Here is a 57,671-nt window from a genome sequence, read left to right as displayed (position 1 = left end):
AGACCTTTGCCCTCTTCGTCGCTTTCATACAGGCTGATAGCGTCGACATTTTGCCGAAGCGATCATCATGCCAACCGTTATTACCCACGCCGCCGTTCCCCTTTGTATTGGTTTAGGATTGGGCTCGAAAATCATCCCGCCGCGTCTGTTATTTGCCGGAATCGTCCTGGCGATGCTGCCCGATGCCGATGTATTGTCGTTTAAATTTGGCGTTGCTTACGGCAATGTTTTTGGTCATCGCGGGTTTACCCATTCGCTGGTGTTTGCGTTTGTTGTCCCGCTGTTATGCGTACTGATTGGGCGTCGATGGTTCAGGGCTGGGCTGATTCGCTGCTGGCTGTTTTTAACCGTCTCGTTGTTATCGCACAGTTTGCTGGATTCGGTAACCACTGGCGGTAAGGGCGTTGGCTGGCTGTGGCCGTGGTCAGATGAACGCTTTTTCGCTCCCTGGCAGGTGATTAAAGTCGCGCCGTTTGCCTTGTCTCGTTACACCACGCCGTACGGGCATCAGGTGATAATTTCCGAATTGATGTGGGTATGGTTGCCGGGGATGGTGCTGATGGGAATGTTGTGGTGGCGCAGGCGATAACCGGATGCGAGAACTCGCATCCGGCGATAGAGCAATTACTTACGACGCCAGGTGGTCCCTTGCGGGCCATCTTCCAGCACGATCCCCATCTCATTCAGACGGTCACGCGCCGCATCTGCCGCCGCCCAGTCTTTCGCTTTACGGGCATCCAGACGCTGTTGAATTAACGCTTCAATCTCAGCCACTTCGCTGTCGTCTGCCTGCGCACCGCTTTGCAGGAACGCTTCCGGTTCTTGCTCCAGCAGGCCCAATACAGCGGAAAGTTTACGCAGGTGAGATGCCATTGCGTTCGCCGCTGCCATATCTTCTGCTTTCAGACGGTTCACTTCACGCGCCATATCAAACAGCACGGAATAGGCTTCCGGGGTGTTGAAATCATCGTCCATCGCTTCAATAAAGCGCGCTTCAAACGCTTCGCCACCAGCAGGAGCAACGGTTTTGTCTGTACCGCGCAGCGCAGTGTAGAGACGCTCCAGCGCCGCACGCGCCTGCTTCAGGTTCTCTTCGCTGTAGTTCAGCTGGCTGCGATAGTGGCCCGACATCAGGAAGTAACGCACGGTTTCCGCATCGTAGTATTTCAGCACATCGCGCACGGTAAAGAAGTTACCCAGCGATTTCGACATCTTCTCGCGGTCAACCATCACCATCCCGGAGTGCATCCAGTAATTCACATACTGACCATCATGGGCACAGGTGGACTGAGCGATTTCGTTCTCGTGGTGCGGGAACATCAGATCTGAACCGCCGCCGTGGATATCAAAGTGGTTACCCAGCTGCTTGCAGTTCATTGCCGAACATTCAATGTGCCAGCCAGGACGGCCCGCGCCCCACGGAGACGGCCAGCTCGGTTCGCCCTCTTTCGACATCTTCCACAGAACGAAGTCCATCGGGTTGCGTTTGTCGTCGACCACGTCAACGCGCGCGCCTGCCTGCAACTGGTCGAGATCCTGACGCGACAGCACGCCATAAGTCGGATCGGTCGGTACGTCGAACATCACGTCGCCGTTGTCCGCCACATAAGCGTGACCTTTGGCGATCAGTTGTTCAGTGAGTTCAATAATTTCTGCGATATGGTGCGTCGCGCGCGGCTCCATATCCGGGCGCAGAATGTTCAAAGCATCAAAATCTTTGTGCATTTCGGCGATCATGCGATCCACCAGCGCCACAAAGCTTTCGCCATTTTCATTGGCGCGTTTGATGATTTTGTCGTCGATATCGGTAATGTTACGCACATACTTCAACTTATAGCCGAGGAAACGCAGGTAACGCGCAACCACGTCAAAGGCAACAAAGGTACGCCCGTGACCGATATGACAGAGATCGTAAACGGTGATTCCACACACGTACATGCCGACTTCCCCGGCGTGAATAGGCTTAAATTCCTCTTTTTGGCGTGTCAGAGTATTGAAGATTTTTAGCATCGAAGATTCCGTTTAGACATGTGTGGGTAATTGAGTTGCGTATAATACCCATATTTCCCGCGCGAATCAGCATACATTGCGAGATGATCCGATCGTGCGGTTATGCTATAACACCACCCTATATATGACCCGAACCGGGTTGAAGCACCAATCAAACGGAACAGGATGCAAAAATGGTTACTTTCCACACCAATCACGGCGATATTGTCATCAAAACTTTTGACGATAAAGCACCTGAAACAGTTAAAAACTTCCTGGACTACTGCCGCGAAGGTTTTTACAACAACACCATTTTCCACCGTGTTATCAACGGTTTTATGATTCAGGGCGGCGGTTTTGAGCCGGGCATGAAACAAAAAGCCACCAAAGAGCCGATCAAAAACGAAGCCAACAACGGTCTGAAAAACACCCGTGGTACGCTGGCAATGGCCCGTACTCAGGCACCGCACTCTGCAACTGCCCAGTTCTTCATCAACGTGGTTGATAACGACTTCCTGAACTTCTCCGGCGAGAGCCTGCAAGGTTGGGGTTACTGCGTGTTTGCTGAAGTGGTTGAAGGCATGGACGTAGTCGACAAAATCAAAGGTGTCGCTACCGGTCGTAGCGGTATGCACCAGGACGTGCCAAAAGAAGACGTTATCATTGAAAGCGTGACCGTTAGCGAGTAATCGTGGCGACACTCTTTATTGCAGATCTTCATCTCTGCGTGGAAGAACCGGCGATCACCGCCGGTTTTCTGCGTTTTTTAGCGGGAGAAGCCCGCAAGGCCGACGCGCTGTATATTCTTGGCGATCTGTTTGAAGCCTGGATTGGCGACGACGATCCCAGCCCGTTTCATCGCCAGATGGCGGCTGCGATCAAAGCGGTATCCGATTCCGGCGTTCCCTGTTATTTCATTCATGGCAACCGTGATTTTCTGCTCGGCAAACGCTTTGCCCGTGAAAGCGGCATGACATTATTGCCGGAAGAGAAGGTGCTCGAACTTTATGGTCGTCGGGTGCTGATTATGCATGGTGACACGCTGTGCACTGACGATGTGGGTTATCAGGCTTTTCGCGCTAAAGTCCACAAACCCTGGCTGCAAACGTTATTCCTCGCCCTGCCATTGTTTGTACGCAAACGTATTGCCGCGCGAATGCGAGCGAACAGTAAAGAAGCCAACAGCAGCAAATCGCTGGCGATCATGGACGTTAACCAAAACGCGGTGGTCAGTGCGATGGAAAAACATCAGGTGCAATGGCTGATCCACGGGCATACCCATCGCCCGGCGGTGCATGAGCTCATCGCCAATGCGCAACCGGCTTTTCGCGTGGTACTCGGTGCCTGGCATACGAAAGGTTCAATGGTGAAAGTCACGGCAGATGACGTTGAATTAATTCATTTTCCCTTCTGAACACGAATGAATAGATTCTGAAAAAGCGCCGGACTAACGCAACCTGTATATCTTTTTCTGAGCCAGCAAGGTAATAAATCCCTGAGTGAAATAACAACAGGGAATATTATTATGCAACGCTGCAACGGATTTTTGATTTCTGGCATCGCTCTTACGGCAGGTGCACCTCTGTGTATTAGCTGGTTCGGTCTTGTCGGCTTCTATTTTGGCGCATTGTCACTGGTAGCTGCGGCGGTCATTTCGTGGATAGTCTATTTCTGGCTCATTTATTTAGTACTCACCCGCCCTCACAACCAACGCTTTGTAGAAAGATTTATATTGATTGTTGGTATTTGCTTTTTTCCGTGGAGCATTGTGCTGATATGGGCATTCTTTGCCAGTTCAGCCAGAGCGCATAATCAACACGCAGAGCAGACTAAAAACTCAACAACTGACGGTTAATTCCGCCTACGCAACCGTTTTCCTTGCTCTCTTTCCGTGCTATTCTCTGTGCCCTCTAAAGCCGAGAGTTGTGCACCACAGGAGTTTTAAGACGCATGTCTTCCCGCAATAATCCGGCGCGTGTCGCCATCGTGATGGGGTCCAAAAGTGACTGGGCTACCATGCAGTTCGCCGCCGAAATCTTCGAAATCCTGAATGTCCCGCACCACGTTGAAGTGGTTTCTGCTCACCGTACCCCCGATAAACTGTTCAGCTTCGCCGAAAGCGCCGAAGAGAACGGTTATCAGGTGATTATTGCTGGCGCAGGCGGCGCTGCACACCTGCCGGGCATGATTGCCGCCAAAACGCTGGTGCCAGTGCTGGGCGTGCCCGTACAGAGCGCCGCACTGAGCGGTGTCGATAGCCTCTACTCCATCGTACAAATGCCGCGCGGCATTCCTGTAGGTACGCTGGCGATTGGTAAAGCAGGCGCGGCAAACGCGGCGTTACTGGCAGCACAAATTCTTGCGACTCATGATAAAGAACTGCACCAGCGTCTGAATGACTGGCGCAAAGCCCAGACCGACGAAGTGCTGGAAAACCCGGACCCTCGAGGTGCGGCATGAAACAGGTTTGCGTCCTCGGTAACGGGCAGTTAGGCCGTATGCTGCGCCAGGCTGGCGAACCGTTAGGCATTGCTGTCTGGCCGGTCGGGCTGGACGCTGAACCGGCGGCGGTGCCTTTTCAACAAAGCGTGATTACCGCTGAGATCGAACGCTGGCCGGAAACCGCATTAACCCGCGAGCTGGCGCGCCATCCGGCATTTGTAAACCGCGATGTGTTCCCGATTATTGCCGACCGTCTGACTCAGAAGCAGCTTTTCGATAAGCTCCACCTGCCGACCGCGCCGTGGCAGTTACTTGCCGATCGTAGCGAGTGGCCTGCGGTGTTTGATCGTTTAGGTGAGCTGGCGATTGTTAAGCGTCGCACTGGTGGCTATGACGGTCGCGGTCAATGGCGTTTACGCGCCGATGAAACCGAACAGTTACCGGCAGAGTGTTACGGCGAATGTATTGTCGAGCAGGGCATTAACTTCTCTGGTGAAGTGTCGCTGGTTGGCGCACGCGGCTTTGATGGCAGCACAGTGTTTTATCCGCTGACGCATAACCTGCATCAGGACGGTATTTTGCGCACCAGCGTCGCGTTCCCGCAGGCTAACGCGCAGCAGCAGGCGCAAGCTGAAGAGATGTTGTCGGCGATTATGCAGGAGCTGGGCTATGTGGGCGTGATGGCGATGGAGTGTTTTGTCACCCCGCAAGGTCTGTTGATCAACGAACTGGCACCGCGTGTGCATAACAGCGGTCACTGGACGCAAAACGGCGCCAGCATCAGCCAGTTTGAGCTGCATCTGCGGGCGATTACCGATCTGCCGTTACCGCAACCAGTAGTGAATAGTCCGTCGGTGATGATCAACCTGATTGGTAGCGATGTGAATTATGGCTGGCTGAAACTGCCGCTGGTGCATCTGCACTGGTACGACAAAGAAGTCCGTCCGGGCCGTAAAGTGGGTCATCTGAATTTGACCGACAGCGACACATCGCGTCTGACCGCGACGCTGGAAGCGCTGATCCCATTACTGCCGCCGGAGTATGCCAGCGGCGTGATGTGGGCGCAGAGTAAGTTCAGTTGAGCCATATCGGGTGGCTAATTCTCGTCACCCGTCACCTCATTTCAGCCGATGCCACGGAATCAGATTATCCATTAACACCGCCAACAAAATACTAACCAGCAATCCGTTACTTAATAATGGGCGAAGCGTTAATGGCAGATCCTGTAAATAGACAGGCGGTAATCCCATTAAAAAGATCCCAACAAATAACGGTAGTGCGAGTCGATAAACATTACGCGCCGTAAAGTTAATTTGTTGGCTAAAAAGTAGCGCAGAAAAGAGTAATGGCAAATAAGACACTAACATTACCGCACTCGTTACCGGCAGCGGAATACTGCTGAATAAGCGCGTCAGTGGCGGAGTCATCGCTACCAACAAACAAATCGCACTACCGTAGAGAAATGAACGACGTGTCGCATCGCCAGTTTGCGTTAATAAACCAATAGACGAAACGAACGGCGAAAAGGGAATAATAGCCATCGGCACCGTCACCAGCGTCATCACCCCTGTGACCACGAAACTTCGACGATAACGTCTGTTTCCCGCCCCTTGTTGTGGGTAAAAAATATCAGTACCCCGGACTGCGCCATAAGTATTGCTGATATTAACCAGACCGGTAATTACCGCCGTCACAATAATCCCTGGGGATAACTTGCCTCCGCTCCCCAAGGGAAACCATTGCCAGTGCAGTTCAGAATGAATGATTGGCGATGAAGGAAAGCAGAAACGCCAAAGTAGCCAACCTAGTATTGTCCCCACCAATACCCCATAACGTGCCAAACGCTGGGGAAGAAAAATAATCATCGCCAGCACCAGACACATTACCGCTACCGACAGAGCAAACGCTGGAAACTGAATTTTAAAATTTGGGTCAGCAATACCAAACGGCAAACCTAACATTCCCTTAAAGAAGATAGTGGTAAGCTGCGCGCCCAGCATCAACATAAAAACGACCATCACGGTTGGGGTGAACAAGCGTGCCAGACGGTGACCTAACCCACTAATACCAATTAAAATAGTCAGTACGCCGGAAATCGCAATTCCTGCTACCAGACTATTGGCAATATCATTGAGCGGTGTACCTCGCGATGATTCACCCAACGTGATGGTGAGGATCGTTCCCCACCATAAACCTCCAGGCCCTTCCATAATAGCGCGGCGATGACCGAAAAATGCCTGAGCGATACAGGCTAATGCGGTTGCCAGAAATGCATATTGCGTCAGTGTCAGCAAACAGCTTTGCGGTAGCTGAAATGCCGAAAGCAACGTTGGCGGAACCACTACGGTGTTACAAAAAATGAAGAAAAACCACTGAAAACCAGACAACATATTTTCGCGGTTAAATGAAATATTAAACATAGGAACACCTGTTAAAATCGCGCCAACTGCTATCATTTATCGAATACAGATAACTTCATTCCCCACCAGCCAGGTATTAAAAACCTTGTCTGCAGCATATTTTAATTTAGCAGTAAGGGGTAATCCACGCTAATCCCTCTTCCGTAGTGGTCTTCGGTTTATATTCACATCCTACCCACCCATCGTAGTTTGATTGCGCAATTACCGTAAAGAGATATTCGTAATTAATTTCTCCGGTCCCTGGTTCGCCGCGATGTGGATTATCGGCAATTTGCAGGTGACCAATTTTATCGGCCCACTGAGTCATGGTATTGGTTAATTCACCTTCCATCCGCTGCATGTGATAAATGTCATACTGAATTTTCAAATTGCAGCAACCAACATCATCAATCAATTTCAGCGCCTGCCGAGTTCCGGTGAGATGGAAACCAGGAATATCAAAATGGTTAATAGGTTCAATCAGTAATAAAATATCTTCTTTCATCAGCATATTCGCGGCATAACGTAGGTTTGCTACAAGCGTTGCGTGAATCTGTTCACTGCTGAAACCTGCCGGTGTTTTACCGACCAGACAGTTAATTTTTTTATTACCCAGTGCACGAGCATATCGAATCGCTGCTGCTACGCCATCCCGAAACTCTTCTTCACGGCCAGGAATACAGGCAATACCCCGCTCGCCCACCGCCCAGTCACCTGCCGGTAAATTGTGCAGCGTATGTTCGAGTTTATTACTCGCCAGCACCTGTTTTAATTCTTCAATGTCGTAGTCATAAGGGAACATAAATTCAACGCCACGAAAACCACACTGTGCAGCTTTCTCAAAACGGGCGAGAAAATCATATTCACCAAATAACATCGATAAATTAGCAGAGAAACGTAACATTATTTATCTCCCTTATTCATAGTGCATGAAGCAGGTTTCAGTCGGTGCATCCGCTGCGTTATCGGCGATATCTTCAAATTCCATGACGTTATCCAGTTCACTGCCCATCGAAATATTGGTTACACGTTCCAGCATAATTTCCACCACCACCGGGACACAGTACTGCGCCATTAAGGCTTTCGCCTGTTCAAAGGCTGGAGCAATATCTTCCGGTTTGAAAACGCGAATAGCTTTACAACCTAAACCTTCCGCTACTTTCACGTGGTCAACGCCATAACCGTTCACATCACTGGAGTTAATATTTTCGAACGCGAGCTGTACGCAGTAATCCATATCAAATGCGCGTTGTGACTGACGAATCAGGCCGAGATAGGCGTTATTCACCAGCACATGGATGTACGGAATGTTGAACTGTGCGCCAACGGCTAATTCTTCAATCAGGAACTGGAAGTCGAAGTCACCGGAAATCGCCACCACATTACGTTCTGGATCAGCAGCACACACGCCCAGCGCAGCCGGAATGGTCCAGCCCAGCGGGCCTGCCTGACCACAGTTGATCCAGTGACGGTCTTTAAAGACATGCAGCATTTGCGCCGCAGCGATTTGTGACAGGCCGATGGTGGTGACATAGCAAACATCACGTCCAAAGGCTTTGTTCATCTCTTCATACACGCGCTGCGGTTTCACTGGCACGTTGTCGAAGTGGGTTTTGCGCAGCAAAGTGCGTTTGCGCTGCTGGCACTCAGCAACCCACTCTTTACGACACGGCAGACGACCCGCTTTTTGCATCTCCTGGGCCACTTCAACCAGCAGCGTCAGCGCCGCTTTAGCATCAGAGACAATGCCGAGATCCGGACACAGCACGCGGCCAATTTGCGTCGGTTCAATATCGATATGAACGATTTTGCGCCCTTCGGTGTATTTCTCTACCGAACCGGTATGACGGTTAGCAAAACGGTTACCGATACCAAACACCATGTCGGACGCCAGCAACGTTGCGTTACCGTAACGATGCGCAGTTTGCAGACCCACCATCCCGGCCATCAGTTCGTGATCGTCCGGGATACAGCCCCAGCCCATCAGCGTTGGGATAACCGGAACGCTGGTCAGTTCGGCAAACTGTTGTAACAGCGCCGCGGCATCGGCGTTGATCACCCCGCCCCCGGCAACAATCACCGGACGTTCGGCCTGAATTAACATTTCTACCGCTTTTTCGATCTGCATACGGCTGGCTGCAGGTTTGTAGACTGGCAGCGGTTCGTACATATCAGGATCAAACTCGATTTCCGCAACCTGAACGTCGAACGGTAAATCCACCAGTACCGGACCCGGACGCCCAGAACGCATCAGGTGAAATGCCTGTTGCAGCACACGAGGCACCAGCGCCGCTTCACGAACTGTAACCGCCATTTTGCTGACCGGTTTAGCAATTGCTTCAATATCTACGGCCTGAAAATCTTCTTTATGCAGACGGGCTCTCGGTGCCTGGCCGGTGATGCACAAAATAGGAATGGAATCAGCAGAAGCAGAATAGAGCGCGGTGATCATGTCAGTGCCTGCTGGTCCCGAAGTTCCCAAACAAACGCCGATATTCCCAGCCGTTGCGCGGGTATAGCCTTCCGCCATGTGCGACGCACCTTCCACGTGACGCGCCAGAATGTGACGAATACCGCCGTGCTTACGCATCGCTGAGTAGAACGGATTGATTGCAGCTCCCGGAACGCCGAAGGCGGTGGTGATACCTTCTTTCTCCAGCACATACATTGCCGCGTCAACGGCTCTCATTTTTGCCATTTTATTCCTACCTCTATTAATTGGAAAAATTTTCCAACTTTCAAATTTTGTCAAAAAAACCCGCTCCGCAGAGCGGGATGCGACAGACACTATGGATGTGCTTTCAGTCCCAACGCCGTGCTGATATCGCGGGCGGTGTCTCTGACCAGCTCACCCTGACTGACAAAACGATCTTCTGTCAGTCTTGATGAAGGCCCGGAGATGGAGATAGCAGCAACAACACTACCTACATCATCGTAAATTGCTGAAGCTATGCAATTCAGGCCTATAACATGCTCTTCTTTATCTACGGTATAGCCCAGTTCACGCGCTTGTTCCAGGTCCTTCAGCAAGGTGGGCATATCCACAAGCGTAGTTGGCGTAAACTGCTGCAAACCGGTTTGCAGAATGATGCTCATCAGCTCCTCTTCCGCCAGCGGATAAAGCAGCGCCTTGCCCGCACCGGAAGCATGCAGCGGCAGACGACTGCCCAGCGGCGCACACATCCTGACCATCGATTTACACTCTAACTGACCAATTAATACCGCTTCATTGCCGTTACGAATCGCGACATTGACCGTCTCGCCGGAAAGCAGCATCAGGCGGCGCATAAACGGCCCGGCAACGGAGAGGACATCACGGTTATGGATGTACGCCGCGCCGACGTTAAAGACACCTAATCCTATATGCCACCAGCCTAACTGACTGTCCTGATAGACAAAATCCGCTGCCTGTAAAACCTTTAACAGGCGAAAGGTCGTCGAGAGCGGCAAATCCAGATTGAGAGAAATATCGCTAACCGACGAACTTCCTCCACTTTTTTCCAGATATTGCAGAATCGCAATTCCCCGCTCTAACGCCTGTGCGCCCTTCTGTGCCACAGGCTCCGCCTGTCCTGGCCTGCCGCGCCGTCTAACTTCCGTCATACCTACGTTAACTCCGACCTACAAGTGAGCATAAACAATGAACAATTAGTTTATCTTATGCAAGTCGGTTGCAGGCGTCACGCAAAACAGAGTTCCTGTTCAGGAATACTTTCAACATCACAGTTGTCACTGCCGCCGCGATCGATAGTCAGAAAATCGGTGACGCGCTGCCAGGCGAAAAGCGGGTGATGCCAGACGTTACGATGATAATTCACCCCCTGCTCACCGTTGGTGATAAACGCCCGCAGCGTTGACAGGTCTGGTTTATCGTCACCTGACGCCACGACCACTACAAACACTTCACCTTTCATCGGGATAAATGCCTGAGTACCCAGCGGGTGACGTTCGAGTTCGTGGATGATCAGCGGCAGATTCGCCGGTTGCGCGCGGTTAATGCTGATAAGCGTACGGTCTTGCTCAAGAATCTCAACCAGCGCCAAATCGTGATAGCGCTCCACCAGGCCATTGTTAATATGGAAAAAATCCCGTTGCTGCGTTTCGATAACGTCGCCATAAGCACAGAAGGCTTCCTGACTTAACGGTAATACCTGAAGTTTCATCTTTTTGTCCTTGTAACATAATTCCGTTCAACCACCGCCGACCGGTCAGCCAGGTTTCAATAATAGGCAATCTAAAACCTTAAGAGAACAACATCAATACAAAAGTTGGAATATTTTTCCAAAACTAGATTTAGCCCACAAATCACGCAGGGTTATCATGTGAAAATACAGGTAAATCAAAGGACAGGAAAATCACGCAACCTGCGGATTTAAAAGGGGATACCTGAAGATGTTTGATCCAGAAACTTTGCGGACTTTCATTGCTGTTGCCGAAACGGGAAGTTTTTCAAAAGCGGCAGAACGATTATGTAAAACGACGGCGACCATCAGTTATCGCATTAAGCTTCTGGAAGAGAATACCGGAGTAGCGCTGTTTTTCCGCACGACTCGCAGCGTGACGTTGACAGCGGCTGGCGAGCATCTGCTTTGTCAGGCCAGAGACTGGCTGAGTTGGCTGGAAAGCATGCCCAGCGAGCTGCAACAGGTGAATGATGGCGTGGAACGCCAGGTGAATATCGTCATCAACAACCTGCTCTATAATTCCGAGGCCGTCGCCCAACTGCTGGCGTGGTTGAATGAACGTTACCCCTTTACCCAGTTTCACATCTCCCGACAAATCTATATGGGCGTCTGGGACTCGCTATTGTACGAAGGTTTTTCACTGGCTATCGGCGTCACGGGAACAGAAGCACTGGCAAATACTTTTAGCCTTGATCCCTTAGGTTCGGTGCAATGGCGCTTTGTCATGGCGGCAGATCATCCACTGGCAAAGGTTGAAGAGCCGCTAACAGAAGCGCAATTGCGGCGCTTTCCTGCGGTCAATATTGAAGACAGCGCCCGCACCTTAACCAAACGCGTCGCCTGGCGTTTGCCGGGACAAAAAGAGATTATTGTTCCTGATATGGAAACGAAAATCGCCGCCCATCTGGCGGGCGTTGGCATTGGTTTTTTGCCAAAATCACTTTGCCAGTCGATGATTGATAATCAACAACTGGTCAGCCGGGTCATCCCGACGATGCGCCCGCCTTCGCCATTGAGTCTGGCATGGCGTAAATTTGGCAGCGGCAAAGCGGTGGAAGATATTGTGGCCTTATTTACCCAGCGCAGGCCGGAAATCAGTGGATTTTTAGAAATTTTCGGCAACTCACACAGTTAAAAATCAAGTTTCCTTGCGCGTTGGCGCGTAAAATAGCGCGCAAGCTGATTTGAGGTTCACTTTTTACTATGCAAGAGAGACACACGGAACAGGACTATCGTGCCCTGCTGATTGCTGATACGCCCATTATTGATGTTCGCGCCCCCATCGAGTTTGAGCAAGGCGCAATGCCCGCCGCTATCAATCTGCCGTTAATGAATAATGATGAACGCGCCGCCGTTGGCACCTGCTATAAACAGCAAGGGTCTGACGCGGCGCTGGCGCTGGGGCATAAACTGGTGGCGGGTGAAATTCGTCAGCAGCGCATGGATGCCTGGCGGGCAGCGTGTCTGCAAAATCCGCAAGGTATTCTCTGCTGCGCCCGTGGCGGTCAACGTTCACATATTGTGCAACGCTGGCTGCATGAAGCGGGGATTGATTATCCGCTGGTGGAAGGCGGTTATAAGGTACTGCGCCAGACTGCGATTCAGGCGACCATTGAACTGGCACAAAAACCGATAGTGCTGATTGGCGGTTGTACCGGCAGCGGTAAAACGCTGTTAGTGCAACAACAGCCGAACGGTGTTGATCTGGAAGGGCTGGCGCGCCATCGCGGTTCTGCTTTTGGTCGCACATTGCAGCCGCAACTTAGCCAGGCGAGTTTTGAAAACCTGCTGGCTGCCGAAATGCTAAAAACCGACGCCCGTCAGGAGCTGCGCCTGTGGGTGCTGGAAGATGAAAGCCGGATGATCGGTTCTAATCACCTGCCGGAATGCCTGCGCGAGCGAATGACTCAGGCGGCGATTGCGGTGGTAGAAGATCCGTTTGAGATCCGTCTTGAACGCCTGAACGAAGAGTATTTCTTGCGTATGCATCATGATTTTACCCATGCGTACGGCGACGAACAGGGCTGGCAAGAGTATTGCGAATACCTGCATCATGGGCTTTCAGCGATTAAGCGTCGGCTGGGGTTACAGCGCTATAACGAACTGGCTGCAAGGCTGGATGCAGCGCTGACAACGCAACTCTCAACCGGCACAACCGACGGTCATCTGGCCTGGCTGGTGCCGCTGCTTGAAGAGTATTACGACCCGATGTATCGCTATCAGCTTGAGAAAAAAGCGGAAAAAGTTGTCTTTCGCGGTGAGTGGGCGGAAGTGGCGGAATGGGTTAAGGCGCGGTGATGGGCGGTATTCTGAAACGGCGATTGTCGTGAGAACAGAATGGTTGCACCAGAATACAGAAATAAAAAAACCGACATGACAGTCGGTTTTTTTATTTTTCCCGCCCAAGACTTGGTGGTTCCGGGCAGAAATGAAACAGTCCTCATCTAGCAAGTGAATTATAAGTCAGGATGCCTACATATTCAAACAGCTATGTTGGCGATACAATCCCGACGCTAGTAGCAAGACTGCCGGATGCGGCGTAAACGCCTTATCCGGCCTACACAATCTTGCAAAATCAATATATTGCACGATCCTCGTAGGCCTGATAAGCGTAGCGCATCAGGCAATCTAACGCCTGTCATCACCCCGCAAACTGCCTGAACAGCGCCTTACCCTTAACCAGTCGCGCGCCGAGCCAGCCGCCGCAAAGTGACAGCAGCAGTGCACCGCTGCACGGCAGCACAATCCACAACCGCCAGTCCGGTTCCCACGGGAAGTCGAACACTTTCGCCTGCAACACTGCCAGCGCCGTTTCCGCACCAGTTGCGGCCACCAGACCAGAAACAAACCCGAGCATGGCGAACTCACTCCACAATGTTGTGCGCAGCAGTTTTTTGCCCGCGCCTAGGGTGCGCCACACCACCAGCTCCTGATGACGCTGACGCATTCCCACCTGCACCTGTGCCAGCAACAGCAACATACCGCAGGCGGTGACCAGCACTACCATCACTTCCAGCGCCCGACTTACCTGCTCCAGCACCTGACCGACCTGTTTTAAAATCGCGCCAATGTCTAACAGGCTAATGGTCGGGAACTGACGGTTGAGTTGCGTCAACATGCCGTTGCCATTCTCCCAGCGGAAACTGGTGAGCCAGCTTTGCGGCTGTCCATCCAGCGCCCCTTCAGGGAAAATAAAATAGAAATTAGGCCGCAGACTTTCCCAGTCCACTTTGCGCAGGCTGGTCACTTTAGCGCGGAACTCCTGGGTATCGCCCATAAAAGTCACGGTATCGCCGAGGGCAACGTTTAAGCGTTTCGCCAGCCCCTCTTCCATCGACACTTCATCGGCTTTTGGCGGCCAGTTACCAGCGACAATCGGATTATGATCGGGCCGCGTATTTTGCCAGGTAAGATTGAGTTCGCGGTTAAGCGCCTCATCGTCATTACCTTCTGTCGGCTTGTCGTTAATCGCTGTCAGCCGCGCACGCACCACTGGATAAAATGATTCCGGGACTATCTGATGTTCCGCGAGGAACGCTTTTAGCGGCGTAACCTGTTCTGTGGCGATGTTAATTAAAAAGTAGTTCGGGCTTTCTGGAGGTAGCTGCTGCTGCCAGCGGTCAAGCAGATCGCCACGCAACACCAGCAGCAGCGCCAGCAGCATAAAGGAGAGCGAAAATGCCGAAAGCTGGCTTAACGTTGACCACGGCTGACGTAACAGGCGGCTGACCGCAAGGCGCAGAGGCAGCGATTTCAGCGTCATGCGGCGAAGTACATTCAGCAGCATCCAGCCCAGCACACCGCACAGCAAAGCCAGTACTACCGCGCCCGCCAGCACCGCCCACAGCAGCATACTGCCGCCCATCAGCCCGACGAGCAGCAGCACAACCACCACAGTGACAACCGGCAGATAAAACTTCAGCGGCCAGACGTTCGCGACCACATCATTACGTAACACGCGTAAAGGCTGCGTTGCCAACAACAGGCGGTATGGTCGCAGCCCCACCAGCAGAGAGATGACTGTCATGGTGCCGAGCGCCCACAGCCATGGCCAGAGGCTGGCAGGAGGTAAAGCGGCAGGTAGCACGGGTTTGAGCAGCACCATCAACACGTTTTCGAACAACAGACCTATCGCCCCGCCGGTAACGGCTGAAAGTACCAGCACCATCAACCACTGACCGACGATTAACTTACGCAGTTGCGCTCGCCCTGCCCCCAGCGTTTTGAGGATCGCCACCAGATCGTAGCGACTGCGACAGTAATGATTCATCGCCACCGCCACCGCAGCCACTGCCAGCAGCAAGGTCAGAAGCGCCGAAAGCAGCAGGAACTGTTGCGAGCGTTCCATCGAGCGCCCCAGCGCGCCTTCGTCCTGTTCCAGACCGTACCAGCGTTGTTCGGGTTTAAGCTGGGGTAACAGCCATTTCTCATAGCCGTCGAGCTGATTCTCGCTGCCACCAAATTTATAGCGCCAGGTGACCCGACTCCCCGGCTGCACGGCTCCGGTTTTATCGACATCCGCCAGATTCATCATCAGGCGTGGGGCTATCTGGAAGGGGTTAAAACCGGCATCCGGTTCCTGAATCACTTCTCCGGCGATCCGCAGCGTGGCATCGCCCACGTCGATGGTATCGCCGATTTTCAGGTTAAGCAGTGCCATCAGGCGTGGGGCCAGCAATACGCTGCCCGCCTGCGGTTTCAGGCCAGGGGGATTAGTTTGCAGATCGCCATACATCGGGTAGATATCATCCACCGCTTTGACGTTCGCCAGCTGCGGTGTGTCGCCTGCAAATGTCATCGTGGCGAAAGTCAGCTGCTTGCCGACTTTCAGGCCGCGCTTTTGCGCTTCCTCCAGCCACGCTTGCGGCACTTCGCGCGAACTGCGCAACGCCCGATCGCCCGCCATAAACTCCCGGCTTTGCTGGCTTAAACCTTTCTCCATGCGATCGCTGATATTGCCCAGCGCCAGCACGCAGGCCACCGCCAGGCTTAGCGCCAGCCAGACAATTAATAGCGACGGCGAGCGCCATTCGCGCCAGAACCAACGTGCAATCATGCTTCCTCCTGCAACTGCCCGTTCACCAGCTGTAAGCAGCGGTCGCAGCGTGCCGCCAGTTGCAGGTCGTGGGTCACCATAATCAACGTGGTGCCATGCTCACGGTTAAGGGAAAACAGCAGGTCGGCAATTTTATCGCCCGTCTGGCGGTCAAGGTTGCCGGTAGGTTCATCAGCAAATAGCACATCTGGCCGACCGTTAAAGGCACGCGCCAGCGCCACACGTTGCTGTTCGCCGCCGGAAAGCTGTGCCGGAAGATGATCAAGACGTTTGCCCAGCCCTAACTGTTCGAGCAATGCTTTCGCCCCGTTACGACTTTCCGCGCTACTCTCACCGCGCAGCAGCGCCGGAAGCTCGACGTTTTCCAGCGCGTTAAGGGTCGGAATTAACATAAATGACTGAAAAACAAAGCCTACATGCTTCGCGCGCAACTTTGCCCGCGCTTCTTCGTCCATATTATGTAGCGGTTGTCCTACCAGATTCACTTCGCCACTGCTACCGTCATCCAGCCCGGCGAGGATCGCCAGCAAGGTTGACTTACCCGATCCCGACTCGCCCACCAGCGCGATGGTTTCGCCACGTTTGACAACCAGCTCAACTCCGGTGAGGATGGAGAGTTCATGCTCCCCCTGACCGACGGACTTCTTAAGATGATGAACTTCAACAATGTTTTCCGCTGGCATTTGCCCTTCCTGTTCCTGGTCCTGTTAACTTTCCGTGCCGCCGCAGCGGACACGTTATTAATTCTGGGTGATAGCCTGAGCGCCGGGTATCGAATGTCTGCCAGCGCGGCCTGGCCTGCCTTGTTGAATGATAAGTGGCAGAGCAAAACGTCGGTAGTCAATGCCAGCATCAGCGGCGACACCTCGCAACAAGGGCTGGCGCGCCTTCCGGCTCTGCTGAAACAGCATCAGCCGCGCTGGGTGCTGGTTGAACTGGGCGGCAATGACGGTTTGCGTGGTTTTCAGCCACAACAAACCGAGCAAACGCTGCGCCAGATTTTGCAGGATGTCAAAGCCGCCAACGCTGAACCATTGTTAATGCAAATACGTCTGCCTGCAAACTATGGTCGCCGTTATAATGAAGCCTTTAGCGCCATTTACCCCAAACTCGCCAAAGAGTTTGATGTTCCGCTGCTGCCCTTTTTTATGGAAGAGGTCTACCTCAAGCCACAATGGATGCAGGATGACGGTATTCATCCCAACCGCGACGCCCAGCCGTTTATTGCCGACTGGATGGCGAAGCAGTTGCAGCCTTTAGTAAATCATGACTCATAAAGCAACGGAGATCCTGACAGGTAAAGTTATGCAAAAATCGGTCTTAATTACCGGATGTTCCAGTGGAATTGGCCTGGAAAGCGCGCTCGAATTAAAACGCCAGGGTTTTCATGTGCTGGCAGGTTGCCGGAAACCGGATGATGTTGAGCGCATGAACAATATGGGATTCACCGGCGTGTTGATCGATCTGGATTCGCCAGAAAGTGTTGATCGCGCAGCCGACGAAGTGATCGCCCTGACCGATAATTGTCTGTATGGGATCTTTAACAATGCCGGATTCGGCATGTATGGCCCCCTTTCCACCATCAGCCGTGCGCAGATGGAACAGCAGTTTTCCGCCAACTTTTTCGGCGCACACCAGCTCACCATGCGCCTGTTACCGGCTATGTTGCCGCACGGTGAAGGGCGTATTGTGATGACCTCATCGGTGATGGGATTAATCTCCACACCGGGCCGCGGCGCTTACGCGGCCAGTAAATATGCGCTGGAGGCGTGGTCAGACGCACTGCGCATGGAGCTACGTCACAGCGGAATTAAAGTTAGCCTGATTGAGCCAGGTCCCATTCGTACTCGTTTCACCGACAACGTCAACCAGACGCAAAGCGATAAACCGGTCGAAAACCCCGGCATCGCCGCCCGCTTTACGTTGGGGCCGGAAGCGGTGGTTGCCAAAGTGCGCCATGCTTTTATCAGCGAGAAGCCGAAGATGCGCTATCCGGTGACGCTGGTGACCTGGGCAGTCATGGTGCTTAAGCGCCTGCTGCCGGGGTGCGCGATGGACAAAATATTGCAGGGGTGAGTTGAAGCGCGCGCTTAAGCCCCCATGTCAAAGAAAATATCGACAACAGAGAGCGACTCCATGTCCGTAGAAAATATTGTCAACATTAACGAATCTAACCTGCAACAGGTTCTTGAACAGTCAATGACCACACCTGTGCTGTTCTATTTTTGGTCTGAACGTAGCCAGCACTGTTTGCAGTTAACCCCAATTCTGGAAAGCCTCGCGGCACAGTACAACGGGCAATTTATTCTGGCGAAGCTGGACTGCGACGCGGAGCAGATGATTGCCGCCCAGTTTGGTCTGCGCGCTATTCCGACCGTGTATCTGTTCCAGAACGGGCAACCGGTAGACGGCTTCCAGGGACCGCAACCGGAAGAAGCGATCCGCGCCCTGCTGGATAAAGTGCTGCCGCGTGAAGAAGAGCTGAAAGCGCAGCAGGTGATGCAACTGATGCAAGAAGGCAATTACACCGACGCCCTGCCATTGCTGAAAGACGCCTGGCAGTTGTCGAACCAGAACGGGGAGATCGGCCTGCTGCTGGCAGAAACGCTGATTGCGCTGAACCGTTCTGAAGATGCAGAAGCCGTGCTGAAAACCATTCCGTTGCAGGATCAGGACACCCGCTATCAGGGGCTGGTGGCGCAAATCGAACTGCTGAAGCAGGCGGCAGATACGCCGGAAATTCAACAGCTGCAACAGCAGGTGGCGGAGAACCCAGAAGATGCCGCACTGGCGACGCAACTGGCACTGCAACTGCATCAAGTTGGGCGCAATGAAGAGGCGCTGGAGTTACTGTTTGGGCATCTGCGTAAAGATCTCACCGCCGCAGACGGTCAGACGCGTAAAACGTTCCAGGAGATCCTCGCTGCGCTGGGTACGGGGGATGCACTGGCGTCGAAGTATCGCCGCCAGCTGTATGCGTTGTTGTATTGATTTTCCGTTGATCGGCGCATGAACCACAACGCCGGATGCGATGCTGCGCATCCGGCATCGCATTATTTCTTCTTCAATTGCGTCACCACCAACTGGTGGCGCGAATTGTAAAATTTACGATAGGTTAAATAACAGGCAATAATGGTCGACAGGCTGGCGGTTGAGAGCAACATAAAGGTCACCATAATCTGATATTTAATCGCCTTCACTGGATCAATCCCGGCAAATATCAGCCCGGACATCATTCCCGGTAAACTCACTAAGCCAACCGTTTTTGCTGAATCCACCGTTGGAATTAAAGCCGCGCGAATACTGTCGCGAATCAATATCGCTGAAGCCTGTTTCGGCGTCGCCCCAAGACTCAGTTTCTCCTGAATCTGTTGCTGTTCGCTAATGACCCGTTGCCCTAAATTGTTGTAACACAACCCAACCGCCACCATCGCGTTACCGGCTATCATCCCGGCAATAGGGATCACCTGCATCGGGATAAATTCAATCGACCCTGAGAGAATCAGCACTGCCAGGGTAATTCCCGCCCCGACCGTAATGGCAATAAACGATGAGATAAAAGCTTTAGCAATATATTTACTGCGTTTTTGCGCATTCCACGCCGCATTAAAGCAGATAAATAACACCATCAATAATGTCAGGCTGGCATCATCAACGCTGAAAATATATTTCAATACATAGCCGACAATAATCAGCTGAATTATCGCGCGCCCCACACTCCAGAGAATATCTTTCTCCAGCGCCAGTTTTTCTTTATGGCTAATTAAGATTGCGACAACCACCAGCATTAATGCCAGTGCCAGTGACTCGTTGGTAATATTATGCGTGTTCATAGCGTGCTTCCTGCATTTCTCCGGCATGCGGTTGCAGTGTAATCACTTTATCCGCATGATTAATTTCGTCTTTATCGTGCGTCACCCACAACACAGCAATATTTTGCTCACGTACATAGCGGTGGATCATCCCATTGACGTTGCGTTTGTTGCTTTCATCCAGCGCACTGGTGATTTCGTCGAGCAATAAAACCTTCGGCATAAATTGTAGGTTACGAATCAATGAGATGCGTTGTTTTTCACCACCAGATAGCTCGGCGATATTTTTCGTCAAAATGGTGTCCGGCAAGGAAAAACGTTCGAGAAAATCGAGAAAAATGGCCGGATCAGGCTGCTGGTTACGGATCTGCCAGGGAAAGATCAGGTTATCGTAGACCGTGTCGCCAAACAGAGCCGGCGTTTGGGCGCAGTAAGAAACTTGTTGGCGATAGGTTTCTGGCTTTAGTGTGCTGACATCCTCACCTTCAAACAGTAACGTTCCGCAGGTCGGGCTGATTAATGAAGCAACTATTTTTAGTAGCGTACTTTTACCGCAGCCAGAAGGGCCGGTAATTAACTTAAATTCGCCAGCACGCAGCGAAAAATTGATGTTATTGAGAATCTTCGTATCGCCCGCCCGATATCCAACATTTTGCAGTTGGAGCAAAAGACTATTTTCCTGCATTGCCCATCCCTTTTTCTGATTTTTACTAAAAACAGTTTATCCTCCGCAAGAATAAGGGGGAACTCTCTTTCAGTAATCAGGTATAATTTGTTTAATCAAGCAGCAATTTTGCTCTTTATGGACGGTACAACAGGAGGTTTTTCCGATGCTTATTTTTATCCCGATTCTCATTTTTGTCGCGCTGGTGATTGTTGGCGCGGGCGTCAAAATCGTGCCGCAGGGCTATCAGTGGACGGTAGAACGATTTGGTCGTTATACCAAAACGTTACAGCCGGGGCTAAGTCTGGTGGTGCCGTTTATGGACCGCATTGGTCGTAAGATCAATATGATGGAGCAAGTGCTCGACATCCCATCCCAGGAAGTTATCTCGAAAGATAACGCCAACGTCACTATCGACGCCGTTTGCTTTATTCAGGTGATTGATGCCCCGCGCGCGGCTTATGAAGTTAGCAATCTGGAACTGGCAATCATCAACCTGACCATGACCAACATCCGTACCGTTCTGGGTTCGATGGAACTTGATGAAATGCTCTCTCAGCGCGACAGCATTAACTCGCGTCTGCTGCATATTGTCGATGAAGCCACTAATCCGTGGGGGATAAAAGTCACCCGTATTGAAATTCGCGATGTGCGCCCACCGGCTGAACTTATCTCTTCAATGAACGCGCAGATGAAAGCGGAACGTACCAAACGCGCTTACATCCTTGAAGCAGAAGGGATTCGTCAGGCGGAAATCCTCAAAGCCGAAGGTGAAAAACAGTCACAAATCCTGAAAGCGGAAGGTGAACGTCAGTCGGCATTCTTACAGGCTGAAGCGCGTGAACGTTCGGCTGAAGCAGAAGCACGCGCGACCCAAATGGTGTCTGAAGCCATTGCTTCTGGTGATATCCAGGCGGTGAATTACTTCGTGGCGCAGAAATACACCGAAGCGTTACAGCAGATTGGTTCCTCCAGCAACAGCAAAGTGGTGATGATGCCATTAGACGCCAGCAGCCTGATGGGATCGATTGCCGGGATTGCTGAACTGGTGAAAGACAGCGCGAACGAGCGAAATAAATCATGATCGAGATGATAGCTATCCATCCGCATATTTTTTGGCTGAGTCTCGGCGGTCTGCTGCTGGCAGCCGAGATGTTGGGCGGCAATGGTTATCTGTTGTGGAGCGGTGTCGCGGCGGTGATTACTGGCCTGGTGGTCTGGTTGCTGCCGCTGGGTTGGGAGTGGCAAGGGGTGATGTTTGCCGTCCTGACGCTACTTGCCGCCTGGCTGTGGTGGAAATGGCTGGCACGAGGCGTGCGCGAACAAAAGCACAGTGACAGTCATTTAAACCAGCGCGGACAGCAATTGATCGGCAGACGATTTGTGCTGGAATCACCGTTAGTCAACGGGCGCGGTCATATGCGCGTCGGCGACAGTTCATGGCCCGTCAGCGCCAGCGAGGATCTCGGTGCAGGTACGCATGTTGAGGTTATTGCGATTGAAGGGATAACGCTGATCATCCGTGCGGTCATCGCCTGATGCGACGCTGACGCGTCTTATCATGCCTACAAATCTGTGCCTGAACGTAGACCGGATAAGGCGTTTACGCCGCATCCGGCAGTCGCGCACCGACGCCTGATGCAACGCGGGCGCGTCGGCCGCCTCCGCCATATTAACTGGCATAGGCAAATTACTCGTCACTGCCTTTATTCATGTTTTTTTGGTCTTCATCCGGATAGTGTTTTTTTAGATATTCCAGGACGTTTTTATTGACCTTGTGTTGGGTATACACCCACCCTTTCCAGTAATCTGGCTGGTCCAGGTAAACTTCTGGCGGAATGGTGAAATCAGAAAGCGTTAACCATTCGGCTAACAGATCGGGGTTTCTCTTCTGGATCAACTGCAACAGCATGATCAGCGACATGGCAGAGGCAGGAGCCGTACTATCGCCGCTTAAATACTTCCACACCGTAGAGCGATTCGAACGAAAAAGGATGGGGAGCAGCGCCCTGTCCAGATTCATTTCATTAAAAATCTTCTCAAATTCATTCATTTAATTTTCCTGCCTGGCGTAAACCTCTTAAAAATTGAGATTTATCAAAGAAACGCATTCTAGCACACATCAGGAACAGCTTCACGTTTAGCCCAGAAACAACATTTATTTCGCTTATCAAAACAAGTCTTTACTCTTTTTTACATTGAAAGAGCACAAAATGATTTTCTATTTTATTTATATAAGAAACATTTTTTGTTTCTTATTGGCAATATTTACGCTTATACCAACCAAAAATGCGCTTTACATCACACAAATGGCGGCGTAGATTTCGATTAAATTGCAACGTAGTTTATTTCTTAAAATAGTGTTATTTGTTTCTTATAGAAACACTAATGCGACTTATTTTGCACGAGAGAAAATGAATGAAAACTGTAAACGTAGCTTTACTGGCACTCATAATTTCAGCAACATCCAGCCCTGTTGTTTTAGCTGGTGATACCATTGAAGCGGCGGCAACAGAGCTTTCAGCCATTAACTCTGGCATGTCGCAATCGGAGATTGAGCAGAAGATTACCCGCTTTTTAGAACGCACAGACAACAGCCCCGCTGCGTATACCTATTTGACTGAACATCACTACATCCCTTCTGAAACATCTGATACCACTCAGACTCCCCCTGTCCAGACAGATCCTGACGCAGGACAAAAAACCGTTGCCGCTACAGGTGATGTACAGACAACTGCCCGTTATCAGAGCATGATCAACGCCCGACAGTCTGCGGTAACTGATGCCCAGCAAACGCAAATTACAGAGCAACAGGCGCAGATCGTAGCCACACAAAAAACGCTCGCCGCGACTGGAGATACGCAAAATACCGCGCATTATCAGGAGATGATTAATGCCAGACTGGCGGCTCAAAATGAGGCTAATCAGCGCACTACCACTGAACAAGGGCAGAAAATGAATGCGCTGACAACCGATGTGGCAGCACAACAGCAAAATGAAAGGACTCAATACGATAAACAAATGCAAAGTCTGGCGCAGAAGTCAGCCCAGGCACATGAGCAAATTGAAAGTCTGAGACAAGATTCCGCACAAACGCAGCAACAGTTAACCAACACCCAAAACCGGGTCGCTGATAACAGCCAGCAGATTACAACGCTCAATAACAATTTCAGTTCGCTGAAAAACGAAGTTGAAGATAACCGTAAAGATGCTAATGCGGGGATCGCGTCAGCCATTGCCATTGCCTCACAGCCGCAGGTGAAAACCGGTGATTTAATGATGGTGTCAGCGGGAGCAGGAACGTTCAACGGTGAATCTGCGGTGTCTGTCGGAACATCTTTTAATGCCGGAATTCATACGGTAATTAAAGCGGGAGTCTCAGCGGATACACAATCTGATTTTGGCGCAGGTGTCGGCGTGGGATATTCGTTCTAATTTTAATAGCAATTTCTTATTCGCAATTATCCGCACATTATTTAAGGTTAACAATGATGAATAGCACCATTAAATCGTTTTCCCTGCTGGCGGTTATATTACTGGCTGGCTGTAGCTCCCCCACTTCCCGCATCGCAGATTGCCAGGCGCAGGGCGTCAGTCATGACACCTGTTATCTCGCAGAACAACAGCGTCAGGCGGCTATTTTAAGTGCATCCGAGGCGCAGGCATTTAAAAATGCAGAAGCCGCACAACATGCCCAGGCCACTAAAAAATCCATTTATAAAGGATTTGGCCTTACCTTCAGAATGAGCAGTAAGAACTTCGCTTATCTCAATGATTCGTTATGTGCCATAGATGAAGATAATAAAGATGCCACCGTATATCAGTCGGGTCTGTATAACGTCATTGTTTATCATCACACAGGAAAAGTCGCCTTAATGAAAGAAGGCCAGTTTGTGGGCTATTTAAAATGAAGGAGCAAAAGAAAATAGCCATGACGCATATTATGATTATCGGTGCGTTTATTTTTGCCTTCCTGCAAGTGGTGTTATTAGCCTCCCTGGTTCACGCTGTGAATGTTAACAACGAAATCCAGGAAGGCTTATTTCAGTCGGGGCGCATTATGGTAGAAAGTTTGCAGCATATTCTTTCAGTGCAAACGGGGATTAACTGATTTTCACCCCGCCCGATGATGACAGCAGCCGGAGAGATTTTCGATAATCGGGCAGTCGGCGCTGTCATCGCCGGGGCAGGCATTCGCCAATGCCAGTAGCTGGTCGCGCATGGCTTGCAGCTCTTCAATATGTCGCTCGATCTCCGCGACTTTCTCCAGCGTGCGCCGTTTTACATCGGCGCTATGACGCTGCGGGTCGTTAAACAGATTCACCAGTTCGCCGCTTTCTTCCAGGTTAAAGCCCACCTGGCGTGCCTGGCGCAGTAAGGTCAGTTCGTTGAGATGCTGCTGCGTATAGGTACGATAACCGTTTTCGCTGCGCATCGGCGGTGTCACCAGTCCCTTCTCTTCATAGAAGCGAATGGCTTTGCTGGTCAGGCCGGTAATTTTTGCCACATCGCTAATGTTCATCGTTCGCGCAACGCCTCCTGTGCTTTGTTAAAGGGTTTCAACAGATAATCCAGCACGCTTTTTTTACCCGTGCGGATATCGACCGTCGCCACCATACCGGGGAATATCGGAAACTGCTGTTTATGTTTATTTTCCAGATGGTTGCTGAAGGTGCGAATGTACACTCGATAGTAATAAACATCGCGCCGTACTTCATCCTGAATGGTGTCCGGTGAAATCACCGCAACTTCTCCTGGTAAGCCGCCATAGATGGAGTAATCGTAAGCGGTTATTTTCACCAGTGATTTTTGCCCCGGATGGATAAACGCCACATCGCGCGGGGAGATTTTCGCCTCAATCAGCAGTTGCTCATCCAGCGGCACGATGGTCATGAGTTTACCACCTGGGGCGATGACGCCGCCAACCGTAGTGACGTCAATGTCTTTGACAATGCCACGCACCGGCGCGGTAAAGTCCAGCCTGGTGAGAGAGTCTTCCCGCCCGCGGATCACCGAACGCTGGGTTTCGACTTCTTCGTTGGCTTTTGCTAACTCTTCCCGTGCCTGAACGTAATATTGCGTGCGCACGTCGCTGAGTTTGTTTTCCAGTTCATTGGCCTGTCGTTGCAAACGCAGCACTTCGACGCTGCTCGCCGCCCCCTGTTTCACCAGCGGCTGGGTCATCGCCAGTTCGCGATTGACCAGGCTAATTCCTTGTGTCAGCCCGGTGGTGGCTTTGTTCAGCCCGTCGCGGCGAGTGTTGTACAACGCCGTTTCCGACTCGATAAGCTCGGGGAATTTATTCAGTTCGTCGGGGAACACCAGCGGTTTATTGCTGACTTCCGCCCGCAGCCGTGCCGAGGTTGCCAGCGCCGCGTACAGCCGCGACATTGCTTCCTGCACGTCGGATTCGGTTTTGGTGCGGTTAAGCTGCGCCAGCGGCTGGCCTTGCTCAACAATATCGCCCACTTTCACGTCGAGATGATACAAAATCCCGCCTTCCAGCGACTGCACCACCTGTTCGCGCCCGGAAGGTTCTACCGTGCCGCTGCCGGTGGTCACTTCATCAAGCTGGAAATACCACGCCCAGCCGAGAAAACAGAGCAGCATGACGACGGTCACACGTACCGCCAGCGCCGAGCGCGGCAGGCGGGGTTCAGTCAGGCCACGGTTATATTGCAGTTGTCCGTTCATGCGGCAGACCCCTTATTCTTCTCCTGCAACACCACCCGTCGCGCCGTGGGTTCGCCCTGTTCACGCAAAATGGCCTCTTTTGCGCCATCCATCACAATCCGCCCCTGATCCATCACGATTATCCTGTCCACCAGTTGCAGCATCGCCGTGCGGTGAGTGGCGATGACCAGCGTGCGATGTCCAATCCACTGTTTCAGTTGCTCGATTAAGTGCGCTTCCGCCATTTCGTCCAGCGAAGCGCTGGGTTCGTCGAGCAGGACGATATTCGGTTGAGAGATGAGGAGCCGCGCCAGCAGCAGCGTTTGCCGCTGGCCGCCAGAAAGACCAAATCCCCCTTCCTGAATCATGTAGTTGAGGCCGTTTTTCTGCTTCTGCACAAACGGCAGCGCCCCGCTGAGGGTTAACGCGCGTTCGATATCTTCATCGCTGGCTTCCGGCATCCCCATCGTCAGGTTTTCCCGCAGCGAGCCGAAGAACAGTCGTCCGGTCTGGCTGAGCAGCCCCATGTCGCGGCGCAGATCCGCCGGATCAAGCTGCCCAATACTGATGTTATCCAGCAGCACCTGCCCCTGCTGGGCGATACGCATTCCGGCGAGCATTTGCAGCAGCGTTGATTTACCCGCGCCGTTGCGCCCGAGAATGGCGATTTTCTCTCCGGCCTGAATGTTGAGTTTGCCAATCGCCACATCGGCAATTTTCTCTTCTTCGTCGTAATAAAACACCGCGTTGCTGAACTGATAATTACCGTGCAGCACCGCTTTATGCACCAGTTTGCCGTGTTCCGGCTGATCCACCGGGCGCTTCATCAGTTCATCAAGCCCGTTGCGCGCTACTTTCGCCTGCTGCCAGCGCGAGAGCACGCCGGATATCTGCGACAGCGGCGCAATGGTGCGCGAAGCCAGGATCGTCGTCCCGACCAGCGCACCGGTGGTCATGTCGCCGTTCATCACCATAAAGCAGCCCACCAACAGCACTACCACGTAGACGATGGACTGCACTTCCTGGGTCCAGGTGAGCAGCAGCCCGGTGAGAAAACGTTGCCTCATGCTGATGGACGAGGCCACGTCGTTGGTGTGATTCCACTGATTCTGAAAACGCTGTTCAGCGCGCAGCAGTTTAATATCTTCAATCGACTGCACGGCTTCCACCAGCGTAGCGTTGCGTACCGCTGACTCGCGCATTCCTTCGTTCGCCAGCCGCGCCAGCGGGCGTTGCACCAGCAGGCCGGGGATCACCAGTAATGGCAGCGCCAGCAAAACCACCAGCACCAGCCAGCCGCCGATCATCCACAGAATAAAGACAAACAGCAGGAAGAACGGCAGATCCGCCACCGCGCCAATGGTGGTGGAAGTGATCAGTTCCCGCACTGATTCCAGTTCGCGGATCTGCGAGATAAACGATCCGGTGGATTTCGATCGCACGTTGTTTTTCAGCCGTAATGCGTGACCAAAAACGCGATCCGAAATGCGCAGATCCGCCCGCTTGCCAATCATATCCGAGAGGTGCGTGCGCACCATGCGCATACAGAACTCAAACAGAATCGCCATCATCACCCCGGCGAACAGCACCCACAGCGTCGGGTACGATTGCGCCGGAACGACGCGGTCGTAAACCTGCATCGAGAAAATCATCGCCGCCAGCGCCAGCACGTTCGCCACCAGTGAGGCCAGCATAATATCGCCGTAGCGCCGCCAGTCTTTCAGCGACAGACTCCAGAACCAGTTCGCCTGATACGGGCGAATGTAGTCATCCACCCGCGCATCAGGGATGGCGCTAAGCGGGCGCAGTAGTGCCAGTTCGACGATTTTATCTTCAATATCCGCGACGTTCAGCGTGGTTTCCAGCCCTTCGTCACCGCTGAACTGAATGCTGATATTGTCGTGGTTGTCGCGGCGGGTGATTACGCCAATCTGCTGATTATCAAAAACCGCAATCAGCGGCAGCCGCCACGGGTTAAGCGAATCGGCAGAAAACTCCACCAATCGCAGCCCCATTCCCAATTGCCGCGCCATGTCGGTAAGTAACTCTTCCCGTTTGCTGTCGCGCTCCCAGTTGACGGTCGCGCGCACGTTCTCCTGTGAAAAATCAAGGCGATAATAGCGCGCCACGGCGATCATCGCCTCCAGCCAGGCTTCCACGGACTGGGCATTTTTTTTCATTATCTACACCACCATCAACTGATGATTCGCCAGCAAAGTGGCGAGGTCGGTATGCACGCCCGTCAGCGTGACCACGTTAGTTGCCGTAAAAGTGCCGCCCGTGCCGTCGCGGTCGATCTGCACGATGGTGTCGCTGCCGCTCTGGGTGACTTTGACAAAATCACCGATGTTTCCGGCCTGCGCATCCAGCGTTGCCACGCCGTTGACGTAGCTGGCTTTGCCGTTGCCGGTATAGCCGCTGCCCTGTAACAGCTCGCGGATATCAATGCGATCGGTGTCGGCGGTGCCTTCCCATGTCCCTACCGTAAAGCCATTCACCACGTCCGAGCCATTGCCGCCGGTGGCATCGCTGGCGTTGAGCAGTTTATAGAGCAAGGTGTCATGGCCCCCGTTGCCGATGTTGATGGTGTCGTTACCGCCGCGCCCTTCCAGTTGGTTATCGCCGCTGCTGCCCGTCAGGGTGTCGTTAAAGTTGGAGCCGGAAATGCCTTCGATATTGGTAAATGTCGAGGTGTTAAAGCCGGTCGCCTGGGCAGTGGTGGTGCTTAAGTTGGCGGTGATCCCCACTGTGGAGAGGCGGAAATCAACCACGTCCATTCCGCCGTTCGCCAGCCAGGTTCCGGTGCCGGAGCTGTACACCCAGCCGCCGGAACCGTCGTAGATGTCGGTACCTGCGGTAGCGAAGAAGGTATCGTTATAGCCGGTACCAACGAACTTACCGTTGTTGCTCGCCGTGCCTGCTTCGGCGCTGAGATCGTAAGCGTGGGTAGCATCAGTGGCATGTAAACCGCCCCAACTGGTATTCACCGTCTGGTCGATATTGCTGGCAGTGGTGCCGGTGGATTTGATCAGCACCGCGTTGTAAGTTTCCCCGGCATTCAGCCCGTAGAAATTGACCAGCGCCGAGGTGTCGTTGACGCCCATCCCCGACTGCGGATTGATGATTTGCGTAGCGACCAGCACTCCCGCCGAGTTGTAGAGTTTTACGGTATTACCGTAATAGACGTTAATGCCGTTGGGATCGGTGATGCGCAGGTGCAGCGAGGTACCGTAGCTCACCGTGTTAGTATTGCGGATCAGGAACACGCTGCCCGACTGTTTGGTCACCAGCACATCCACCGCGCCGTCCCAGTCGTAATCCATTGCCGCCACGCCGCTGGTGATGCCGCTCTGGCTGCCGCCGAGGGTAGATTGTGTCCAGTTACTGGCATTACTGACGTTAGTATAGAGGTACGACTGCCCGGTCTGAGCAATACGCGCGATATCCATTAACCCGTCATGATCCCAGTCCACTGCCACGCTGAACTGGCTGGCATAGGTTGTACCCGTAGCCCCCACCGCCACCGGATTCCCCAACACGCCGTTGGTATTGAATAACAGCGAGCCGTAGTTAGCTCTTCCCTGGCTGGCGGGCAGGAAGAGGTCCATATCGCCGTCACCATCGAAATCTGCCCAGGTCATGGACACAGACGTCGAGTTACCACCGCTGCCTGCAACGCTGAGGAAGGTGTTGATGGTGTTCTGCCCCCAGACAAACGTGCCGTTGCCCTGGCTGATGAGCGATGAAAGGGTGTAGTAGTTATTCAGGTTGAAGGTGTGCTGAACCAGGTCTACCCTGCCGTCATTGTTGAGATCGACGCCGGAACCTTCGTTAAGGGAAAGATAGCCGTTCACCACCCCGCCGACCGTGGCGCTCCCTCCGTTGTTGGCGGTGGTGGAGTTGCCTACCAAGGTGCCTGCGTTATTCCACAGGAAGGTGTTGGAGTCCGGCCCGCCTGCGTCGCCAATCCAGAAATCGAGATAGCCGTCGCCCTCTTTATCAAACGCCACAATCGAGCCATACCACGTCAGCGTACCGACGTTCACCTGAATCGCGCTGGAAAAGGTGCCGTCGCCGTTATTGGTAAATCCGTTGATATAGCCCGTACCGTAGTCATCACGGGTGATAAACAGATCGCCTGTACCGTTACGATCGTAATCGGCAATGGAACTGGTGGCGTAGTTGTTGCCGCTTTGCACCAGCGTCAGTGCGGTCTTCGACCAGGTGAGCGGATCGGTTGATTGCATAATTTGCTGGTTAGCCAGCACCGTCCACATCCCGTGGTTGTCGAGGCCGTAGGTCAGCCCCCAGGCGGTCGTTTTATTGGCAGTTGTCCAGGCGGGCGTGTAATCAATCGCCGCGTTGACCGTCACCGTGCCGTTGCTGACGTTGGCGGTGTTGCCGTTGCCCGCCGAGCTTTTTACCTGCGCGGTGACGTTATAGGCGGTCGCGGACGCCGCCAGCACATCGGTATCCGGCAGTTGCACATACCAGGTGTTGTGTGCCGGATCGACTACCACCGCACCGCCCGGCTGCGAGGTGTAGGTTTTGCCATTGATGACCACTTCGACATACTGCCCACTGGCGAGCGCGGCAGTGATCACCCCGCTGATAATCGGCGTGGTATCGCGCGTGGTCTGGCTGGTGATTTGCGCCAGCGTGGTCGGAATAGAAGTATCGACCGTCAGGATAAAATCGCTGGAGGAGGTGATATTCCCTGCCAGATCCACTACCCGCGCGCTGTAGGTATAGGCGCCGCTGACCAGACCGCTGTCGCTGTAGGTCCAGTTCAGCGCACCTACCATCGTCACCGCGCCTAACAGCAGGCCGTTGCGGTAGAGGTAAACCACTTCACCGCTGGCTAGCGGGCCGGAGAGCACGCCGTTCAGCAGTGGCGTGGTATCGTCGGTGGCCTGCGAACTGCTTAACGTCCCCTGCCGCTGCCCGACATCATCGGTATACGACACAATGGTCGGCGTGGCGGTGGGGTTAATCGTATCGACCACCACCGTTTTCGATACCACCGGGCCGGTATTCCCCGCCAGATCCAGCACCCGCACCTGATAAACGTAGCTGCCATCGGTCAGCGTGCGGCTGTCGGTGTAAGTCCACTGCGTGCCGTTGGTGGTGAGCGTGATCCAGGTCGCACCGCCATCAAGGCTAATCTGCGCCACTTCGCCGCTGGCAAGCCCCGCCCCCAGCGAACCGGTCAACGTGAGCGTGGTATCACTGGTGATAAAGTCGGTGGACGAACTCCCCGTGTCGGTGCTAATGCTGGCGATGGTCAACACCTGCGCCGGGTTAACGGTGTCGATCTGCGCCGACTGGCTGCCGGTTGCGCCAACGTTGCCCGCCAGATCGACCACTCGTACCTGCCAGGTCGTCGTGCCATTCGTTAGCGTGCGTCCGTCAACGTAACTCCAGTTCAAGCCGTCTGCCGCCAGCGTTACGTTCACCCAGGTTGCACCGTTGTCGGTGCTGATTTGCGCGAATTCATTAGTGCCGAGCGCCGCGCCCAGTACGCCGCGCACGGTAAGCGAGGTATCGCTGGTAATAAAATCGCTGCTGCTGGCTCCGGTGTCATCGCTGATGCCGGTAATGGTGATGCTTTTCGCCGCTTCCGGGCTGGTGGTGTCGACCACCACGTTTTGCGTTGCGGTCTGCCCAACATTCCCCGCCAGATCCACCACCCGCACCGTGTAGTTCCAGGTGCCGTCGGTCAGTGTGCGACCATCGGCATAGCTCCAGCTGGTGCCGATAACGGTTAAGGTTGTCCAGGTGACACCGCCGTCGAGGCTGATTTGCGCCCGTTCATCAGCGGCCAGCGCCGCACCGAGCGTACCGCGCACGGTCAGCGTGGTATCGCGGGTAACAAAATCGCTGCTGCTTAACCCGGTGTCATCGCTGATGCCCGCAATGGCGATGGTTTTGCTCGCCAGCGGCGCGGTGGTGTCAACGGTGACAATCTGGCTGGCGGTCGCACCGATATTTCCGGCGGTGTCGATCACCCGCACCTGATAGTTGTAGTTACCGTCAGCCAGCGTGCGCCCGTCAAGGTACGTCCAGGTCAAACCGCTTACCGAAAGATTCTGCCAGGTTGTACCGCCGTCGATGCTGATTTGCGCGAACTCACCGGCAGAAAGCGTCGCCCCCAGCGAGCCGCTTACCGCAAGCGTCGTGTCGCTGGTAACAAAATCGTTAGTGATCAATCCGGTATCGGTGGTGATCGCGCTGATAGCGATGGTTTTTACTGCTGGATCTGGCGCGATGGTGTCGATCACCACGTTCTGGCTGTCGGTCGCGCCAACGTTGCCCGCTGCGTCAATCACCCGCACCTGATAGAGATAGTTGCCATCGGTCAGCGTGCGGCTGTCGTTATAGCGCCAGGTCGTGCCAGTGACGGTAAGCGTGGTCCAGGTTGCGCCGCCGTCGATACTGATTTGCGCCGTCTCGTTACTGGCAAGCGCGGCGGTGAGCGAGCCGTTGACCACCACCGGACTGACGCTGGTGATAAAGTCGCTGGCGCTAAGCCCGGTGTCTGCTTGCAGGGAATCAATATTAATGCCCATCGCCGGGGCGCTGAGATCGACGGTAATAGTGTGATTACTGTTACCGGTGTTGCCAATGGCGTTGCTTACCGAGGCGTTAATCACGTAGGCGTTGCCGTCCGCCAGCGCGGTGACATCGGCGCTGCCGAGCGTGTAGCTCCAGCTACCGCCCGTCTGCACGGTGGTGGTGTAGGTTTTGCCGTTTAAGGTCAGGGTCAGCGTCTGCCCGACTGGGGCGGTGGTGGTGCCGCTGATCACCAGCGACGAGCCATGTTCCGCCGCGTTCACTACATCGTCGCCCGCAAAAGTGTTGATGGTGACGGTAGGCACATCGCCGTTCAACGTGACGCCACGGCTGGCGCTACCGGGGTTTCCGGCCTGATCGCTGACCGTCGCGCTGATGGTGTAGCTGCCGTCGCTTAATCCGGCAAACTGCTGCGCCGGAATAAACACTGACCAGCTTCCGCCGCTGCCGACTGTGGCGGTCCAGCTCTGACCGTTAAAGGTGACGGTCACCGTCTGCCCCACTTCGGCGGTGGTGGTGCCGCTGATGGTCTGCCCGGTAAGCTGCTCGGCGTTGTTGATAATATCGTCACCCGCCACGGTGGCGATGGTCACCGTTGGCGCAACGGTGTCAACGGTCAGAGCGTGCGTGGCCTGTCCGGGGTTGCCCGCGCGATCGTTCACGCTGGCGGTAATGGTCTGCGCGCCCTGCCCGAGCGCTGCCAGATCCGCCGCAGGCACGTTCAGCGCCCAGGTGCCATTGGCAGCAACCGTGGCGGTGTAGGTTTTGCCGCCAAAGGTGACGGTGACCGTCTGCCCCACTTCCGCGCTGGTCGAGCCGTTAAGGGTTAACGGCTGCTGTTGTTCTGCGGCGTTGAGTCGATCGTCCGTCGAAACGGTGTTAATGCTGATAATCGGTGCGGTGAGATCCACCGCTACGCTGCGCGAGGCCGTGGCGCTGTTTCCGGCGCTGTCCTGAGCGGAAGCGCTGACCGTGTAGCTGGTACCATCCGCCAGCGCCGCGACGTCTGCCGCTGGCACGTTCACGCTCCAGCTCCCGTTGCTTTGAATAGTGGCGCTGTAGCCTTTGCCGTTAAGCAACACGGTCACCACTGTGCCTGTCGCAAAATTAGTGCCAGTGCCGCTCAGGGTCAGCGCACTGCCTGCTTCGGCGGCATTAATAAGGTTATCGCCGCTGATGGTGCTGACCGAAAGTGACACTGCCGCCGTATTGATCTGCACGTTGTGCGTCTGCGTGCTGCTGTTGCCTGCGCTGTCGGTGATGGTGGCGCTGATGGTCACCGTGCCGTCCGCAAGGCCGGAAATCACACTGGCTGGCACGCCGACGCTCCAGTTGCCGCTGGCATCGGTGCTGGTGACATACAGCTGCCCGGCGATGGTCACCACCAGGCGGTCGCCCGCTACCGCGCCCGTGGCGGTGCCGCTGATAATCTGCGCCTGAGTATGTTCGACGTTGTTAATCACATCATCGCCCGCCACGGTGTTAAAGCTGATGACGGGCGCGGTGGTATCGACGGTCATGCCTTTGCTGGCGCTGCCGGGGTTACCCGCCAGATCGCTGACCGTGGCGGTCAGGGTGTAGCCGTTATTAGCAAGCGTGGTTAAGGCGCTGGCAGGCAGCGTTAAGCTCCAGCTACCGTCCGCCTGCACCGTGGTCTGGTAGTTAGTGCCGTTTAGCGTGACGGTGAGCGTCTGCCCGGTTTGCGCGGTGCTGGTGCCGGACACCGTTACGCCCGCCGCGGCTTCGCTGGCGTTGATGATGTTATCGCTGGCTATCGTGTTGATGGTGACGATCGGCGCGGCGCTATCGACGCTGTATTCATGTGTTGCCGTGGCGCTGTTGCCATTAACGTTGGTCACCCGCACCTGAGCGCTGGCATCACCGTCACGCAACGTCGCCATATCCGCAGCCGGAACGGTGGTGCTCCAGCTACCGTTAGCCGCCACCGTGGTGGTGTAGGTTTTGCCGCCAAAGGTGACGGTAACGGTTTGCCCCGCTTCGACGCCGGACGTGCTGCCGGAAAGCGTTAGCGCCACGCCTTTTTCGGCGGCGTTAATCACATCATCGCTGGTGATGCTGTTCATGCTGATGGCGACGGTAGTGAGATCAACCGTGACCGGATGGGTAATGCTGGTTTGCGTTCCGGCACTGTTCGCGCCGCTAACGCTAATGTTCAGCGTTCCCGCAGGCCAGTTGCTGACATCCGCCGCCGGAACGCCGACGCTCCAGGTGCCGTTTGCCAGCACCGTGGCGGCGTAAGTTTGGTTATTAATCACCACCGTCAATGCCGTGCCTGCGGCAAAGCCGGAGCTGCTGCCAGTAATCACCTGCGCCTGAGCGTGTTCGATGATATTGACCACATCATCGCCTGCAACGGTATCGACTCGCAGACCTGGCAGACTGGCATCGATGGTGATATCGCGCGTGCCGCTACCGGTGTTGCCAACGGCGTTGGTGACCGAGGCGTTAACGGTTAACTCACCGTTACCCAGCGCCTGCCAGTCGGCTGAGGGGACACTCACGCTCCAGCTTAAATCTGGCTGCACGGTGGCGCTGTAGGTTTTGCCGCCCAGTTCAACGGTGACGGTACTGCCCGCCGCCGCCCCGGTTACCTGGCCGCTGATGGTTTGCGCGCTGCCCGCCTCTGAAGCGTTGATAATGTCGTCCGTCGCCACCGGATTAATGGTGACGCCCGGCAGCGCGGTATTGACCTGCACGTTATGGCTGGCGGTGCTGCTGTTGCCCTGGGCGTTGGTGACGCTCGCCGTCACGCTATAGGTAGCTTCGCCCAGCGCACTGACTGCCGAGGCGGGTACGGTAACGCTCCAGTTGCCGGAAGCGTCGGTGGTAGTGCTGTAGTTTTGTCCGTTCAGCGTCACGGTGATCGCCGTGCCCGCAGGTTGATCGCTGGTGCCGGAAAGCGCCAGATTCAATCCTTTTTCAGTGGCGTTGATCACGTCATCACCCGCGATGGTGTTGATGCTAATCACTGGCGCGGTGAGGCTGACGGTAACGGTGCGGCTGGCGTCGTCGCTGTTGCCCGCCCGATCGCTGACGCTGGCGGTGATCGTCTGCGCACCGCTACCGAGTGCCGTAACATCCGCCGCCGGGACGCCGACGCTCCAGTTGCCGGAGGCATCCAGGGTGGTGGTGTAGGTTTTGCCGTTGAGCACGACGCTCACCACATCGCCCGCTTCCCCGCCCGTGCTGGTGCCGGAAATCACCAGCGCCTGCCCGTGTTCGGCGTCGTTGATGATGTCATCGCCCGCCACGGTGTTAATGGTGAGAACGGGCGCGGTGGTGTCTATCGCCAGATTATGGCTGGCGCTGCCGGGGTTACCCGCTTTGTCATTGACTGTGGCGCTGACGGTGTAATTGCTTGCGGTCAGCGCACCTAAGGCTGAGGTGGGAACGCTGATGCTCCAGCTACCGTCCGCCTGTACATTACCGCTGTAGGTTGCGCCATTAAGGGTGACGGTGACCGTCTGCCCGGTTTCGGCGGTGCTGGTGCCGCTGATGGTGAGCGGGCTTCCGGCCTCCGTGGCGTTAAGAATATCGTCGCTGGCGATGGTATTAATGGTGAGCGTCGGCACGCTGGCGTCAACGCTATACGCATGGGTCGCCGAGGCACTGTTGCCGCTCGCGCTGCTGACGCTGGCCTGCACGTTCGCCGCGCCGTCTGGCAGAGTTGCCAGATCCGCCGCCGGAACCGTTACACTCCAGCTCCCGTTAGCGGCGACGCTTGCGGTGTAGGTTTTGCCGCCAAAGGTAACGGTAACGGTTTGCCCGCTTTCAATCCCGCTGGTGCTGCCGGAAAGGGTCAGCCCGGTACCTTTTTCGGCGGCGTTAATCACGTCATCGCTGGCAACCGTATTGATGCTGATCGCCACCGTCGTTAAATCGACGGTGAACGGATGGCTGACGCTGACCGGATTTCCGGCGCTGCTCTGTCCTGCCACGTCAACGGTTAACGGCCCCGCAGGCCAGGCGCTGACGTTTGCCGCCGGAATGCCGACACTCCAGCTCCCATCCGCCTGTACCGTGGCGGAATAAACCGTACCGTTAATCGTGATCGTCAATGGCACACCTGCATTCAGGCCGCTACTGCCGCCAGTGATTACCAGCGCCTGTCCGTGTTCGATACTGTTGACGATATCATCGCCCGCTACCGTATCCACGCGTAGCCCCGGCAGGTTGGCGTCAATGGTGATATCCCGCGTGCCGCTACCCGTATTGCCATTCGCGTTGGTGACCGAGGCGGTAATGGTCAAATCACCATTGCCCAGCGCCTGGAGATCGGCTGCAGGAACGCTGATACTCCAGCTTAAGTTGCCCTGTACCGTGGTGGTGTAAGTGTTGCCGCCCAGCGTCACGGTGACCGTATCGCCAGCGGCGGCGCGGGTCACTACCCCGCTGATGGTTTGATCGGCCCCCGCTTCAGCGGCGTTGATAATATCGTCACCCGCCACAGTATTGATGGTGACGCCCGGCAGGCCGCTGTCGACCAGTAAATTCGCCTGGCTACTGGCGGTGTTGCCTGCCGGACTGGTGGCGCTGGCGCTGACGGTATAGTTTGCCTGGCCTAAAGCCGCCAGATCGCTCACCGGAACGGTTAAGGTCCAGTTGCCTGCTGCGTCGGTGGTGGCGCTGTAGTTATGACCGTTGAGCGTGACGGTAACCTGTGCGCCTGTCGCCAGCCCCGTACTGCTACCGCTAATGGTCAACGGCTGGCCTTTTTCATCGGCGTTCAGGACGTTATCGCCGCTGATGGCGTTAAAGGTAATTGACGGCAGGCCAGTATTGACCGTCACCTGATGCGTGGCGCTGCCGCTGTTTCCGGCGGCATCGGTGACGCTGGCGTTAATGGTCACCGTGCCGTTCGCCAGTGCCGAGACGACGCTTGCCGGGACACCGACGCTCCAGTTACCGCTGGCATCCAGCACGGTGGTAAAGGTGTTTGTGCCGATAGTCACCGTCACGGTGCTACCGGTTGCCGCGCCAGTAGCGGAGCCGCTGATAATCTGCGCCTGGGCGTGTTCCGTCGCGTTGATCACATCATCGCCCGCCACCGTGTTGATGGTGACGACCGGAACGGAAGTATCCACCGTCAGGTTGTGATTAACCGAGGCCGGGTTTCCGGCTTTGTCGCTCACCGCCGCGCTGACGGTGTAGTTGCTGGCGGTCAGAGCGCTTAAGTCGGCTGGCGGCACACTGACGCTCCAGCTGCCGTCCGTCTGTACAGTGCCGGTATAGTTTGCGCCATTGAGCGTGACGGTCACCGTCTGCCCCGCTTCCGCCGTGCTGCTGCCGTTGATGGTCAGCGCCGTACCCGCTTCGGTAGCGTTAAGAATATCGTCACCCGCAATAGCGTTGATGGTCACCGTTGGCGCGCTGGCATCGACGCTGTAAGCGTGGGTAGTGGTGGCGCTGTTGCCGTTAACATTGCTGACGCTGGCCTGTGCGCTGGCATCGCCATCACGCAGGGCTGCCATCTCTGCCGCCGGAACCGTGGTGCTCCACGAACCATTCGCCGCGACGCTTGCAGTGTAGGTTTTGCCGCCAAAGGTCACGGTGACCGTTTGCCCGGCTTCGACGCCGGAAGTGCTACCGGAGAGCGTTAACGCCGCGCCTTTTTCAGCGGCGTTAATCACATCATCGGCGGTAATGGCGTTGATGCTGACGGCAATCGCCGAGAGATCGACAGTCACCGGATGCGTAACGCTGACCGGGTTTCCGGCGGTGGTGTTGCCGCTTGCCGCAATCGTGACCGACCCCGCAGGCCAGGCGCTGACATCCACCGCCGGAACGCCGACGCTCCAGGTGCCATCCGCCAGTACCGCCGCAACATAGGTTTGCCCGTTAATGGTCAGCGTGACGTTGCTGCCCGCCGCCAGGCCGGAACTGCTGCCGGTAATCACCAGCGCCTGCCCGTGCTCGATAATGTTGACCACATCATCGCCAGCGACAGTATCGACCCGCAGACCGGGAAGATTCGCGTCGATGGTGATTTCCCGCGTGCCATTTCCGGTATTGCCTACGCTGTTCGTCACCGAGGCCGAAATGGTCAGTTCGCCGTTGCCCAGCGCCTGTAAAGCGGCTGCCGGAACATTGACGCTCCAGCTTAAATTCGCCTGCACCGTGGCGGTGTAAGTCGCCCCGCCGAGCGTGACGGTTACCGTGTCGCCTGCCGCCGCGCCCGTTACCTGCCCGCTGATGGTCTGGCCCGCGCCCGCTTCGGCAGCGTTAATAATATCGTCGCTCGCCACAACGTTAATGGTGACGCCCGGCAGCGCAGTATTGACCTGCACGTTATGGCTAGCGGAACCACTGTTGCCATCAACGTCAGTAGCGACGGCGGTTACCGTGTAAGTAGCTTCACCGAGCGCGCTCACGGCGGATGCCGGAACGGTCACGCTCCAGTTACCTGAGGCATCGGCAGTAGTGGTGTAATTTTGCCCGTTGAGCGTAACGGTTACCTGCGTACCCGCAGGCTGGTTGCTGGTGCCGGAAATCGCCAGATCCGCACCTTTCTCCGTGGCGTTGATAATGTCATCGACGGCAATGGTGTTGATGCCGAGCACGGGTGCGCCGAGCGCCACGCTGACAGTGTGCGAGGCCGTGCCGCTGTTACCTGCGGAGTCGGTGACCGTGGCGGTAATGGTCACATCGCCCTGCGCCAGCGCGGAAATCACGCTGGCAGGCACACCGATGCTCCAGTTGCCGTTGGCGTCCAGCACGGTGGTATACGTGTTGGCGCCAATCGTCACGGAAACCGTGTTACCGGTGGTCGCGCCCGTTGCCGAGCCGCTGATAATCTGCGCCTGAGCATGTTCCGTGGCGTTGATGATGTCATCGCCCGCCACCGTGTTAATGGTGACGACTGGGGCAACGAGATCTACCGTCAGATTATGCGTTGCCGAGGCCGGATTTCCGGCTTTGTCGCTGACCGCCGCGCTCACCGTATAGGGGCTTGCGGTGAGGTTGGCTAAATCGCCAGTTGGTACGCTGACGCTCCAGCTACCGTCAGCCTGTACGTTCCCGCTGTAACTGACGCCGTTTAGCGTCACGGTCACCGTCTGCCCGGCTTCTGCCGTACTGGTGCCGCTGATGGTCAGCGCCGTTCCGGCTTCAGCGGCATTAAGAATATCGTCCGAGGCGATGGTGTTGATAGTAACGGATGGCGCGGTGGCATCAACGCTGTAAGCATGTGTTGCCTGGGCGATGTTGCCAGCTACGTTGCTGACGCTGGCTTGTACGTTTGCTGCGCCGTCCGGCAAGGTTGCGAGATCGGCGGCGGGGATCGTCAGCCCCCAGGTATTATCCGCGGCAACCGTGGTGGTGTAGCTTTTGCCGCCGAAAATAACGGTGATGGTCTGCCCCGCTTCCACGCCGGAGGTGGTGCCGGAGAGCTGCAAATCGCTGCCTTTCTCGGTGGCGTTAATTACATCGTCGCCGGAAAGGGTATTGATGGTGATAGCGACGGCAGCGAGATCGACCGTAACTGGATGGCTGATGCTGGTTGTGGTTCCAGCAGTATTAGTGCCAGAGACGGCAATATTAACCGTCCCCGCAGGCCAGTTTGCGACATCTCCCGCCGGAACGCCGACGCTCCAGCTGCCATCGGCGAGTACCGTTGCGCCGTAGGTGACGTTGTTGATTTCCACTGTCAGTGGCGTTCCCACCGCCAGTCCGGTACTGCTGCCGGTTACCACCAGCGCCTGACCGTGCTCGATAATATTGACCACATCATCGCCTGCTACGGTATCGACGCGCAGACCTGGTAGGTTGGCGTCTATCACGATGTCGTGTGTGGCGGTGCCGGTATTGCCTGTGGTGTTGGTCACCGAGGCGGTGATGGTCAGCTCACCGTTACCTAACGCCTGCAAATCAGCCGTCGGTACGCTGACGCTCCAGCTTAAATCTGGCTGCACGGTGGCTGTGTATTGATTACCGCCGAGCGTGATAGTGACCGTGTCCCCTGCTGCTGCCGTCCCCGTAACCTGACCGCTGATGGTCTGGTTAACGGCAATTTCAGCGGCGTTGATAATGTCATCACCTGCTACGGTGTTAATGATCACGCCAGGCAGGAGTGATTCGACATTCACCGTATGGGTGGTACTGCCGCTGTTGCCCGCGCTGTCGGTGGCGCTGGCGCTAATTTGATACACTGCCTCGCCCAAGGCACCGACTGCCGAAGCTGGCACGGTAACGCTCCAGTTGCCGGAACCGTCGGTGGTGGCGCTGTAAGCCAGGCCGTTCAACATCACGGTGACCGTGGAGCCCGTCGCCAGGCCGCTGGAGCCGCCGCTGATGATTAGATCCTGGGTTTTCTCTGCATTATTAATAATGTCATCACCGGAGACAGTGTTGATGGTCAGCGTCGGGCCGCTGAGATCAACGGTCACATCGTGAGTCGTGCTGTCGCTGTTGCCCGCGCGATCGCTCAGGCTGGCGGTGATGGTCTGGCTACCGGTCGCCAGCGCCGTGACATCCGCCGCCGGAATACCGACGCTCCAGTTACCGGAAGCGTCCAGCGTGGTGGTGTAGTTTTTGCCGTTGAGCGTGACGGTGACCACATCGCCGGGTTCCGCGCCCGTGCTAGTGCCGCTCACCACCAGCGCCTGCCCGTGTTCGATAGCGTTGATAATGTCATCGCCCGAAACGGTGTTAATGGTGAGATCCGGCGCGGTAACGTCCACCGCCAGCGCATGATCGGCGCTTGCCGGGTTACCCGCTTTATCGCTCACCGTCGCAGTCACGGTATAACTGCTGGCGATCAGTCCGCTTAAATCCGTTGCCGGAACATTCACGCTCCAGGTGCCATCGGCCTGGACGGTGGTCTGGTACGTGTTGTTATTGAGCGTGACGGTCAGCGTCTGCCCGGCCTGCGCCGTGGTGGTGCCGCTGATGGTGATCCCCGCGCCCGCTTCGCTCACATTAAGAATATCGTCGCTGGCGATGGTGTTGATGGTAATTATCGGCGCGGTGCCATCGACGCTGAAAGCATGAGTCGCCTGGGCGCTGTTGCCGTTAATATTGCTGACGTTCGCCTGCACGTTGCCCGCGCCGTCTGGCAACGCAGCGAGATCGGCAGGCGGTACATTCACCGTCCAGCTACCGTTGGCTTCCACGGTGGTGGTGTAATTTTTGCCGCCAAAGGTGACGGTCACCGTCTGTCCGGCTTCCACGCCGCTGGTGCTGCCGCTTACGACCAGCGTTTCGCCTTTCTCTACGGCGTTGATCACATCATCGCCGGAGAGAGTGTTAATGGTGATGGCGACTGCCGCCAGATCGACGGTAACCGAATGGGTAATGGTGGAGGTTGTTCCGGCGCTGTTAGTGCCGCTTACCGTAATATCCACCGTACCCGCAGGCCAGTTGCTGACGTCGGCCGCCGGAACACCAAGGCTCCATGTGCCGTCGGCTAACACCGTCGCGCCGTAAGTGACGTTATTGATAACGACCGTTAACGCGGTTCCTGCCGTCAGTCCGGTGCTGCTGCCGGTGATCACCAGCGCCTGACTGTGCTCAATGCTGTTAATAACATCATCACCCGCTACGGTATCGACACGCAGGCCAGGCAGATTGGCGTCGATAGTGATGTCTCGCGAGCCGCTGCCCGTGTTGCCAACGCCATTGGTGACCGAGGCGTTAACCGTCAGAGAACCGTTGCCCAGCGCCTGAATATCCGCCGCTGGCACGCTGACACTCCAGCTTAAATTAGCCTGCACCGTGGCGGTGTAGGTGTTGCCGCCCAGCGTGATGGTAACGGTATCTCCCGCCGCCGCGCCCGTGACCTGACCACTGATGGTTTGCGCATTGCCCGCTTCGGCAGCGTTGATAATGTCATCGGTCGCCACCGCGTTAATGGTGACGGCAGGCAAGGCGCTGTTGACCAGCACGTTATGGCTGGCGGAATTGCTGTTGCCTGCCGTGTCAGTGACGTTTGCTGTTACCGTGTAGTTGGCCTCACCCAGCGCGCTAACCGCTGAGGCTGGCACCGTGGCGCTCCAGTTGCCGGAAGCATCTGTAGTGGCGGTGTAATTTTGCCCGTTCAGCGTCACCGTAATGGTGGTGCCTGCGGGCTGATTACTGGTGCCGGTGATTTGCAGATCCGCGCCTTTTTCCGTGGCGTTAATGACGTCATCGCTGGCGATAGTGTTGATGCCAATGGTTGGCGAGGTGAGATTCACAGTGACCGTGCGGCTGGCGTCATCGCTATTCCCTGCCGCGTCGGTAATGGTGGCGGTGATGGTTTGCGGGCCGCTGCCCAGCGCAGTGACATCTGCCGCCGGAACGCCGACGCTCCAGTTGCCGGAAGCGTCCAGCGTGGTGGTGTAGGTTTTACTGTTTAACGTGACGGTGATGACATCGCCCGCTTCGCCGCCAGTGCTGGAACCGGAGATCACCAGCGCCTGCCCGTGTTCGGCGGCGTTAATAATGTCATCGCCGGAGACGGTGTTGATGGTCAGCACCGGAACAGTGAGATCTACCGCCAGACCGTGAGTCGCGGTCGCCGGGTTACCTGCTTTATCGCTTACCGAGGCGCTGACCGTGTACTGGCTGGCGGTCAGATTGCCGAGATCTGCCGTCGGCACGCTGACGCTCCAGCTGCCGTCCGCCTGGACGGTGCCGCTGTAAGTCACGCCATTAAGCGTGACGGTTACCGTCTGCCCCGCTTCGGCGGTACTGCTGCCGCTGATGGTTAGCGGATTGCCCGCCTCGGCGGCGTTCAGAATATCGTCGGTGGCGATGGTGTTAATGGCAAGCGTCGGGGCTGTGGCATCGACGCTGTAAGCGTGGGTTGCCGAAGCCGTGTTGCCGTTAATAGTGCTGACGCTGGCCTGCACGGTGGCGTCGCCGTCGCGTAACGCGCTGAGATCGGCGGCGGGTACGGTGGTTGTCCAGCTACCATCGCCCGCTACGGTGGCGGTGTAGGTTTTACCGCCAAAGGTGACGGTGACGGTTTGCCCCGCTTCAACGCCGGAAGTGCTGCCGGAAAGGGTTAAATCTGCCCCTTTTTCGGCGGCGTTAATCACATCGTCGCCGGAAACGGCGTTAATGGAAATAGCCACCGCCGCCAGATCGACGGTGACCGGATGGGTGATAGTGACCGGGTTTCCGGCGCTACTGGCGCCTGAAACCGTGATATTCACCGTCCCCGCAGGCCAGTTGCCCACATCTGCCGCCGGAACACCAACGCTCCACGTGCCATCGGCTAATACCGTCGCAGCGTAAGTGACCGTGTTAATCACCACCGTCAGTGCCGCGCCCGCCGCCAGCCCGCTGCTGCTACCAGTAATCACCAGCGCCTGACCATGCTCGATGCTATTGACCACATCATCGCCCGCCACGGTATCAACGCGCAGACCTGGCAGGTTGGCGTCGATAGTAATATCGCGCGTACCACTGCCGGTATTGCCAACGCCGTTGGTTACCGAGGCGTTAACCGTCAGGTCGCCATTACCGATGGCTTGAATATCCGCTGCCGGAACGTCCACGCTCCAGCTTAAATTGCCCTGCACGGTAGTGGTGTAGGTTTTCCCGCCTAGCGTCACGGTAACCGTATCGCCCGCCGCCGCGCCCGTCACCTGACCGCTGATGGTCTGCGCCACGCCCGATTCGGCGGCGTTAATAATGTCGTCGCTCGCCACCGGATTAATGGTGACACCCGGCAACGCGGTATTGACCTGCACGTTATGGCTGGCGGAATTGCTGTTGCCTGCGCTGTCGGTGACGTTCGCCGTCACCGTGTAACTGGCTTCGCCCAGCGCACCGACGGCGGAGGCTGGCACCGTGGTGCTCCAGTTGCCTGCGGCGTCCGTCGTGGCGGAGTAATTTTGTCCGTTAAGCGTCAGCGTAATTGTGGTGCCTGCGGGCTGATTGCTGGTGCCGGAAATTTGCAGATCCGCGCCTTTTTCGGTGGCGTTAATCACGTCATCGGTGGCGATGGTGTTGATGCCAATGGTCGGCGCGGTAAGGTTAACGGTAACCGTGTGCGTCTCGCTGTCACTGTTGCCTGCCGCATCGGTAACGGTCGCCGTCACGGTTTGCGGGCCGCTGCCCAGCGCCGTGACGTCCGCTGCCGGAACGCCGACGCTCCAGTTGCCGGAGGCATCCAGGGTAGTGGTGTAGGTTTTATTGTTTAACGTGACGCTGACGACATCTCCCGCTTCTCCGCCTGTGCTGGAACCGGAAATCACCAGCGCCTGCCCGTGCTCGGTGGCGTTAATAATATCGTCGCCCGCAATGGTGTTGATGGTCAGCACCGGAACGGTGAGATCCACCGCCAGATTATGCGTGGTGCTCGCCGGGTTGCCCGCTTTGTCATTGACCGTCGCCGTCAGGGTGTGGCTGCCATCCGTCAATGCCTCAAGATCTGCCGCCGGAATATTAATACTCCAGCTGCCGTCGGCCTGTACCGTTGCCTGATACGTCTGCACGGTCGGGCTATTGAGCGTTATCGTAACGATCTGCCCTGCCTCGGCAGTGGTGGTGCCGCTCACCGTCACGCCCGCGTCAGCTTCGCTGGCGTTAACGATATTGTCGCTGGCAACGGTATTGATAATGATGGTCGGCGCGCTGCTGTCGACGCTGTAGTTATGCACCGCCGAGGCGCTATTGCCATTGATATTGCTGACGCTGGCCTGCGCGGAGGCGCTGCCATCGGTTAATGACGCCAGATCGGCGGCGGGAACGGTGGCGGTCCAGCTACCATCGCTCGCCACGGTAGCGGTGTAGTTTTTACCGCCAAAGGTCACGGTGACCGTTTGCCCGGCTTCTACATTCGTGGTGGTGCCGGAAAGCGTTAAATCAGCGCCTTTTTCTGCGGCGTTAATCACATCGTCCGTGGCGATAGTGTTGATGGTGATAGCCGCCGGAGTGAGATCCACCGTTACCGGATGCGTAATGCTTATCGGATTTCCGGCGCTACTTTCCCCGGAAACGGCAATATTAACCGTCCCCGCAGGCCAGGCGCTAACCTGCGCCGCCGTGACGCCCACGCTCCAGCTACCATCGGCCTGCACCGCAGTGGTGTAGTCCACATTATTAATCGTAACGGTAAGCGGCGTGCCTTCTGCCAGCCCCGAGCTGCTGCCGGTGACAACCAGCGCCTGCCCGTGTTCGATGATATTGACCACATCATCGCCCGCCACCGTATCGACCCGCAGACCGGGCAGATTAGCGTCGATGGTGATATCCCGCGTGCCGCTGCCGGTGTTGCCGTTTTGATTGGTGACCGAGGCGCTCACCGTCAAATCGCCATTACCCAGCGCCTGAATATCTGCCGCCGGAACGCTCACGCTCCAGCTTAATCCCGGCTGGACGGTGGTGGTGTAAGTATTGCCGCCCAGCGTAATCGTTACCGTGTCGCCAACGGCGGCTCCGGTAACCTGCCCGCTGATGGTTTGCGCTACGCCCGCTTCGGCGGCGTTAATAATATCGTCGGTTGCCACCGGGTTAATGGTCACACCGGGCAGCGCGCTGTCGACCAGCACGTTATGGCTGGCGGTGGTGCTGTTGCCGATACCGCTGGTCACCGCCGCCGTTACCGTGTAGTTGGCCTGGCCCAGTGCGGTTACCGCCGATGCCGGAACGGTGACGCTCCAGTTGCCGGAGGCGTCGGTCGTGGTGGTGTAGTTTTGCCCGTTCAGCGTCACGGTTATGGCGGTATTGGCTGGCTGATCGCTGGTACCGGTAATCTGGACATCGGCCCCTTTTTCGCTGGCGTTTATCACATCATCGCCAGCAATGGTGTTAATACCAATTACTGGCGCGGCGGTATCGACCGTGACGGTCAGTGACTGGCTACCCGTGTTTCCGGCACGGTCAGTCACTGAAACATTGATCGGATAACTGCCGTCCACCAGCCCACTGACCACCGAGGCCGGAACGCCCAGACTCCAGTTGCCGGAAGCATCCACCACCGTGGTGTAATTCACATTATTCAGCGTCACGGTGACAATATCGCCCGCCTGCGCGCCAGTGACCGTGCCGCTGATGATTTGCGCCTGGGTGTGTTCCGGCGTGTTGATGACGTTATCGCTCGCCACCGGATTAATGGTCACCACGGGCGGCGTGGCATCCACCAGCGCCACACGTGAGACGCTGGTCGGGTTACCCGCGACATCGTTCACGCTGGCGGTGACCGTGGCGTTGCCGTCAGCCAGTGCGCCAACGTTGGCGGCAGGTACGGTCACACTCCAGGTGCCGTCTGCCTGCACGACGCCCTGATACGTCTGCCCATTCAGCGTGACGGTCACCGTCTGCCCCGGCTGGGCGTCAGTGGTGCCAGTGATTTGCAGATCCTGACCACTTTCGGCGGCGTTGATGACGTTATCGGCGGTCAGCGAATCGATACTTAAGGCTGGCGCCTGACTGTCGACGGTAATGGTGCGGGAGGTGTCGCCAGTGTTACCGCTGATATTAGTGACGGTCGCGGTGATTTCTGCTGCGCCATCGGGCAGGCTGCTTACCGCACTGGCGGGAACGGTCAGGCTCCAGGAACCGTCATTCTGAACAGTGGTCGTCAGGGTTTGCCCGGCAAATTTCACGACTACCGTTTGCCCGGCCTCTACTCCTTGAGTGGTGCCGGTCAGCGTCAGCGGCGCACCTTTTTCTGCGGCATTGATAATGTCATCGCCGGAGACGGTATTGATAACAATCGCCACGCTACCCGCATCAACCAGCACATTATGGTTGATAGAAACCGGGTTACCTGCCGGATCTTCCGCACTGGCGGTAACAATAACCGTGCCCGCAGTGAGCGCCTGCAAGTCCGCAGCTGGAACACCCACCTGCCAGTTGCCGTTGCTGTCGGTCACGCCCTGATAGCTTTCGTTGCCGAGTGTTACCGTCACGGTAGTGCCCGCAGGTAAATGGCTACTGCTGCCAGAAATGACCAAATCCTGCTGCTGTTCGAGAGCGTTAATAACGTCATCGCCGGAGACAGTATTGATACGCAGTCCCGGCAGCGTGGCGCTGATGGTGATATCACGCTCACCATTACCAGTGTTGCCATGCCCGTTCGTCACAGAGGCATTTATCGTTAACGCCCCATCGCCCAGCGCCTGTAAATCCGCCGTCGGTACGTTCACGCTCCAGGTAAGGTTGCTGGCCACCGTCGCCGTGTAGGTATGACCGCCCAGTTCAATAGTGACGGTATCGCCCTGCACCGCACCCACGACGCGCCCACTGAGGGTTTGATCTGCCGCTGCTTCGGCGTTGTTAACAATGTTGTCGCCTGCAAAGGTGTTGATGATCACCTGCGGCAGCACCGTATCGACCAGCAAATTGCTCTGCGCGGTGCCGGTGTTGCCGGTCACATCGGTGGCGCTGGCGGTAACGGTGTAATTGGTGTTTGCCAGATTCAGGACATCGCTCACCGGAACATTCAGCGACCAGACGCCGCCGCTGACCTGAGCGCTATACGTGACATTATTCAGCGTCACGTTAACCGTGCCGCCGTCAGGTAAATTGCTGGTGCCACTTAACGTGAGCGGCTGCTGAGATTCCAGCGCATTCAGTACGTTATCACCGCTGATAGTATCTATTGCCACCTGCGGCGCGACGCCTGCCAGCGTGATGTTATGGGTCGCTGTACCGGTATTTCCAGCGGCATCAGTAACCGTGACGATGATGTCGTTAGGGCCACGCGCCAGAGTACGGGTTACCGCCGGATCAAGCGCTACGTTCCAGCTGCCGTCTGCCTGTACCACGCCTGTCAGAACTGTGGCACCTAACTTCACGGTGACGATATCCCCCGGAGAAGCCCCACTGACCTGACCGGAAATAATCTGCGCCACAATCTGTTCAGCGGTGTTAAGAATATCGTCGCCCGCAACGGTGTTAACGCTGACCACTGGCGCACTGGTGTCTACCGCGAAATTCGCACTGTTGCTGGTGGTATTTCCTGCCCGGTCGCTGACGCTGGCATTTACGGCGTAGTTGCCATCGGCCAGCGCCTGCACTTCTGCGGCAGGCAGCGTCACTTGCCAGGTTCCGTCGCTACCGACGGTTGCTGTGTGGGTGACGCCGTTCAGGTTCAGGGTTACGGTTTGCCCCGCTTCCGCATTCGATGTACCGCTTAACACCAGCGCGGCGTTATGTTCCGCGGCACTGACAATGTTGTCCTGGGCGATGGTGTTGATAGCAAGTGTCGGCGGTTGGGTATCGACCGTTAACAGTTGCGCGCCAGTGACCGTATTGCCCGTGGCATCTTTCCCACTGACCAGCACCGCCTGATTCCCTTCGCCTAACGCCTGTGCATCGGCGGTCGGTACTTGTACGCTCCAGACACCGTTAGCCCCAACGGTGGTGGTGTAGGTTTTGCCGTTTAGCGTAACGGTGAGTTCTGTTCCCTGTGCCAGATGGCTACTGGTGCCAGAAAGCGTAAATCCAGCGGCCTGTTCGCTGGCGTTAATAATGTTATCGCCTGCGGTGGTGGCGAGCTGTATGGCGGCCTGACTATTGTCGATGGTTAACGTTATCGACCCGGCGTTGGTAATGGTGCTACCGACGATCTGCACCACTGACCAGGTATGTTCGCCCGCGCTTTGCGTGGGCAAATCGACGCTCCAGCGTCCATCGCTACCGACCTGAGTACTGGCGATGGTGTCACCATTGCTGTCTTTAATCTGGATGGTCGCCCCCGCCTGCCCGCTGCCGCTAAAGGTTGGCGTAGTGTCATCGGTGGTATCGTTGGCGGAAAGAATACCGCGTTGATCGCCCTGATTATCGGTTACCAAAAACGATGGCGTGGCGTTGCCGGGTTCGGCTGGCGGTGGGTTGTTAACCACTTCAGTTTTTGAGCCATCATCGCCACCGCTTGCCAGTAAAGCGCCAAGCGCGCCGCCACCTACCGCCGCCCCCGCCAGCCATCCCCACGGGAAAGCCGTCGTCTGACCGACAATATCAAGGTACGGCGCAATGCTTTCAATTGCGGTGGTCTGAGCGGTCAGCTCCACGGGCGCTAATCCACCTGCCGCGGTATCGGCAAAGGTGACATGAGTCAGCTGTTGACCATCGGCAAACACCAGTTCGGATTGTTCGCTGGTATTTGCCGCTTGCAGGAAATAACCGTTGCAGCGGATCACCGTGCCGTCCTGCATATAGATCAACAAGTCATTTCCGTCACGAACATAACGCGCAACGGCAGATGCCTGAGCATGAACCTGCACCACAGAGGGCTCATAAATGACAACCGTAACGTCGCCAGGATTGATCAGCGTTTGTTTGACGGATGTTTTTCGCGAAATAACATCAATAATCAGGCTCATAATGGCATTCCTGATAAATGGCGCACATCCTTAGCGAGTCCATTTATCTAAATAAGACAAAGGTAATCACTCAACAACGATGCATACCTGATATTAATAATGGCAGGATTATTTCAAGTCGGGTAAGTCGTTGTATAAGCCCTGTTTAATTCCCGCTAATGGAATAAGGTTATTAACCGCAGCGGCATAATTCACTGCGGCGACCCAGCCATCATAATTGGCATTTATTTCAGCCGATTGCGCCTGAAAGACATCTTGCTCGACGGTTAATAGATCATTCAGGCTGCGTTTACCCAATTTATATTCATTTTGGTACACATCTCTCGTTTTGTGCGCACTTTCAGATTGCGCTAACCCAGCCTCTTCACGACCCCGTGCGCCAGTCCAGTTGGCATACGCCACCGACGCTCGTTGAAGTACGTCCAGTTTTGCCTGCTCAACCTGCGAAGCAGAGATTTTTTGTTGCCCTTCGGCCTGTTGCACCTGGGCTGAAACCGCGCCGCCCTGATACAGCGGCGCGTTGACGTTCAGTTGTAACTGATCATCCCAATACGAGCGGTCGCTGGTCTGGTAGCGCGTTTTGCCGCCCTGAATACTGAGCGTAGGCCAGTATTGCGATTTGGTTTTCTCCACGCCGTACTGGGCAGACTGGCGTAAGTTTTCTGCCGCCAGTACCAGCGGGATGGACTGATAGTCGATATTTTTTAGCGACACTGGCTGTTCGGCTAATGCGGCTGGCGGCGAAGCTATCGCCTCCGGCTGTACGCCTGTGAGCACCGCCAGCTGTGCTTTGGCGCTTGTCATCTGTGCCTGATATTGTTCCAGCGTCGAGCGCATTCCCGCTATACGCGTTTGCGCCTGTAACTCATCGGATGATGAATTAAGCCCGGCGTTGGCGCGTAGTGCGGCCATGTTGTAGACGTTTTCCAGAGAGTGAATGTTACGTTGCGCTGCGTCGCACAAAGCCTGATAACGACTGACTTCCATATAGGTCGTCGCCGTCTTTTCGGCTACGTCGGTTAAGGTTGCCATCAATTTAAAGCGGTAGCTGTCACGAGCAGCAGTTTGCAGTTTGATATCGTTACTGGTTTTACCAAAGTCATACACCAGCTGCGTCAGGGTTATGCCATAAGAAACGTTGTTATCCAGCCTGCCGCTGGAGTCCGTTTGCCGGGAAGGCCCCGCATTACCCGTTAAACCGATGTGCGGATACCAGGCGCTTTTGGCTTCATCGATTTGCGCTTCACCAATACCTATCTGCGCCGCCTGTTGGGTGACGTCGGGGTTTCGCGCAAAGGCACGCAATATGCTTTCCTGTAACGATAAACTGGCAACCGGCGTAACCGCAGGAGCATTGGCCCATTGCGGTAATGGCGCAGCAAGCGCGTCTCCACCCATCACAATAAAACTGATTAAAAATATCAGACCTTTATTTTTACGGTTTTTTAATTGTAATCGCGCCATAGATAAGTCACTTCCTTCCAGGTCATTATTTTAACTGATCTTTATAACCAGCATCATTTTATTTAAGAAGGGTAATAACTTGTGCATCTCTTTTGTTTTTACTTCCCCCATTAAAAGAAATGCAGTGAAAAAGCTTATACGTTATTTATTAAGAATACACTACGACTTTTAGTTTACCATCATCCTCGTTAAGAATAATCCACGATAAGAAGTGATAGAAATCACAGTTTTATCGTCTATATATCTTTTTGGTGTGAATTATTTATTAAAAGCATAAGCAAGGGATTAAATTAAGGATAAAAAATAAAAGCGCAGTGCAGAAAGCACTGCGCACAAGAAGGTTTATACCGTTTTATTCCGTTTCATTACCATTGCCACAATAAGGCTTAGTAATAGTGCGCCTATAATCCACATCAGCGCACTGCTGCCCTGGGACCACAGGCTGTAAATAAAACCGATGATCACCAACAACATAACCAGCGTGCCAACGATGAGGATTGGCAACGAGGCGTGGATATCATGACGCAGGCGGATAGCGACCATAAACACCGCCAGGTAACAGACCAAAAAAGTGGCACTGGCGACGCTGGCGAGCGAGCCTAAATTCAACGCCGCCGTCATCAGCATGATCAACACCACCACGATGATGTTGCCCCATGTGCTCTGCCGCCACAGGGATTTATTCATTAGCTTCGGCAGTTCATGCTCGCTGCCCATGTTGTCCATGATATTAAATACCGCGAACAGGTTAGCGTTAATGGCTGAAGCCGTCGCCAGTAAAGCGCCGATCACCACAATCACATACCCCACATGCCCGAGCAGCGGAGAAGCGGCCTGCGCTACCGCGGTATCGGCATATTTTTCTAACTCTAATGCCGAAACATCGCTAAGCAGTACCAGCGCTAGTGCGATGTAAAGCAGCGTAGTAACGCCAATCGCCACCAGAAACGCCCGTGGCATAATGACCGCCGGATCTTTTACTTTATCCGCCGCGTTCGCCATCATGCCAAAGCCCGCGTAGGCAAGGAAGGTAATCCCGATACAAGAGAAGAACGCGCCGGAAGTGGGGGGCGCGGAGACAGAAATGTGCGCAGGTTGTAGCGACCAGACACCCGCAATGATCAACAACAACAGGATCATCATTTTGATGCCAACGAGGATAACTTCCAGTCGACCTACCGCGTGGTTGCTTAAAGAGTTGAAGAGAGTCATCAGCGCAATGATAGCCAGCGCGTACAGCAAAATAAGATGCTCATCCTGGCTGCCTTCATGCAGAAACTGCACGGCATAAGCACCAAATGCGCGGGCAACCATAGCAATACTCACCGCCAGCGTCATCAGGTAAAGCAAGGATAATGCCAGTGAAAAGACGCCGTTCCCTAATCCCCGGCGAAAGAAGTCAATAATCCCGCCATTACTGGGATAACTCGCCCCAAGTCGCGCATAGGCATAACCGGAAAACATCGCCACTATGCCGCCAAAGGCAAAAGCGACCCAGGTCGAGGCTTCCATTAACAACGCCGCCTGCCCCAGCAGGGCAAAGATCCCTGCCCCCACCATTGCCCCGATGCCAATGGAAACGACGTTCCATAGCCCGAGGGGTTTGTTACCGTTATCACCTTCCGCGTTCATCATGATCAGCCCTTAAACACGTTATAGCCGAGTTGGTTAGCAACAGATGCCACCATTTTCTGACCCCGAACACTATTACCGTCTTCATCCAGCGGCGGGGAGAACGCGGCAATCCCCATCACGCCAGGTACTACCGCCAGAATGCCGCCGCCAACGCCGCTTTTTCCTGGCAAACCAACGCGATACGCCCAGTCACCGGAGCGACCATACAGCCCTTCCATCATCATTTCGGCCAGAATGTATGGCACGTTGTCGGCCTGCAGAATACGTTTTTGACTTAGCGGATTAACACCGCCCGCCGCCAGCGTCGCGCCAAGCGTCGCCAGTTCCACGGTATTGATGAGCGTGGAACATTGGCGAGTGTAGACATCACAGGCTTCCATCGCATCGCAATACAGATATCCGGCGGAGTACAGCAGCCAGGCAATAGCGCGGTTATGGAAGTTGGTTGTTTGTTCCGACTGGTTGACTTCGTCAGAGAGCGCGACTTGTTCTCCTGCAAGCTGTTGTTGAATATGTAAAATTCGCTGCCAGCGTTGTTCTGCATTCTCGGCTTTAATCAGACTGACGGCGGCGATAGCCCCCGCATTAACCAGCGGTGATAACGGTTTGCCACCATGAAGTTCTAAGGCAATGACCGAGTTAAAGGGAAGTCCGGTGGGATCTGCGCCAATTTTATCCTGTACAGCCTGCGGGCCGACATCTTCTAACGCGAGGGCTAGCGTACAGACTTTGGAGATGGATTCCAGCGCAAAGCGGTAATCACTGTCACCGGCACTATAGATATTGCCATCGCAGGTTACGATAGCGACGCTCGCCAGTTGACTGGGGACATTCGCCAGAAAGGGGATGTAGTCGGCGTTTTGTCCGCCGCTAAGTGAGTGAAATTGGGTGTACGCCTGATCCACTGCTTGTTGTAGTTTGTTTGCATCTAACATCTTTTGTTAACTCCTTTTTATAGATGCGGGAGGTATTTCCTCACCCCGATGCCAGTTTTCAGGCATCCTGATTTAACTTAGCACCCGTACTTTAGATAAAGGAAAACAAAGAGATAAATGTCTAATTCTGATGCTAATTGCGCCAATTTTTTAATCTCTGCCGACTTTTTATTTCGCTGATAAATAATTTCTTGACCTTCCCCTTGCTGGAAGGTTTACCCTTTATCACAGTCAGTCAACACTGTCTTAAAGGAGTACGTTATGTCACAAACTATCGACCTGACCCTGGACGGCCTGTCCTGCGGTCACTGCGTTAAACGCGTGAAAGAAAGTCTCGAACAGCGCCCGGACGTTGAGCAGGCGGATGTGTCAGTCACTGAAGCACACGTTACCGGCACTGCCAGTGCAGAACAGCTGATCGAAACCATCAAACAAGCGGGTTATGACGCATCTGTAAGCCACCCAAAGGCTAAACCGCTGGCGGAGTCATCAATCCCGTCGGAAGCACTGACAGCGGTTTCTGATGAGCTTCCGGCAGCGACCGCCGATGACGATGACAGCCAGCAGTTGCTGCTGAGCGGCATGAGCTGCGCCAGCTGTGTCACCCGCGTACAAAATGCGCTGCAAAGCGTACCGGGCGTCACCCAGGCACGGGTAAACCTGGCGGAGCGTACTGCGCTGGTGATGGGCAGTGCCTCCCCACAAGATTTAGTCCAGGCGGTGGAGAAAGCAGGTTACGGCGCAGAGGCAATTGAAGATGACGCTAAACGTCGTGAGCGCCAGCAAGAAACCGCCATCGCTACAATGAAGCGCTTCCGCTGGCAGGCGATTGTCGCCCTGGCGGTGGGTATCCCGGTGATGGTCTGGGGGATGATCGGCGATAACATGATGGTTACCGCCGACAACCGCAGCCTGTGGCTGGCTATCGGCCTGATAACGCTGGCGGTGATGGTTTTCGCGGGCGGACATTTTTACCGTAGCGCATGGAAAAGCCTGCGCAACGGTGCGGCGACGATGGATACGCTGGTGGCGCTGGGTACGGGCGTGGCGTGGCTCTATTCGATGAGCGTCAACCTGTGGCCGCAGTGGTTCCCGATGGAAGCACGACATCTTTATTACGAAGCCAGCGCGATGATTATCGGTCTGATCAATCTCGGTCATATGCTGGAAGCGCGCGCACGTCAGCGTTCTTCAAAGGCGCTGGAGAAGTTACTCGATTTAACGCCGCCAACGGCGCGCCTGGTTACTGACGAAGGTGAAAAAAGCGTGCCGCTGGCGGAAGTTCAGCCAGGCATGCTACTGCGCCTGACGACGGGCGACCGCGTGCCGGTAGATGGTGAAATTACACAAGGCGAAGCGTGGCTGGATGAAGCGATGCTGACGGGCGAACCTATCCCGCAGCAAAAAGGCGAAGGCGATAGCGTCCATGCCGGGACAGTGGTTCAGGACGGTAGCGTGCTGTTTCGTGCCAGTGCGGTTGGCAGCCATACCACGCTGTCACGGATTATTCGTATGGTACGCCAGGCCCAGAGCAGCAAGCCAGAAATCGGCCAGCTGGCGGATAAAATCTCTGCCGTATTTGTGCCAGTAGTGGTGGTTATTGCGCTGATCAGTGCGGCAATCTGGTATTTCTTTGGTCCGGCACCGCAGATTGTCTATACCCTGGTGATCGCCACCACGGTGCTGATTATCGCCTGTCCGTGTGCGCTGGGGCTGGCGACGCCGATGTCGATTATTTCCGGCGTCGGGCGGGCGGCTGAGTTTGGTGTGCTGGTGCGGGACGCCGACGCACTGCAACGCGCCAGTACGCTTGATACCGTCGTGTTCGATAAAACCGGGACGCTGACCGAAGGGAAGCCACAGGTTGTCGCGGTAAAAACATTTGCTGATGTTGATGAAGCGCAGGCATTGCGTCTGGCGGCGGCGCTGGAGCAAGGTTCCAGCCATCCGCTGGCACGAGCGATCCTCGATAAAGCAGGCGATATGCAGCTACCGCAGGTCAACGGTTTCCGCACATTGCGCGGGCTGGGCGTGAGCGGTGAAGCAGAAGGTCATGCGTTATTGCTGGGTAATCAGGCGTTGCTAAATGACCAGCAAGTCGATACTAAAGCGATTGAAGCAGATATTTCAGCTCAGGCATCGCAAGGCGCAACGCCTGTGCTGCTGGCGGTTGACGGGAAAGCGGTGGCCTTGCTGGCAGTACGCGATCCGTTGCGTAATGATAGCGTGGCGGCGCTGCAACGTCTGCATAAAGCGGGATATCGTCTGGTGATGTTGACCGGGGATAACCCAACCACCGCCAAAGCAATCGCCAAAGAAGCTGGAATTGATGAAGTGATTGCCGGGGTGCTGCCGGACGGTAAAGCCGAAGCGATCAAACGTCTGCAAAGTGAAGGACGTCAGGTGGCAATGGTGGGCGACGGCATTAACGACGCGCCAGCGCTGGCCCAGGCGGATGTCGGTATTGCGATGGGGGGCGGCAGTGATGTTGCCATTGAAACCGCGGCGATTACCCTGATGCGCCATAGCCTGATGGGTGTTGCGGATGCGCTCGCGATTTCCCGTGCAACGCTGCGCAACATGAAGCAGAACCTGCTCGGCGCGTTTATCTACAACAGTATCGGTATTCCGGTCGCCGCTGGTATTTTGTGGCCATTCACTGGAACACTGCTTAACCCGGTAGTTGCCGGAGCGGCAATGGCGCTCTCGTCGATTACCGTAGTGAGTAACGCCAACCGATTGCTGCGGTTTAAACCGAAAGAGTGATTGGTATTTACTTAATGCGTTTGTGAGATCCAGTTCTTGTTGCGCTCCTTTTATGAGTCATGCCATATAAAGTGACTGGCGCAGGGAGCGCGCAGGGGGCGGCCAATCGCCGCCGCCCCCTGCACCCCCGGGCTCTGGCGAACAAAATCGCCGCTGCGCGGTACCCTCAGCTTATCCCTTGCGGCTACCGGGTCGGGCGCGAGGTAACATCCCTGTAAAACGCGCCCTCAGCCCACATCCATGTGGGCTGCCCCGGCCTTCAGGGAACGCCTCGGCGATTTTGACGCCACCAACACCGGTGCAGTCTTTCGTTTCAAAGCAAAAACAATTTTTCGATCATATTTAAGCTACCACTGAACAAGCCTCATAACTCTATTTGCGCCATCCCTCCCCGCGCGCTAGCATGATATTTCACAAAGGGAGGTCGTATGGATCTGTTGTACCGGGTAAAAACGCTTTGGGCCGCGCTGCGCGGTAATCATTACACCTGGCCTGCTATCGATATCTCTCTTCCCGGCAATCGCCATTTTCATCTGATTGGCAGTATTCATATGGGGAGTCACGATATGGCACCCCTGCCCACCCGTTTGCTCAAAAAGCTCAAAAACGCCGATGCGCTGATCGTCGAGGCGGATGTTTCCACCAGCGATACGCCTTTTGCCAATTTGCCAGCCTGCGAGGCGCTGGAAGAGCGCATTAGCGAAGAACAATTGCAAAATCTGCAGCATATTAGCCAGGAGATGGGCATTTCTCCCTCACTCTTTTCTACCCAACCGTTGTGGCAAATCGCGATGGTTCTT

36 protein-coding genes are annotated in these 57,671 nt (G+C 55.3%); 18 read left to right on the top strand and 18 right to left on the bottom strand.

The features are described 5' to 3' along the window. The first annotated feature begins 67 nt into the window (after window positions 1-67). Window positions 68-589: a metal-dependent hydrolase gene (locus FEK42_RS16740; protein ID WP_135492576.1), complete on the top strand. Its 522-nt coding sequence runs from the start codon at window positions 68-70 to the stop codon at window positions 587-589. 35 nt (window positions 590-624) lie between these two features. Here FEK42_RS16740 and cysS read toward each other — a convergent pair whose 3' ends face one another. Next, window positions 625-2,010: a cysteine--tRNA ligase gene (cysS, locus tag FEK42_RS16735; RefSeq protein WP_000912345.1), complete on the bottom strand. Its 1,386-nt coding sequence runs from the start codon at window positions 2,008-2,010 to the stop codon at window positions 625-627. Window positions 2,011-2,183: 173 nt separating this feature from the next. On the opposite strand from cysS, the gene ppiB reads away from it, so the two are divergent. The 5 genes from ppiB (at window position 2,184) to purK (ending at window position 5,513) form a co-directional block, all read left to right on the top strand. Next, window positions 2,184-2,678, top strand: coding sequence for a peptidylprolyl isomerase B (gene ppiB, locus FEK42_RS16730; RefSeq protein WP_000256002.1), 495 nt, complete (start codon window positions 2,184-2,186; stop codon window positions 2,676-2,678). A 2-nt stretch (window positions 2,679-2,680) separates the two neighbouring features. Beyond that, window positions 2,681-3,403 (top strand): UDP-2,3-diacylglucosamine diphosphatase, encoded by a 723-nt coding sequence (lpxH, locus tag FEK42_RS16725; RefSeq protein ID WP_130206371.1) that lies wholly within the window; start codon window positions 2,681-2,683, stop codon window positions 3,401-3,403. A 111-nt stretch (window positions 3,404-3,514) separates the two neighbouring features. Beyond that, the gene (locus FEK42_RS16720; protein WP_130260270.1) at window positions 3,515-3,844 is read left to right on the top strand and encodes a hypothetical protein; all 330 of its coding nucleotides are present in this window, start codon (window positions 3,515-3,517) and stop codon (window positions 3,842-3,844) included. 95 nt (window positions 3,845-3,939) lie between these two features. After that, window positions 3,940-4,449 carry a 5-(carboxyamino)imidazole ribonucleotide mutase gene (gene purE, locus FEK42_RS16715; protein WP_001295318.1) on the top strand — a complete coding sequence of 170 codons (510 nt, stop codon included), beginning with the start codon at window positions 3,940-3,942 and terminating at the stop codon, window positions 4,447-4,449. Beyond that, on the top strand, window positions 4,446-5,513 hold the full coding sequence (gene purK, locus FEK42_RS16710) for a 5-(carboxyamino)imidazole ribonucleotide synthase (protein ID WP_135492574.1): 1,068 nt from the start codon (window positions 4,446-4,448) through the stop codon (window positions 5,511-5,513). Before purE ends, purK begins: the two co-directional genes overlap by 4 nt. A 36-nt stretch (window positions 5,514-5,549) precedes the next feature. Here purK and FEK42_RS16705 read toward each other — a convergent pair whose 3' ends face one another. The 5 genes from FEK42_RS16705 to allA all read right to left on the bottom strand — a co-directional run bounded on the left by FEK42_RS16705 (window position 5,550) and on the right by allA (window position 10,993). Then, window positions 5,550-6,851 carry a uracil/xanthine transporter gene (locus FEK42_RS16705; RefSeq protein ID WP_130206365.1) on the bottom strand — a complete coding sequence of 434 codons (1,302 nt, stop codon included), beginning with the start codon at window positions 6,849-6,851 and terminating at the stop codon, window positions 5,550-5,552. Between the two features lie 106 nt (window positions 6,852-6,957). Beyond that, window positions 6,958-7,734, bottom strand: a complete 777-nt coding sequence (hyi, locus tag FEK42_RS16700; RefSeq protein WP_135492572.1) for a hydroxypyruvate isomerase — start codon at window positions 7,732-7,734, stop codon at window positions 6,958-6,960. Window positions 7,735-7,746: 12 nt separating this feature from the next. Beyond that, window positions 7,747-9,528, bottom strand: a complete 1,782-nt coding sequence (gene gcl, locus FEK42_RS16695) for a glyoxylate carboligase (RefSeq protein ID WP_138211897.1) — start codon at window positions 9,526-9,528, stop codon at window positions 7,747-7,749. Between the two features lie 89 nt (window positions 9,529-9,617). Next, entirely contained in the window at window positions 9,618-10,433 is an 816-nt protein-coding gene (gene allR / locus FEK42_RS16690) for an HTH-type transcriptional repressor AllR (protein ID WP_060707197.1), read from the bottom strand. Window positions 10,434-10,510: 77 nt separating this feature from the next. Next, window positions 10,511-10,993 (bottom strand): ureidoglycolate lyase, encoded by a 483-nt coding sequence (gene allA / locus FEK42_RS16685; protein ID WP_135492568.1) that lies wholly within the window; start codon window positions 10,991-10,993, stop codon window positions 10,511-10,513. 229 nt (window positions 10,994-11,222) lie between these two features. Between allA and allS the strand changes: the two genes are divergently transcribed. Next, the gene (allS, locus tag FEK42_RS16680; protein WP_131161003.1) at window positions 11,223-12,149 is read left to right on the top strand and encodes an HTH-type transcriptional activator AllS; all 927 of its coding nucleotides are present in this window, start codon (window positions 11,223-11,225) and stop codon (window positions 12,147-12,149) included. A 68-nt stretch (window positions 12,150-12,217) separates the two neighbouring features. Continuing rightward, window positions 12,218-13,312, top strand: coding sequence for a tRNA 2-selenouridine(34) synthase MnmH (mnmH, locus tag FEK42_RS16675; protein WP_135492566.1), 1,095 nt, complete (start codon window positions 12,218-12,220; stop codon window positions 13,310-13,312). A 343-nt stretch (window positions 13,313-13,655) separates the two neighbouring features. Here the strand turns inward: mnmH and ybbP are convergent, their stop codons facing one another. Next, window positions 13,656-16,070 carry a putative ABC transporter permease subunit YbbP gene (ybbP, locus tag FEK42_RS16670; protein ID WP_135492564.1) on the bottom strand — a complete coding sequence of 805 codons (2,415 nt, stop codon included), beginning with the start codon at window positions 16,068-16,070 and terminating at the stop codon, window positions 13,656-13,658. After that, complete coding sequence (ybbA, locus tag FEK42_RS16665; protein WP_135492562.1) at window positions 16,067-16,753, bottom strand: putative ABC transporter ATP-binding protein YbbA; 687 nt, start codon at window positions 16,751-16,753, stop codon at window positions 16,067-16,069. Before ybbA ends, ybbP begins: the two co-directional genes overlap by 4 nt. Between ybbA and tesA the strand changes: the two genes are divergently transcribed. Genes tesA through cnoX form a run of 3 tightly spaced genes read left to right on the top strand, consistent with a single transcriptional unit; the run spans window position 16,724 to window position 19,061 of the window. Continuing rightward, a complete protein-coding gene (gene tesA / locus FEK42_RS16660; RefSeq protein WP_001295836.1) occupies window positions 16,724-17,347 on the top strand; it encodes a multifunctional acyl-CoA thioesterase I/protease I/lysophospholipase L1 in 624 nt (207 codons plus the stop codon). The genes ybbA and tesA overlap by 30 nt on opposite strands. Beyond that, window positions 17,337-18,146, top strand: a complete 810-nt coding sequence (gene ybbO / locus FEK42_RS16655; RefSeq protein WP_135409631.1) for an NADP(+)-dependent aldehyde reductase — start codon at window positions 17,337-17,339, stop codon at window positions 18,144-18,146. The genes tesA and ybbO overlap by 11 nt, the downstream gene beginning before the upstream one ends. Before the next feature lie 60 nt (window positions 18,147-18,206). Beyond that, window positions 18,207-19,061 (top strand): chaperedoxin, encoded by an 855-nt coding sequence (cnoX, locus tag FEK42_RS16650; protein WP_138211896.1) that lies wholly within the window; start codon window positions 18,207-18,209, stop codon window positions 19,059-19,061. A 62-nt stretch (window positions 19,062-19,123) separates the two neighbouring features. Here cnoX and fetB read toward each other — a convergent pair whose 3' ends face one another. Both fetB and fetA read right to left on the bottom strand, forming a co-directional pair. Next, the gene (gene fetB, locus FEK42_RS16645; RefSeq protein WP_010347707.1) at window positions 19,124-19,903 is read right to left on the bottom strand and encodes an iron export ABC transporter permease subunit FetB; all 780 of its coding nucleotides are present in this window, start codon (window positions 19,901-19,903) and stop codon (window positions 19,124-19,126) included. Continuing rightward, window positions 19,890-20,567, bottom strand: coding sequence for an iron ABC transporter ATP-binding protein FetA (gene fetA, locus FEK42_RS16640; RefSeq protein ID WP_135492560.1), 678 nt, complete (start codon window positions 20,565-20,567; stop codon window positions 19,890-19,892). Before fetA ends, fetB begins: the two co-directional genes overlap by 14 nt. Window positions 20,568-20,712: 145 nt before the next feature. On the opposite strand from fetA, the gene FEK42_RS16635 reads away from it, so the two are divergent. After that, window positions 20,713-21,630, top strand: coding sequence for an SPFH domain-containing protein (locus FEK42_RS16635; RefSeq protein WP_000904498.1), 918 nt, complete (start codon window positions 20,713-20,715; stop codon window positions 21,628-21,630). Continuing rightward, on the top strand, window positions 21,627-22,085 hold the full coding sequence (locus FEK42_RS16630) for an NfeD family protein (protein WP_130206345.1): 459 nt from the start codon (window positions 21,627-21,629) through the stop codon (window positions 22,083-22,085). The genes FEK42_RS16635 and FEK42_RS16630 overlap by 4 nt, the downstream gene beginning before the upstream one ends. Before the next feature lie 151 nt (window positions 22,086-22,236). Here the strand turns inward: FEK42_RS16630 and FEK42_RS16625 are convergent, their stop codons facing one another. Further along, window positions 22,237-22,599: a hypothetical protein gene (locus tag FEK42_RS16625; protein WP_001001643.1), complete on the bottom strand. Its 363-nt coding sequence runs from the start codon at window positions 22,597-22,599 to the stop codon at window positions 22,237-22,239. 365 nt (window positions 22,600-22,964) lie between these two features. On the opposite strand from FEK42_RS16625, the gene FEK42_RS16620 reads away from it, so the two are divergent. The 3 genes from FEK42_RS16620 to FEK42_RS16610 are packed head-to-tail and all read left to right on the top strand — an operon-like array spanning window position 22,965 to window position 24,657. Further along, complete coding sequence (locus tag FEK42_RS16620) at window positions 22,965-23,981, top strand: YadA family autotransporter adhesin (protein ID WP_130206343.1); 1,017 nt, start codon at window positions 22,965-22,967, stop codon at window positions 23,979-23,981. Window positions 23,982-24,034: 53 nt separating this feature from the next. Further along, window positions 24,035-24,457, top strand: a complete 423-nt coding sequence (locus FEK42_RS16615) for a hypothetical protein (RefSeq protein ID WP_130260281.1) — start codon at window positions 24,035-24,037, stop codon at window positions 24,455-24,457. After that, on the top strand, window positions 24,454-24,657 hold the full coding sequence (locus FEK42_RS16610) for a hypothetical protein (protein ID WP_024257417.1): 204 nt from the start codon (window positions 24,454-24,456) through the stop codon (window positions 24,655-24,657). The genes FEK42_RS16615 and FEK42_RS16610 overlap by 4 nt, the downstream gene beginning before the upstream one ends. A gap of 3 nt (window positions 24,658-24,660) precedes the next feature. Here the strand turns inward: FEK42_RS16610 and cueR are convergent, their stop codons facing one another. The 7 genes from cueR to glsA all read right to left on the bottom strand — a co-directional run bounded on the left by cueR (window position 24,661) and on the right by glsA (window position 54,105). Beyond that, window positions 24,661-25,068, bottom strand: a complete 408-nt coding sequence (cueR, locus tag FEK42_RS16605; protein WP_001026744.1) for a Cu(I)-responsive transcriptional regulator — start codon at window positions 25,066-25,068, stop codon at window positions 24,661-24,663. Next, window positions 25,065-26,240, bottom strand: coding sequence for an HlyD family type I secretion periplasmic adaptor subunit (locus FEK42_RS16600; protein WP_130206337.1), 1,176 nt, complete (start codon window positions 26,238-26,240; stop codon window positions 25,065-25,067). Before FEK42_RS16600 ends, cueR begins: the two co-directional genes overlap by 4 nt. After that, window positions 26,237-28,399: a type I secretion system permease/ATPase gene (locus FEK42_RS16595; protein WP_138211895.1), complete on the bottom strand. Its 2,163-nt coding sequence runs from the start codon at window positions 28,397-28,399 to the stop codon at window positions 26,237-26,239. Before FEK42_RS16595 ends, FEK42_RS16600 begins: the two co-directional genes overlap by 4 nt. 3 nt (window positions 28,400-28,402) lie before the next feature. Then, window positions 28,403-50,071, bottom strand: coding sequence for an Ig-like domain-containing protein (locus tag FEK42_RS16590; protein WP_138211894.1), 21,669 nt, complete (start codon window positions 50,069-50,071; stop codon window positions 28,403-28,405). Window positions 50,072-50,179: 108 nt separating this feature from the next. Further along, window positions 50,180-51,535 (bottom strand): TolC family outer membrane protein, encoded by a 1,356-nt coding sequence (locus FEK42_RS16585; RefSeq protein ID WP_130215513.1) that lies wholly within the window; start codon window positions 51,533-51,535, stop codon window positions 50,180-50,182. 342 nt (window positions 51,536-51,877) lie between these two features. Further along, the gene (locus FEK42_RS16580; RefSeq protein WP_130206329.1) at window positions 51,878-53,170 is read right to left on the bottom strand and encodes an APC family permease; all 1,293 of its coding nucleotides are present in this window, start codon (window positions 53,168-53,170) and stop codon (window positions 51,878-51,880) included. A 2-nt stretch (window positions 53,171-53,172) separates the two neighbouring features. Then, the gene (glsA, locus tag FEK42_RS16575; protein ID WP_130215511.1) at window positions 53,173-54,105 is read right to left on the bottom strand and encodes a glutaminase A; all 933 of its coding nucleotides are present in this window, start codon (window positions 54,103-54,105) and stop codon (window positions 53,173-53,175) included. Window positions 54,106-54,366: 261 nt separating this feature from the next. Between glsA and copA the strand changes: the two genes are divergently transcribed. Both copA and FEK42_RS16565 read left to right on the top strand, forming a co-directional pair. Next, window positions 54,367-56,871, top strand: a complete 2,505-nt coding sequence (gene copA / locus FEK42_RS16570) for a copper-exporting P-type ATPase CopA (protein ID WP_135492558.1) — start codon at window positions 54,367-54,369, stop codon at window positions 56,869-56,871. A 428-nt stretch (window positions 56,872-57,299) separates the two neighbouring features. Continuing rightward, the coding region (locus tag FEK42_RS16565) for a TraB/GumN family protein (RefSeq protein ID WP_171022638.1) at window positions 57,300-57,671 on the top strand (372 nt) is incomplete at its 3' end.

The sequence above is a fragment of the Escherichia sp. E2748 genome (assembly GCF_005781125.1).
GTDB lineage: Bacteria > Pseudomonadota > Gammaproteobacteria > Enterobacterales > Enterobacteriaceae > Escherichia.
Note: the sequence above shows the minus strand (reverse complement) of the source record. Positions and strands in the feature narration are given on the sequence as shown.

Coding starts and splice junctions, on each gene's coding strand:
- FEK42_RS16740 (WP_135492576.1), top strand. CDS start 68: ATGCCAACCGTTATTACCCACGCCGCCGTTCCCCTTTGTATTGGTTTA.
- cysS (WP_000912345.1), bottom strand. CDS start 2,010: ATGCTAAAAATCTTCAATACTCTGACACGCCAAAAAGAGGAATTTAAG.
- ppiB (WP_000256002.1), top strand. CDS start 2,184: ATGGTTACTTTCCACACCAATCACGGCGATATTGTCATCAAAACTTTT.
- FEK42_RS16720 (WP_130260270.1), top strand. CDS start 3,515: ATGCAACGCTGCAACGGATTTTTGATTTCTGGCATCGCTCTTACGGCA.
- purE (WP_001295318.1), top strand. CDS start 3,940: ATGTCTTCCCGCAATAATCCGGCGCGTGTCGCCATCGTGATGGGGTCC.
- purK (WP_135492574.1), top strand. CDS start 4,446: ATGAAACAGGTTTGCGTCCTCGGTAACGGGCAGTTAGGCCGTATGCTG.
- FEK42_RS16705 (WP_130206365.1), bottom strand. CDS start 6,851: ATGTTTAATATTTCATTTAACCGCGAAAATATGTTGTCTGGTTTTCAG.
- hyi (WP_135492572.1), bottom strand. CDS start 7,734: ATGTTACGTTTCTCTGCTAATTTATCGATGTTATTTGGTGAATATGAT.
- gcl (WP_138211897.1), bottom strand. CDS start 9,528: ATGGCAAAAATGAGAGCCGTTGACGCGGCAATGTATGTGCTGGAGAAA.
- allR (WP_060707197.1), bottom strand. CDS start 10,433: ATGACGGAAGTTAGACGGCGCGGCAGGCCAGGACAGGCGGAGCCTGTG.
- allA (WP_135492568.1), bottom strand. CDS start 10,993: ATGAAACTTCAGGTATTACCGTTAAGTCAGGAAGCCTTCTGTGCTTAT.
- allS (WP_131161003.1), top strand. CDS start 11,223: ATGTTTGATCCAGAAACTTTGCGGACTTTCATTGCTGTTGCCGAAACG.
- mnmH (WP_135492566.1), top strand. CDS start 12,218: ATGCAAGAGAGACACACGGAACAGGACTATCGTGCCCTGCTGATTGCT.
- ybbP (WP_135492564.1), bottom strand. CDS start 16,070: ATGATTGCACGTTGGTTCTGGCGCGAATGGCGCTCGCCGTCGCTATTA.
- tesA (WP_001295836.1), top strand. CDS start 16,724: ATGAACTTCAACAATGTTTTCCGCTGGCATTTGCCCTTCCTGTTCCTG.
- ybbA (WP_135492562.1), bottom strand. CDS start 16,753: ATGCCAGCGGAAAACATTGTTGAAGTTCATCATCTTAAGAAGTCCGTC.
- ybbO (WP_135409631.1), top strand. CDS start 17,337: ATGACTCATAAAGCAACGGAGATCCTGACAGGTAAAGTTATGCAAAAA.
- cnoX (WP_138211896.1), top strand. CDS start 18,207: ATGTCCGTAGAAAATATTGTCAACATTAACGAATCTAACCTGCAACAG.
- fetB (WP_010347707.1), bottom strand. CDS start 19,903: ATGAACACGCATAATATTACCAACGAGTCACTGGCACTGGCATTAATG.
- fetA (WP_135492560.1), bottom strand. CDS start 20,567: ATGCAGGAAAATAGTCTTTTGCTCCAACTGCAAAATGTTGGATATCGG.
- FEK42_RS16635 (WP_000904498.1), top strand. CDS start 20,713: ATGCTTATTTTTATCCCGATTCTCATTTTTGTCGCGCTGGTGATTGTT.
- FEK42_RS16630 (WP_130206345.1), top strand. CDS start 21,627: ATGATCGAGATGATAGCTATCCATCCGCATATTTTTTGGCTGAGTCTC.
- FEK42_RS16625 (WP_001001643.1), bottom strand. CDS start 22,599: ATGAATGAATTTGAGAAGATTTTTAATGAAATGAATCTGGACAGGGCG.
- FEK42_RS16620 (WP_130206343.1), top strand. CDS start 22,965: ATGAAAACTGTAAACGTAGCTTTACTGGCACTCATAATTTCAGCAACA.
- FEK42_RS16615 (WP_130260281.1), top strand. CDS start 24,035: ATGATGAATAGCACCATTAAATCGTTTTCCCTGCTGGCGGTTATATTA.
- FEK42_RS16610 (WP_024257417.1), top strand. CDS start 24,454: ATGAAGGAGCAAAAGAAAATAGCCATGACGCATATTATGATTATCGGT.
- cueR (WP_001026744.1), bottom strand. CDS start 25,068: ATGAACATTAGCGATGTGGCAAAAATTACCGGCCTGACCAGCAAAGCC.
- FEK42_RS16600 (WP_130206337.1), bottom strand. CDS start 26,240: ATGAACGGACAACTGCAATATAACCGTGGCCTGACTGAACCCCGCCTG.
- FEK42_RS16595 (WP_138211895.1), bottom strand. CDS start 28,399: ATGAAAAAAAATGCCCAGTCCGTGGAAGCCTGGCTGGAGGCGATGATC.
- FEK42_RS16590 (WP_138211894.1), bottom strand. CDS start 50,071: ATGAGCCTGATTATTGATGTTATTTCGCGAAAAACATCCGTCAAACAA.
- FEK42_RS16585 (WP_130215513.1), bottom strand. CDS start 51,535: ATGGCGCGATTACAATTAAAAAACCGTAAAAATAAAGGTCTGATATTT.
- FEK42_RS16580 (WP_130206329.1), bottom strand. CDS start 53,170: ATGATGAACGCGGAAGGTGATAACGGTAACAAACCCCTCGGGCTATGG.
- glsA (WP_130215511.1), bottom strand. CDS start 54,105: ATGTTAGATGCAAACAAACTACAACAAGCAGTGGATCAGGCGTACACC.
- copA (WP_135492558.1), top strand. CDS start 54,367: ATGTCACAAACTATCGACCTGACCCTGGACGGCCTGTCCTGCGGTCAC.